Raw genomic sequence first — 56101 nt, 5'->3', positions numbered from 1 at the left:
GAACGAGGGGTCGATCCGGGCCGAGACCAGTCCGTCCAGACCGGCCGTCCGCAGGTACACCGGCTCCAGCACCTCGCAGGCCCAGCGCAGGTCACTGACCGTCAGCTCGCGCAGCGCGATCGCGCCCGTGGCCCCCCGGGCGGCCAGCTCGGCCAGCTGCTCGCGGTACGTGTCGTCGTCCCCCAACGCACCGGTGACCCCCACCACGCACCGGTCACGGACCAGCCGGGTCAGGCCGCCGTCCGCCAGCCGGTCGCGGCCGAGGCCTTCCAGCCACAGGGAGACGCCCTCCCCGGAGAGCTCGCGCAGAATCCCGATCATCAGGCGGTGGCACCGCCGTCCAGCACCAGGTCGTGACCGACCACGAAGCGGGCCTCCTGGCTGGCCAGCCAGAGCACCGTGTCGGCGATCTCCTCGGTCCTGGCGACCCGGCCGACCGGCAGGCCGGCCCTGACCCGCTCGGCGCGCTGCTGCTCGCTCTCGTCGGAGCGCCGGTCCTGGTCGGTGTCGACGGTGCCGGGGCTGATCGCGTTGATCCGGATGCCGTGCGCGATGTACTCCCGGGCGGCGGTGCGGGTCAGCGTGGAGAGTGCGGCCTTGGAGGCGGCGAAGGCACCGAAGCCGGGCACCCGGCCGTGGATGCTGATGTTGGCCGCGGTGTTGATGATGACGCCGCCGCCGTTCGCCTTCATGTGCGCGATCTCGTGCTTCATCAGCAGCCAGGCCCCGGTCAGGTTGGTGGCCAGGATGTCGCCCCAGACCGCCTCGCAGACCTCGGCCAGCGGGCTGGCCTGTCCCATCACACCGGCGTTGTTGAAGGCGACGTGCAGACCGCCGTGCCGCTCGACCGTGGAGCGGATCAGCTTGATGACGTCCATGCCGTGCGTGACGTCGGCCCGGGCGCAGTCGGCGGTGCCGCCCTCCTTCTCGATCAGTGCCACGGTCTCCCGCAGCTCGTGCGGCTCCCGGCCGGCCACCATGACGGTGGCACCCTCACGGGCGAAGGCCAGCGCGGTGGCCCGGCCGATACCGGAGCCGCCGCCGGTGACCAGGGCGACCTTGCCGTCGAATCGTGCGGTCATCAGGTTCCTCCTGTGGGGGATGGGCAGGGCGGCTCAGGCCGCGTTGGTCAGCCCGGCGGACGGACCGTCAAGGACCGGGCGGGCCGCCCGGATCTCGTCGATCACGGCCCGCAGCGCGTCGGTGAAGTAGGCGTCCGCGGCCTCCAGGAACCTGCTCTCCCGGACCGCCCGCTCGATACCGGCCGGGGCCAGCTCGACCGAGATGGTGAGCGCCAGGACGCCGTCCTCGGTCCGGTCGATCCGGTTACCGATCGCCTTGATCTCCGGGTCCCGCGGCTGCCGGTAGAGCACCGACTCGCCCGGCTCGACCTCGACCCGCTGGAACACCGTCCGGCCGTCCCGCACAATGCTGCGGGTGAACCCGCCGGAGAACCGGTCGAGCACCGTGCACTCGGTGATGGCGGGGAGATACGGAACGGGATTCTCCGCCTTCACCAGCAACTGCCGCCAGAGCCCCCGGGCATCGAGCTGTTCGTACTCCGGAGTCGCCCCGGAATTTACCGGTACGGTCCAGGCGATGGTCACCGCTGACATCTGTCGATCCTCCCACCGGAATTACCGAGCCGTGCTCTCTGTGCAGAACTCTGAATGAATACGACAGTGGCGGCAACAATGATTCGACTACTTCGTCAGCTGCCGGTACGGGAAACGGCGCAGGGGATTCCGGAAGGAATTCGGAATCCCCAGCGCCGTTTATGACGGGCCGTTACCACCGTTCGTCACGACAGACCGTCAGGCGGCGGCCAGGCCGACCTTCAGTGCCGTGGCGATCTGCACCGCGCGGCGGGCCTGGAACGCGATCGCCTCGAGGTTCTCGTCGTTCGGGGCGCCGACCAGGTTGTTGGAGACGTGGCTGGTGCCGTACGGGTTGCCGTTGCTCGGCGCGAACTGGATGCCGTCCGAGTAACCGGGGGCCACGATGATGGCGCCCCAGTGGTAGAAGGTGTTGTTCAGCGCGAGCAGGGTGCTCTCCTGGCCACCGTGCAGGGTGGAGGTGGAGGTGAACGAGGAGACCACCTTGTTCACCAGCTTGCCCTGGAACCACAGGCCACCGGTGGTGTCGATGAACTGCTTGAGCTGGGCGGCCGGCAGGCCGAACCGGGTCGGGGTGCCGAACAGGACGACGTCGGCCCACTCCAGGTCGTCGAGGGAGACCTCGACGACGTCCTTGGTGGCCTCGACGTGGTCGGCCCACTCCTGCTTGGTGGCGACCACTGCGGCGGGAGCCAGCTCGGCGACCTTGCGCAGCCTGACCTCGGCGCCCGCCTTCTCGGCGGCCGTCGCGGCCTCCTCCGCCAGCTTGTGCACGTGGCCGGTGGACGAGTAGTAGATGATGGCGACGTTGGTCACAGTCGCTGCTCCCATTCGGAATTCGTCAGATTCGGGATCCCTGCGGTCACCCCGTCCCCTCGACTCTCCCGCAGGCCACGAACCACCGGCAATCCTGGCCCGTCGACTTCATCACCTTGCACCGCCGACGAATTGACGAGCGTCCAGGGCACCGACGCGGACCCCCCGCACCGGGTCCGTCCCGGTGGTCACACCGCGATCGACCGTGTGCCGAAGATGTGAAAAGCCCCCCCGGTGACCGGTGAAGATCACCTCGGTTCGACCGGCCGGATCCCGGCGTTTCCGACAAAGTAGCCGGGGGACTGTGTCAGGTCGTCCGCGAAGGTGACTCTGTGTCAACCCGGCCGACCACTCCGGGTACCGAGTACCTATGGTGAGGGGGCAACGGGGACGACAATCGGAACTCAATGATCCGGGCAGGCGTTCCCCTGGCGGAAGGAGCACCACCGATGCGCACCGAACAGCCACCCGTGCTGGAGACCGGCGTGCCGCCTCGCCAGACGGCCCGTCGCGCGGCGGTACTCGGCTCCCCGGTCAGTCAGTCGCTCACACCCGTCCTGCACCGCGCGGCCCTCGCCGCGATGGGTCTGGACTGGAACTACCAGGCCATCGAGTGCGACGAGACCGGACTGCCCGGCGTACTGGCGCAGTCGACCGCCGGCCTGGCCGGGCTCTCGCTCTGCATGCCGCTGAAACGCGCGGTGCTGCCGCTGATCGACGAGGTCAGTGACCTGGCCCTGGACGTCGGCGGCGCGAACACCGTGGTCTACCGGCGCGGCCGCAGCCACGGCGACAACACCGACGTGTACGGGATGCTCACCGCGCTGCACGAGGCCGGGGTCAGCTCACCCGGCACCGCGGTCGTGCTCGGCGGCGGCTCGACCGCCTGCTCGGCGCTGGCCGCGCTGCGTGAACTCGGCGTGCTGGAGCCCGCGGTGGTGGTCCGGGAGCGCAGCCGCGCGGCCGAGGCCACGTCGGCGGCCGGGCGGCTCGGCATCGCGGTGGACGTGCACACCTTCGGACAGCTCGACGAGCTGCTCCCCGGTGCCGGACTGGTGATCTCCACCCTGCCGGCCGGGGCCGCCGACACCTTCGCCGCGGCCGTGATGCACTCCCGTGCGGCGGTCTTCGACGTGGTCAGCTCGGCCTGGCCGACCCGGCTGGTGAAGGCCGCCGGTTTCGCGGGCTCCACGGTGGTCGACGGCCTGTCCTTCGCGGTCCACCAGGCCGCCAGGCAGCTCGAGTTGATGACCGGCCGGAGCGACATCCCGATCCAGACGATGCGGCGCGCCGCCCAGACCGAGCTGCTCCACCGGGCGGACTGACGGGCCTGCCGCACCGGCAGCTGCACGCCGCGGCAGCCGGACCGGATCTCCCCGTCCGGGCCGCCGCCCCGCACACCTGCCGCCCCCGGTCGCCATCAGGCCGAGAGCTCCTGCGACTTGTCGAAACCCTGCCGGCGCGCGGACGAGAGCACCGAGATCGCGTGGGCCACCGAGCAGAGTGTGGCGTGCCGGTGCCAGCCGGCGTAGGAGCGGCCCTCGAAGTCCCGCATCCCGACCCGCCCGCTGACCTCGGCGAAGTCCTTGGCCACCCGCCGGGTGAGCCGCCCCAGCCGGAGCAGGGCCACCGGCGGTACGTCCACCAGGTTGGAGAGCCAGAGTTCGGCGGGCTTGCCCTTTGCGCCCGACCAGCCGCCGACCAGGGCCAGCGCCCGCTCCGGCTGGACCACTGTGCCGGGCCGCCGGATCGTCGGCATGGTGACCCTGGTACCGCTCACGAGTATCGACCTGGTGATCGAGTACTCCGGGTCCACCCAGCCGACCGGACGGGAGAATCGTTTCGCCCATTCGATCAACTGCTGTGCCTGGAAGACCCGTTCACCCCTCCCCGGCAGACTGCCGTCGAAGCCGACCAGCCTGGTCGAGCCGCTCACCCGCATCACGAACGGGACGTTGCGCCGGCAGAACTCCTCGACCAGCACGGCCGCGTCGAGCTCGCGGGCGTCCAGCACGGCCGGGCGGCGGCGCAGCCCCCAGTCCGGCGCGGCCAGCTCGACCACGCTGTTGACCGCACACAACTCCGGTGTGGTGGCCGAGACTTCGTCCGGGATCTTGGCGCGCTTGCGGCGCTCCTCGTTGGCCAGCCAGTCCGCCGGGAGCACCAGCCCCCAGTTCACCGGCGCGCTCATGTCCTCGCTGGCGAGCCAGACTCCGTACGCCTGCTGACTGTTGACCACCCGGCCGAGCTCGGTCCGGAAGGACTCCTCGACGCCGACCGAGTGCTCGCCGGCCTTCGGGATCGCCATCGAGTTGAGCACCCAGGCCTGCGGCAGCAGCACTCGGTCCAGGTGCTTGCCCAGCGCCTGCCGGACCGGGCCCCAGCGCCAGGACGAGTCGCTGATGAAGTGGTGCAGGCTCTGCTCGGCGGCGCCGTAGCCGGCCACCGCCGCCAGGGCCCGCATCGACTTGCGGCCCTGCACCGAGAGCAGCCCGGAGATGTACCACTCGCCGCGGGCGCGCTGGTCGCGGCGCTTCAGCGAGGCCAGCATCCGGCGGGAGAAGTCCGTGACGAAGTCATCCGCCACGTCCCCCCAGATGTGCTCAGGAACGTTCTTGTCGCTTACACCTTCCACAGCCCCCGTCCCCTCTTCTGCGGTCGCGAACCTGGCGGGCTCCGAGCGCCGGGTGGCGACGATGAGCCAGATGCGAGGTGCTGGTGATGGATACGATACAGAACCGACTGGTTGGTTTCATCTACTACGTCATCTTGGCACGAGAGGGACTCGACCACAACGTCCGAGCCAAATCCGACCTGATGCAGCATACTAGATACCGCACAGTTGGTTTGTTACGATGCGATACAACCCACTCGAACAGTCGCCCCGGGCCGACTTCCACCGGCCCGGCGCCGACCGACTCCCCGAGGGAGACCATTGATGCCCCGTCAGGAACGGGCGCAGCGCACCCGCCAACTGCTCATCGAGGCCGCCTCAACCTCCTTCGACCAGGCGGGCTTCGCCATGACGGGGCTCAACGACGTCATCAGACCCACCGGTATCTCCAAAGGCGCGCTGTACTTCCACTTCGGCTCCAAGGAGCAGCTGGCCGAGGCCGTGATGGCCGAGTCCAGGGCCGGACTGCGCGAGGCGATCCGCTCCGCCCGGCACTCCAGCGACTGCCCGCTGCAGTATCTGATCGACCTGAGCCACGGTCTGGCCAGAAGACTGGCCGAGGACGTGGTGTTCCGGGCCGGGCTCCGGCTCACCGACGACGGGGCGCTCGCCGACGGCCTGCGGCCCAACCCGTACCCCGGCTGGGCCCTGATGATCGACCGGCTGCTGAGCCGGGCGGCGGCCCGCGAGGGTCTGCGGCCCGAGGTCAGTACGGGCGAGTGCGCGGCCCTGCTGGCGGCAACCGGCGCCGGTGTGGAGTCGCTGGCCAGGCGGGATCCGGACTGGCTCAGCTCCCACATGATCTCGCTGCTCTGGCAGGCCCTGCTGCCCGCCCTGACCACCCCCGAGCGGCTGGCCAGGCTGCGGATCGAGGCCGACCGCTCCGGCGCGCCGGGCTACCCGGCTGCTTCCACCGACACGCCCGACGGAAGCAGCAGTTCGCGGTACCACGGGACATGACCGGGGAACCGGGCCGCCAGGCCCGGGCCCGGGTCGCAGCCGGTACGCCGCCAGAGCCGGCTGCTCTCGTACCGGTGCTCCACCGCCATCAGTGACAGCCGTCGCCCCCATGGAGCGGACCCGACGCCCTCCAGCAGCCGTCGGGCCCGCTCCATGGTGATCTCGCCCGCGGGCAGCGGACGGCCCAGCGCCTCGCACACCAGGGTCGCCAACTCCCTGATGGTGATGGGCTCCGGGTGGCTCGCGTGGTAGATCAGACCGCCCGGCACCGGCCCCCAGGACTGCCTGGCCAGCGCCGCGATCGGCCGGGCCAGGTCCTCCACCGCGATGGCCGACATCCGGGCCCGGCCACCGTCGATCCAGTGCGGTACCCGGCCCAGCAGGTCCACCAGCGCCGGGACGACCCAGGTGTCACCCGTCCCGTAGACCAGGTGCGGCCTGATCACCACACCCCCCGCCGCGAGCACCGCCCGTTCGGCCGCCAGCCTGGTCCTGCTGGTCTCCGAACCAGGCACCAGATCGGGCTGATACTCCGTCAAGTTCCGGTGTGCGCCGTCCCGGTAGACCGCCGTGGTGCTGAGGTAGAGCACTCGCCGGACCCCCGCCCTGGCGGCTTCGGCGAGCAGTGCCTCGGTACCGCGTTCGTTCACCCGGCGAAGGGAGTCCGGGTCACCACCGATCTGTGACGCGAGATGGACAACCGTGTCCACACCTTCGCAGGCGCCGTACAGGGAGGCGGCGTCGGCGAGATTCCCGTGGAACGGTCGTACGGTGCCGAATTCGGCGGCAGAAAGGGACCGACGATGCGTCAGTACCCTGACCGGCTCTTCAGGTGTTGTTCCGGCGGCGAGCAGGGCGAGCACCCGACTTCCGATGAATCCGGTACCACCGGTGAGCAGTACACCTTTCGGCTGTTCCACTGTCAGCCGACTTTCTGGACCGAAAGGGATTCCTCCCGGGATTCCTCCCGAACTATCTGCCGGGTCATCAGCAGGCCGGTGGCCACCGACACCCCGTCCTGCTCAACGGTGACCCGGACACTCAGTTCACCGTTCGGACCGATCGGTCCCGGGAATGCCTTGACGAATACCGGGAGATGCAGCTCCGCGTAGCGGATGAAATTCGTGTCCATTTCGAACGGGGCGACCGCGGTCACTCCGGCGACACTGTTCGCCGCCTGCCGCATCGCCTCGACGATCACCATGCCCGGCACGTGGTCGACCGGGTGGTCGAACAGCACCGGGTGCCGACGGTCGGCCTGGAGCCGCCAGGTGTACCACTCGCCGGTCGGCACCAGCACCGAGTTGGCCTTGTCGTCCTGGTACTCGCCCTGCGGCGGCACCAGGTCGGGCAGCCGCTGGGCCAGCTGGGGCGCCCTGAGCCGGGCGTAGGTGTCGGGAGCCATGCAGTCCATCCGCAAGGTCCCCACCCCCAGCCGGGTGGCACCACGGTGGATCACCGTCTGGTACTGCATTCCGGCCATGATTCCCCGGCGGAAGCGGACGTCCTGGCAGGTCGCACTGATCGTCAGATTGGCCGGTGTCTGGCCGACCGCCATGGCGGTCGGCTCGGCCCGGTACGAGAGGCTCCAGAGCAGGAACGGGTAGTCCGTCGGAACTCCGTACCCGGCGTGCGAGATCAGCATGGCGGACTGCCTGATCGTCTCGGCCAGCAACAGTGGGTCATAGCATCCTGCGATGGGCCGATAGAAACTGTGCGCCCTCGGCCACTGGGCTCCCAGCAGAAACCGGTCCGCACCGGTCTGCCGCCATCCGGTGAGCATGACCTCGGATATCGAGGCCCGGTGCACAAAACGGCGTGGAACGGTCTGCTCGTGGAGTTCCGGATCCATTTGTTCCATGCCCGCCGACTGCGGCAGGCATCCGATTTCCGACAGCACTGACCCCATGTGCAATCTCCCCCAGGGATGGGTAATTGAGTCTGCCGCCCGATGGCAGGCGGACGCGCGACGGCAGTCGGATGCTGTCCGAACCGCCGGGTAACCTCGGTGCATGAGAACGTCGCGGATCCTACGGAGGGTGCGAGGCCCATTGGAGACCTGCTCCGTAGCCATTCATCGTGTGCACTGCCGCGCCAGGATAGGCTTTGGCAGCAGTCGTCGATCGACTCAGTCGTAGGTTCAGACGCAGTCGGTCGGCAGCGGCCCTGGAACGGGCCGCCCGGGCAAGTCGCATGCGAAGCAGATGGTTCGACCAGACAAGTAGTCCCGCCCTCCTCGGCCACTCACCGCGCCAAGCCCTGGTGCGGCGTCGCTCCAGGCAACGATAGAGTACCATCCGGTCGGTTTGTAGTGTGAGGGTGCGCACGAGAAAACAGGAGAACGATGGCTCAGCAGGCACGTGCAGTGCACACCCGGCAGCAGATCCTGAACGCTGCTGCCCAGGTCTTCGCCAAGCGGGGGTACGCGGCGGCCACGATGGCCGAGATCCTGACCGTCGCGGGTCTCACCAAGGGGGCGGTGTACTTCCACTTCGCGTCGAAGGAGGAGCTGGCCCTCGCGGTCACCGAAGCGCAGTCGCCCTGGCTGGAGGAGCTCGACCTCTCGGGCCCAGGCTTCCAGAGCGTCATCGACCTGACCATCGCCTACGCGCGCGCGCTGCAGAACGACCCGATCATCAGAGCCACCGTACGCCTGGTGATCGAACACGGAGCCTTCGACAAGCCCCAGATCGAGGCTTGGGAGGTGAACATCAACCTGGTCCGGGATCTGCTGCTGGCCGCTCAGGACGACCTGCTGCCGGGCGTGGACATCAGTGTGGCCGCGCCGACCATCACTTCGTCGTTCACCGGCATCCAGCTCACCTCACAGGTGCTGAGCGGCCGGGCCGACCTGCTGGAGCGGGTGGCCGGCTGGTGGGCGCTGCTGGTGCCCGGGCTGGTGAAGCCGGAGCTGATCCGCGGGCTCGAGCTCGGCGGCTCGGCCAAGACCACCGCCCACCTCACGCCCGAGCGGATCGCCCGCGCCTCGGTGCGCCGCCGCGCCTGACCGGACCGGTGGCCCGTTTGGTCGGACCGCGGCCGGCGCCAACCCCCGGGGCGAGGGCTGGTCCGCCAGCAGGGTGACGATCCGGGCCACCACCAGGTGGCTCCGGCCACCGGCCGGGACGGTCCAGGTGGCCAGCCGTCGGTAGATCGGGTTGCGGACCGCGAGCAGCGTACGCAGTCGGCCCTCCGGGTCGTCGGCGAGCAGCGGCCGGGTGGCGGCCGAGCCGATCCGGGCCGCCAACTGCTGTGGGGCGACCGCCAGATGGACCACCCGATGGCGCCCGAGCAGGCGCTGGGTGGACTCCTCCAGCACCGCTCCGCCGCCGAGCGCCAGCACTCCGGCGTGCCCGGCCAGGGCCCGGTGCACCGCCGTGCGCTCCCGGACCCGGAAGTGCGCCTCGCCCTCCTGCTCCAGGATCTGCCCGATACCGCACCCCGCCGAGCGCTCGATGTCGCGGTCGGTGTCCCGGAACCCGACCCCGAGGCACGCGGCGAGCGCCCGGCCGATGTGGGTCTTGCCCGAACCGGGTGGGCCGATCAGCACGACGACCGGACTGCTCATCTCAGGTCCCTGTGAACTCGAAGGCCGACAGCAGGGCGTACGGAAGTCCTGGTTCGGTGGCTGGCCGGGCGGGCCCTTCCAGCAGCGAGACCAGCGTCCCGATGATGATGTCGAGACCGTCCTGGCTGAGCACCGACTCCGGGTGGAACTGCATCGAGCGGAACCCCGGGCCGCGCAGCGCGTGGATCTCCCCGGTCGCCGGGTCACGGCTCACCTCGACGGTGCCGTACGGGAGTTCGACCACGTCCTGGTCCGCCCGCCCGGCGAAGGTGTTGTAGAAGCCGACCCGCTCGGCCCGGCCGAACAGGTCGATGGTCCTGGCCACCCCCTGGTTCGGCCGGGCCCGGCGGACCAGGTCGAAGCCGAGCACCGTGCTGAGCACCTGGTGACTCAGGCAGACCGAAAGGAACGGCCGTCCGGTGTCCAGTAGTTGACGAGTAGCCCGGTGCAGGTGGGCGATCTTGGGGTGGGTCAGGTCCTGCGGGTCCCCCGGGCCGGGGCCGAGCACCACCACGTCGTACCCGTCGAAGGAGTACGCCTGGTCGAACCGCCGTACCGTGACGGCGAGTCCGAGCGCCCGGAGCTGGTGGTCCCACATCGCGGTGAAGGTGTCCTCGGCGTCCAGCACCAGCACCCGGCGGCCGATCAGCTCCGGCACCGGGCGCGCTCGTTGCTCGGTGTCCGCCAGCCAGAACGGCGCCAGCCGGACGTTGCGCTGCCGCAGAGCGTCGAGTACATAGGGGTGTTCGGCGAACTCCGTCGGCGCGGCAGCCTGCTTCGGGGCCGGCTCCCTGGCGCCCAGGGCGGCCAGCAGACCGGCCACCTTGGCCGCCGTCTCGGCCACCTCGGACTCCGGCCTGGAGTCCCGGACCAGGGTGGCACCCACCCCGATGGTCAGCCGGCCGTTCGCCGAGATGTCGGCGGTGCGGATCAGGATCGAGGAGTCCATGGTGCGGCCGCCCTCGGCGTCCCGGCCGATCAGCGCGACCAGGCCGCTGTAGTAACCCCGGCCGCCCGGCTCGTACCGGCTGATCACCTTGGCCGCGCTCTCCAGCGGGCTGCCGGTGACGGTCGGCGCGAACAGCGTCTCGCGCAGGATCTCGCGCGGGTCGCGGGAGGTCTCGCCCTCGATGAAGTACTGGGTGTGCGCGAGCCTGGCCATCTCCAGCAGGTGCGGGCCGGTCACCCGGCCGCCCGCATCGGTGATCCGGGCCAGCATCTTGAGCTCTTCGTCCACCACCATGTAGAGCTCGTCCGCCTCCTTTGCATCGGCCAGGAAGGAGAGCACGCCGGGCAGCGTGGGGCCGGACTCGGGGTAGCGGTAGGTGCCGCTGATCGGGTTCATCACCGCGACCCCGCCGGAGAGACTGAGGTGCCGTTCGGGGGTGGCACCGACGAAGGTCCGGATACCGGTGCGGATGACGAACGTCCAGTACGCGCCGCGCTCCCGCTCCAGCAGACGGCGGAAGAAGGTCAGCGCGGCGGCCGGGGTGTAGTCGGAGATGTCCGCGACGAAGGCGCGGCGGATCACGAAGTTGGCGCCCTCGCCGTTGCCGATCTCGTTGGCCAGGATGCGGCGCACCACGTCGGCGTACGCCGGGTCGTCGATGTCGTACCGGCCGTCGACCAACTCGATGTCCAGATCCGGCAGTTGGTGGAGCAGCTCGGCCAACGGCACGGAGCCCTGCTCGCGCACGCCGAGCGCGAGCAGCGGAGCCCCGTCGTCGGCGACCGCGAAGCCGCGCTCGGCGATCTGCCGGTACGGGACCACCGCGAGCACCTCGTGCTCGTCCCGGCCGGTCGCCGTCCGGTCGGCCGCCAGCGGGATGTCGGCCAGCCGGGCCAGCTCGGTCACCGTGCCGGCGAGCACGTCCACCCGGTCCGGCGAACCGGCCACCGGGCGGTACAGCAGCGCGAACTCGGGCTGCTGCCCGGCCAGGATCCGGCCCAGCAGCGCCGCACCGACCGGACACTCCGTCATATTCCGTTCCTCCAGCGGTAGTTGTCGGGATTCGTTCGTGGTGGTCCTGGCTCAGTCGAGATCGGTGAGCACGGTCTTGGTGGTCACCGCCATCCCGCAGCGTTCGGCCACGTACGTCAGCGCCAGCCGGTGGTACTCGAGGGTGAAGTCGGCGATCGCGTCACCGACCAGGAAGGGCTGGATGTCGTGGGTGTAGGCGTCCAAGCTGGTGGCCAGCACCCCGACGTGCGCGTACACCCCGCAGACGATCAGCTGGTCCCGGCCCTGCTCGCGCAGTGACTCCAGCAGCCGGGTGCGGTGGAAGGCGCTGTAGCGCCACTTGGTCAGCACCAGGTCGCCCTCGGCCGGCCCGATCGGCTCGACCACCTGCCGGTCCTCGGGCGAGGGGGTCATCCCCGGACCCCAGAAGTCGGCCAGCAGGCCGCGCTGTTCGGGTGTCATGCCGCCCGGCTGCGCGGTGTAGGCGACCGGGATCGCCAGCTCGGCGGCGCGCTGCCGGAGCAGCGTCACGTTGGCCACCAGCTCGGTGACCGGGGACTCGCCGGCCGGGAAGGGCTTGAGGAAGTACCGCTGCATGTCGTGGATCAGCAGCACGGCCCGCTGCGGATCGACCGTCCAGCGGGCGGTGTTCTCCGGCAGGTCGCCCTGCTGGGGCATCGGGTAAGGGCTGATGGTCGGGATGGCCATGCCGGAGGTCCTCTCAACTCTCGTGTCATGGTGCTTAGTTGCCGACGGGCTGGTGGGGCAGCCCGTCGCGGGGGTGACCGAGCGGTGGGGCACCCGGCCGGGGGTCAGTGGCCGCGGGGTCAGTGGCCGAGCGCCGCGCCGCCGTCGACGGTGAGGTCGTGCATGGTGATGTGGGCGGCCTGGTCCGAGAGCAGGAACAGCACCGCGTCGGCGATGTGCGAGGGCTGGGCGATCCGGCCGAGCGGGATGCCGACCCGGTAGGCCGAGGCCACCCCGTCGATCGATGCCTGGGCGGCACTCTCGTCCTCCCAGAGGGCGGACAGCATCGGGGTGTCGGTCGAGCCCGGCGCCACCACGTTGCAGCGGATGCCGAACTTCGACACCTCCAGGCCGAGGCACTTGGTGAACATGGTGGCCGCCGCCTTCGAGGCCGCGTATGCCGACATGTCGACCCGGGCGGTACCGGCCGCGTTGGACGCCACCGTGACGATCGCACCCCGCCGTCCGCCGGCCACCATCCGGTTGACCACCGCCCGGGAGATGAAGAAGACCCCGGTGGTGTTCACCGCGAAGGTGGCGGACCAGTCCTGGTCGGTCAGATCCTTGGCCGCGCCGAGCCGGAGCACCCCGGCGCCGTTGACCAGGTAGTCGATACCGCCGAGCTGCTGCTCGACGGCCTCGACCACGGCCTCCACCTCGGCGCTGTCCGTCACGTCGGCCGGGAACGCCTCCGCCCGGCCGCCTTCGTTGCGCAGTTCCTTGGCAAGCGCCGCCAGACGGTCACCGTCGCGGTCGACCAGGGCCACCGTGACGCCACGTTCGGAGAGCGCGCGCACCACGGCCCCGCCGATTCCGCCCGCCGCCCCGGTGACCAGCGCGACCCTGTTTTCCATTCCATGGACACTCATAGCGACCCCAAAGACCGAGGATGATCGACCGCTGCCGGTCGGTAATGACTGATCCGCTGGGGCCGTTCAGCCCCGCCAGGCCGCCGCGACCTCAAGAGCCTGCTCCGGATTCAACCGGGGGTCGCAGAAGCTGGTGTACTTGTCGCCGACGTGCGCCAACCCGTGTTCGTTCGAGGCGCATTCGGTGACGTGGTCCGGTGTGGCCTCCAAGTGCAGACCGCCCGGCACCGCGCCGACACTCAGCAGGGCGAGCTGGAACCGGCGCACCTCGTGCACCACCGTCTCGACCAGCCGGGTCTTCAGGCCGCCGGGCCCGTTCACCGTGTTGCCGTGCATCGGGTCGGTCAGCCAGACCACCGGGTGACCGGCCGCCTTGACCGCCGCGGCCAGCGCGGGCAGCCGGTCCGCGACCTGGTCGGCGCCCATCCGGGCGATCAGGGTGAGGCGGCCCGCCTCCCGGCACGGGTCGAGCTTCGCGCAGAGCGTCAGCAGGTCCTGGACGCTCATGTCCGGGCCGACCTTGCACGCCACCGGGTTGGCCACCGAGGCGAGCAGCGCCACATGGGCACCGTCCAACTGGCGGGTCCGGTCGCCGATCCAGGGCAGGTGGGTGGAGGCCAGGTAGACCCGGCCCCCGTCGGTGCGGCGCAGCAGCGGCACCTCGTAGTCGAGCAGCAGCGCCTCGTGGCTGGTCCACACCGGGGCACCGGCCACCGGGAGTCCGGCGGTCGAGCGGGCCCGCAGTGCGGCGAAGGCGGTGGCCGCCGCGTCGTAGCCGCTCAGCAGCCGGTTCGGATCCGGTCGGCGCAGCTCCGGGTCGGGCTCCGGACTGTTCACCATATGCCCCCGGTAGACCGGGAGTTCGACCCCGTTGACGGTCTCGGTCGGGCGGGACCGCGGCTTGCCGAACTGCCCGGCCAGCCGGCCGATCCGGACCACCGGACGCAGGGTGTTCATCGAGACCACCCCGGCCAGCGCGTCCAACAGGCCGACCTTGCGGGCCACATAGCCCGGCTCGCACTCGGCCGGGTCCTCCGCGCAGTCCCCCGCCTGGACCACCTGGAGCCGGCCGGCGGCCACCTCGGCGAGCAGTGCGCGCAGCTCGATGAGCTCCGCGAAGCGGACCAGCCCGGGCCGGTCGGCCAGCTCACCGGTGACCTCGGCCAGCAGCCCCTGGTCCGGCCAGGACGGCTGCTGCTGGGCCGGGAGTGCCTTCCAGTAGTCGAGTTCGCTCTCCGACAACGGCGGACCGGCCCCGGCCGATCGTGCCGCGATGACGTCGTTACTCACTCAGAACCTCCGTGGTCGTTCATTCCTCAGCTGCCCGGGAAGTGCGGCTGCGAATACCGCCGCTGTGTTCTCGAACCGGCGCGGAGGGCAACCTTTCATGAGTCTGAGCAGCACAAACTACGAGGTCAACGGCGTGTTTGAAACTCCGTCAGGTGCCGGACACTGTGTCATTGAATACCATCCGGTTTGGTTGTTTTCGAAATGATGGCAGCCCGGATCGAATTCCCCGACCGACCGATTCCGACACAGTCCGGTGAATTTGTCGTCAGGTTGCCGTCGAGGTGGCACCGGGTGTCACCGCGCGCCGGGCACGAGCACGACGAAGCGCCGCCCGGACCTGCCGGACGGCGCTGCGCGGAACGGGGGTGACCGAGGGTCAGGCGGCTCGCTCGCGGGCCTTCGCCAGACTCCGACGGGCCTGGGCGGCGACCCGCTCGGGCGTGAAGCCGAGCTGCTCGTACAGCGTCCGGTACGGCGCGGTCAGCCCGGACCGGTCCAGACCGACCACCACCCCGGCCTCGCCGGCCAACGCGTACCAGCCGAGCGCGGAACCCGCCCCGACCGACACCCGGGCCGCAACTCCCCTGGGCAGCACGGCATCCCGGTACTCGACCGGCTGCCGCTCGAAACACTCGGCGCTGGTCATCGCCACCACCCGGGTGGCGATCGCGTCGGCCTCCAGGATCTCCCGGGCCCGCAGCGCCACCGGCACCTCGTGCCCGGCCGCCAGCAGGATCACCTCCGGCACCCCGCCGGCCGCCTCGACCAGCACGTACCCGCCTCGGCTCTCTCCCCGGATCTCCAGCACGTGGGCGGTCCTCTCCGGGCGGCGGCGGGCATCGACGTACCAACCGACTCTCCGCGCAACACCCCTGACGGTCAATCAGCCCGCCCCGACCAGCAGTGCTGGTCGGGGGCCGTGCTCCGGCGGAGAGTGTGGGATTTGAACCCACGGTGACGGGTTACGCCACGACAGTTTTCAAGACTGGTCCCTTAGGCCGCTCGGGCAACTCTCCAGGCGGAGGTCAGCCTAACGGGTCCGGTGGGGTTCCGTGCACACCCTTTTGCCGGTGGGGTCACCGGTGTGGGTCAGTTGTCGCCCTTGCGTTCGCCGAGGGTGACGGTGGTCTTGGCGGCCTTGCCGTCGCGGGTGTACTCGACCTCGACCTTGTCGCCGGGCTTGTACGTCCAGATCTCGCTGACCAGGGTCGGGCCGCTGTCGATGACGTGGCCGCCGAGCTTGGTGATCACGTCACCGGCCTTGAGACCGGCCTGGTCGGCGGGGCCGCCTGCGGTGACGGCGGGGGTCTCGCCGACCGCGGAGCTGCGGATCTGCGCGCCGTCGCCCTTGTACTCGTCGTTGCGCAGCACCCCGAGGATCGCGTACACCGGCGTGCCGCTCTTGATCAGGTCGCCCGCGACCCGCTTGGCCTGGTTGATCGGGATGGCGAAGCCGAGGCCGATCGAGCCGGCCCGGCCGTTGCTGCTGCTGTTGGACTGGATCGCCGAGTTGATGCCGATCACGGCGCCCGAGGCGTCCAGCAGCGGACCGCCGGAGTTGCCCGGGTTGATCGACGCGTCGGTCTGCAGCGCGTTCATGTAGGAGGACTGGGCGCCGGTCTCGTCGCCGGAGGCCACCGGGCGGTCCTTGGCACTGATGATGCCGGTGGTGACGGTGCCCTCCAGGCCGTACGGGGCGCCGATCGCGATGGTGGCGTCGCCGACCGCGACCTTGTCGGAGTCCCCGAGCGGGAGCGGGACGAGCTTGTCCTTCGGCGGGTTGTCGAGCTTGATCACGGCCACGTCGTAGCCCTGCGCCCGGCCGACCACCGAGGCCGGGTAGGACGAACCGTCGGAGAACTTGACGGTCAGCTTGCCGCCGCTGGCCGCCGGGGCGACCACGTGGTTGTTGGTGAGGATGTGGCCCTCGGTGTCGAAGACGAACCCGGTGCCGGTGCCGGACTCCTGCGAGCCCTGCGCCTTGATGGTGACCACGCTCGGCAGTGCCTTGCCGGCGATGCCCGCGACCGACTCCGGCGGGCGGGTGACCGCCTGCTTGTTCTCGCTGGCCTGGACGGTGGTGCTGGTGCCACGGCCTGACGAGGAGTTGGATCCGCCGTCCCGGTCGGTCACCGAGACGCCGATCGCGCCACCGGCCAGACCGGCCACCAGGGCGACGGCCGCGACCAGCGCGATCAGCCCGCCGCGCTTGCGGCCGGGCGCCGGGGCGGCACCCGGGTACTGGGGGTAGCCCGGCAGGCCGGGGCCGCCGGGACCGTCGATGCCGCCGGGCGGGGTGGCCCAGCTGCCGAGCGGGGTGCCCGCGCCGAACGGGTGGTGCGGCGGCTCGGCGCCCGGCTGGGCCGGTTGGGCGGACTGGGCCGGCTGAACCGGCGGCAGCTCGGCCGCGGCGACCGGCGGCAGCTCGGCGGCAGCAGGAGCCGGAGCCGGAGCCGGAGCCGCGTACGGGTTACCGGCCTGGGCCGGCGGCGGCGCGTCCAGGTAGGTGGGCGCGGGCGGCAGCACCGGCGGCGGCGCGTCCACGTAGGACGGCGCGGCCGGCGGGGTCACCTTGCCGAAGGACAGCGTCGGCTCGGCGGCCGGCGGGGCTGCCGGAGCAGCGGGGGCATCGGCCGACACCGTCTCAGCCGGACCCACCACCCCCTGACCCGTGGAGGTGCGCTCCTCCTCGGGCCCGGTGGACCCACTCGCGTGCTCGGTGCTCACGGACGAACCTCCATAGCTGACAGGACCTTGGTCCACAGTTTTTCGTATGCGTGATTCGGTTGCCGTATGGGGCCCGGTGAAGAACTCTTAAGAATCCTTACCTGTTCCCGACACAACCCCCGAGGGGTCCGCTTCGTCCCGCGATCCGGACGGCCACCCACTCGCCTTGGTGTTCGAGCGCCCGGCCGCTAGCCTGGCGCTCCAAACTGACACGCGGGAGCTTGGACCGTCCAGGCTGAGAGTGCGCGGAACGACCGTACGCCATGCAGATGCTGGCTCTACGGCGAGGGAGCGCAGACCGCTCGAACCTGTCCGGGTAATGCCGGCGTAGGGAGCTTCGGCCATGACGGCTGTTTCGCCTGCCCCTGTCCAGGAACCGACCGCACGCGCCGAGGCGCCGCTCGTTCTGGACACCGCACCTCCTCGCACCCTCGACTTCCGGGCGCTGTTCTCGCTCTGGGCCAACCTCGGGGTCAGCCTGATCGGTTTCACCCTCGCGGCCACCGTGGTCGGGGCCAAGGGCTCGGAGCTCTCACTGGCCGCCGCGATCACCGCCATCGTGGCGGGCACCGTGATCGGCACCGCGATGCTCGGCGTCACCGCCCTGATCGGCGCCCGCACCGGCGCACCCGCCATGACGGTGCTGCGCGGCCTGTTCGGCACCCGGCTGTCGTACGTGCCCAGCGTGCTGAACATCGCCCAGTGCATCGGCTGGGGCGTCTACGAGCTGCTGGTGATCGCGACCGGCGCCCAGGAGGTGGTCGGCTCGCAGGGCTGGCACTGGCTGTTCGTGGTGCTGGCCGGTGCGCTGACCACGGTGCTGACCATCTGGCCGCTCGGCTCGATCGCGGTGCTGCGCAAGTACGTGACGATCGCCGTCGGCATCGCGATGGTGTACTTCACCGTCCAGCTGGTCCGCCAGGGCGTGCCCAACCCGGGCGCGGGCAACTGGACCGGCTTCCTCACCGCCACCGACGCGGTCATCGCGGTCTCGATCTCCTTCGTCCCGCTGGCCGCCGACTACACCCGGCACGCCCGCACCGCCGGTTCGGCGTTCTGGGCCACCTTCTCCGGCTACACGCTGGCCCAGGTCTGGTGCTACCTGCTGGGCGCCGTGGCACTGCTGCAGTCGGACGGCGACCCGAGCCGGATCCTCTCCTCCTTCACCGGAGTGGCCGCGGGCTGGGTCTTCCTGCTGGTGCTGGTGGTCCGGGAGACCGACCAGTCCTTCGCCAACGTGTACTCGACCGCGATGTCGATCCAGAACCTGCTGCCGAAGGTCGACCGCCGGCTGCTGACCGGCGGGATCGGCGCGCTGGTGACCGGGCTGGCGCTGCTGACCGACCAGTTCACCGACTCGTACTTCGCCTTCCTGGGCCTGATCGGCTCGGTCTTCGTGCCGATGTTCGCCGTGCTGGCGGCCGACTACTTCCTCGGCTCCGGCCGACGCGGCTGGAACCTGGCCGAGGACGCCCCGGCCCGCTGGCTGATGCTGCTGCCGTGGGCGCTCGGCTTCGCGACCTACCAGTTCATCGCCCCGACCGCGATCGACGGCTGGAGCGGCTTCTGGCACGACCTGCAGTCCGCGGTCGGCTTCGAGGCGCAGCCGTGGACCTCCGCCTCGCTGCTCAGCTTCCTGGTCGCGGCGCTCGCCACCCTGGCGGTACAGCCGCGCAAGTAGCGCACCGGCCGCCGCCCGGGAACTTCACCCGGAGTTTCCCGTGGCGGCGGCCGCCGGCCGTCCGCTGCCTCGTAGGGTTACCGGTGTGGATACCCGGAACCAGCCGTTGACCAGCCAGGACGCCCCGGACCGCAGCGCCGTCAAGGTGATCGCGCACCGCGGTTCCTCGGACGCCCGTGCCGAGCACACCCTCGCGGCGTACGCGCTCGCCGTGGCGGAGGGCGCCGACGGCCTGGAGGCCGACATCCGGCTGACCGCCGACGGACAGCTGGTCTGTGTGCACGACCGGACGGTGCGCCGGACCTCGGACGGCAAGGGCGCGGTCTCCGCCCTGACGCTGGCTCAGCTGAACGAGCTCGACTTCGGTTCCTGGAAGGACCCGGCGGCGCCCGAGCCCAGCCCGGTGCTGACGCTGGCCCAGCTGTTCGAGCTGGTCGCGGACGCCGGGCGGCGGGTGGAGCTGGCGATCGAGACCAAGCACCCGACCCGGTACGCGGGGCGCATTGAGGCCGAACTGCTCCGACTGCTGACCCGGTACGGACTGCTTCCGGACAGTCGGGAGAAGTCCGCGGTGCGCGTCATGAGCTTCTCCGAGCTCTCCCTGCACCGGATCCGCCGGGCCGCGCCCGCCGTCCCGACGGTCTATCTGTTCGACCGCAGGCTGCCGCTGCTCGGCCGGACCAAGGCGCTGCCGGGCGGCGCCCGGATCGCCGGCCCCGGCATTGACCTGGTCCGGTCCGATCCCGGTCTGGTGCGCGCGCTGCGGCGGGCCGGGCACTCGGTGCACGTCTGGACCGTGGACGAGGCCGCCGATGTCGAACTCTGCCTGGAACTCGGTGTGGAGGCGATCATCACCAATCGGCCGCGCGCCGTGCTGACACAACTCGGCCGATAAACGCCCCGCGCGAGGGGCGTGAACGGGCGTGAACTCCGGCGTGAAGTACCGGGAGTGGCCAATTCCTGCCGTTTGGACAACGGTCCGTGAGCAGGTAATCACCATTTGCGTACCGTGAGTTGCGCTGCCCGTTAATGTCCCGCTGCGATCGCCGGATGCCCGTTTCCGACCCATTACCAAGGGGCATCCATCCCTCGGCGAATGCTGAAGGAGGTCCGGGGGTGGCGTTGATGATGGCACAAGAGGTGCCGACTTCATCGACCATGGCGGTGCCGCACGGGCCCGCCGGTGTCGGAGCGGCACGACGCCGACTGCGCCGTGATCTGGGCGATCACGAGGTCGCCGAGACGGTGATCGACGACGCGGTCCTGATCCTGTCCGAATTGCTCAGCAACTCCTGCCGGTACGCCCGGCCGCTGGGCCGGCTGGCCGACCTCAAGGACGACGCACCGGCCCCGGTGCCGGCCCCCGTCCTGGTCGGCGTACGGTCCGGCGAGGACGGCGAACCCGGCGGGGTGACGGTGCGTTGGCAGCTGTCCGGGCACGGGCAGCTGACCCTGGAGGTGACCGACGGCGGCGCGACGACCAGGCCGATGCCGGCCCGGCCCTCGCTCAGCTCGCGCGGCGGCCGGGGTCTGACCATCGTCGGCCGGCTGGCGGACGACTGGGGCGTACGGGACGCACCCGGGCAGGTGACGGTCTGGGCCGAGCTCCCGCTCCAGCCGGAGCACGACGCGCAGAGCGCCTGAGCGACGCCCCGGAAGGGGGGTGTCCGGCCGGACCTGACCGGTCCGCCCGGAAAGCTCAGTAGGCTGCCCGGGCAAGCATGTCGCCGTACCGGGAGAGCCGCACCATGGCCAAGAAGGCCGCGAAGAAGTCGCCGCAGAACCGTCCGTCCACCGCCGTGACCTCGGGTGAGATCCCCGTGGTCGGGGCCCGCGAGGACTGCCCGTGCGGTTCCGGCCGCCGGTACAAGGCCTGCCACGGGCGCGAGGCCGCGCACGCGGTCCAGGAGCTGGTCCACCGCCCGTTCGAGGGCCTGCCCGGCGAGGCCGACTGGGTCGCGCTGCGCGAGCTGGTCCCCGCCGCCACCGTCCCGCTCACCCTGGCCAAGGGCGTCGCCGACGGCGCCACCGGCCCGGTCCCCTCGGTGACGCTGGCCACCGTGCTGCCGCTGGCCTGGCCCGCGCTGCGCCGCCAGGACGGCTCGATCCTGCTCGGCCTGCAGACCCAGTCCGCCTCCGGCGACCTGAGCCGCGACCTGGCGGACGCCCTGGAGCTGGCCCTGGCCACCGAGCCCGGCAGCCCCGTACCCGCCCGCCGGACCGTCCCCGGCGGCCGCCGCCTGCAGGAACTGCTGGACCTGGAGGCCGAGTTCGTCCCGGCCGTGCACACCGGCTTCGAGTTCTGGCTGGAGGAGGCGGAGACCGCCACCGGCGACGTGGCCGCCTCGCTGGAGCAGGCCAACGCGGCCGCCATCCCGACCGAGAAGATCAGCAGCGTGCCGTCCGCGTACTGGTGCGCCGCGCCGGACAAGAACCACCTGCGCTGGGCCATGACCGTGCCGGAGGAGCAGCTGCTGAACGCGCTGGCCAAGCTGACCGCCGCCGAGCAGTCCTCGCTCGGCGCGGACACCCGCCTGGTCGGCTCGTTCCGCGCGCACGGTGTGACCGTGCCGGTCTGGGACCTGCCGCAGAGCATGACCGCCGCCGACTGCGAGGCGCCCGCCGCCGAGTTCGCCGAGCGACTGGCCGCCACGCTGAAGGACGAGACCCCGCTCACCGCCGAGCAGCGCCGGGTCCGGGGCCACCTGGTGAGCCGTCAGGTGACGCTCAACTGAGGCCGTTCCTGCGGCCTTTCCCGCGGCCTTCCAGCCGGAATGTGACTCGCATCACATTTTCGGACCGGAGGGAAAACCGCCAGGTGACAGAGTGTGCGGACAAATTGGCGCGCACTCGGATCTTTGTTACCATTTAAACAGTCCGGTCGCTGGTGCATCCCCCGTCGCCAGCGGCCGGATCTTCTTTTCCGGTACGGGAATTGAGCGCGCGCCGTGGTTCAGCCGGCCAGCCTGCTCCCGCCCGCCGCGGCCGTACTCGCCGCGATCAGCGCACTCAGCAGACCGCCCACCTCGGGCAGCCACGGCCGGCCGCCGACCGGTGGCCTGACCCAGCGCACGGTGCCCTCCGCCGTCCGGCTGGGCGGCAGGAGCAGGTAGCCGTCCGGACCGTGATAGCGCATCACCCCCGGCACCCACGGCTGTTCGGCCAGCAGCTCCCCCAACTCGGCCAGCGTGTACGGCGCCACCAGCAGCACGTAGCGGTCCTGGGCCAGCAGCACCGGGCCGACCGGCACGTCCAGCACCTCGAGGTACTCCAGCGCCCGGGCGCCCGCGTCGGCCGGCAGGCTGACCGCGCTGACCGTCCGTCCGGTGGCCACCAGCACCGAGGCGTCCGGCGAGCGCTCGGCCCACCACCAGCCCACCATCCGGGAGTCGGTGGTGGCGGCCGGCAGCGGCGGCTCGTACGGATGGGCACCTGGCATGGGGCAGCCCGGATCCTCGCAGGAGCAAGGCCCGAGCAGGCCCGGCACCGCGTACGCGCCGGGCAGCACCGGCCAGCCGTACCCGGCGGCGGTCTGCGCCGCCGTCAGCAGGGCCGCCCTGACCCGGCGCCGGCTGCCGGGCCAGCGCAGCCAGAGCGGCCTGGCGGGCGTGCTGTTCCTGCTGTTCCTACCGTGCGCCTTGCTCCGGTTCAGACGGGGACGCGTCCATGGCATCTGCGCTCGTTCCTTTCCGCGACCGTGGGGCTCGGGCAGTCGGACCGTCGACCGCGGCGGCGCCCTGGGTGCGTGGGAGGCACCGCTGTGCGGACGGTTCGGCGGGATGACCGGAACGACGGGGAGGGCTGAGGGCCTGGAGCGGACGGCCCCCGGAACGAGAATCCCGCATGCGACCAGATGGACGCCTGTCGGAGACGGCTGGTTCCACCGTACGGGTGAGTGAGTTCCGGCCTGATGGGGCGGCGGATCCCCGAACCATACGATCCGGACGGCGGACTGACGGAGCGTCGGGACACCTGCGCGCTCCCGGAACGGCGGAACCGCCCCCTCCGGCCACCGCGGTACCGGCCGTCCGGCCTGGTCCTGATTCTGGACATGCCCCGATCGGCCTGTGTACAAGTGGTGGATTAATGCCGAGTAGTGACATAGGAATCGTTTTTGGGCGGTCCTGGTGGTTCTGCGTGACACATACCACTGTGTGGGGAGTTGGGACATGACCGACGCCAAGCCTCTGGCGGCGACCGCCACGGTGCTGCCTGACCTCGGCTTCCTGGCCATCAGCGAGACGGCCGGTCTGCAGGACCGGCTGGCCGGACAGCTGTCCGACCTCACCGTCCTGCAGGAGCACACCGAGCTGCTCGCCCAGGCCCGCGGTCTGGCCGACACCCTGGCGGCCGTACTGGCCTCCGGCGCCGCCCTGCTCGGGGCCCGCCGAGGGCTGATCACCACCACCGCCCGGGGCACCGGGCGCCCGGTCGGCCTCAACCTGGACCGGTCCGAACTCGGCGCGCTGGAGACCGTCCCGGCCGAGCACGGCCCGTTCTCGGGGCTGCTCAGCCACCCCGCCGAGCCGGGCCGGCTCCTGATCACCGACCTGGCCACCGACCCGGCGGCCGGGCCGAGGTTCCGTCAGGTGGCCGAGCAGCTCGGCCTGGGCGCCTGCTACGCCGTCCCGCTCGGCACCGATCTGGACGGCCCGCTCGGCGCCGTGGTCTGGTTCTACGACGAACCCGTCGAGCCCGACCCCGGCCGCTGCCTGCTGGTGCACCGGTACTGCGAGTTCGCCGCCCCGCTGCTGGCCAAGCAGCTGGTCTCGGACCGGGCCGAGCAGCAGGCCGAGGCACTCCGCCGGGGCCTGCTGCCCGACCGGCTGCCGGTCTCCCCCGGCCTGCGGCTGGCCGCCCGCTGCGTACCGGCCGCGCTGGAGCGCTCGGCCGGCAGCGACTGGTACGACGCGATCGCGCTGCCCGACGGCACCTTCGGACTCACCGTCGGCAGCGTCTCCGGCGACGGCCCCGGAGCCGGACCGGCCTCCGCCCCCGGCGCGGCCGCCGCGATGGGCCGGGTCCGGGCCGCGCTGCGGGCGTATGCGGTGCTGGAGGGCGAGGACCCGGTCTCGGTGCTCGGTGACCTGGAGCTGCTGCTCAAGACCACCGAGCCGAACCGTTCGGCCACCGCGCTGTACGCCTGGGTGCAGCCCGAGGAGCGCCGGATCACGCTGGCCGGGGCCGGGCACTGCCCGCCGATCCTGGTGACCCGGTACGGCGCCAACTTCGTCGAGACCTCGCTCTCCGCCCCGCTCGGCATGCTCAGCTGCTGGGAGGCCCCGGGCGTGGAGCTCGACGCCGAGCGCGGGGACCTGCTGGTGCTCTACACCGAGGGCCTGGCCCGCCGCTGCGGCCCCACCCTGCACGCGGGCCAGAACGCCCTGCGCCGGGCCGCCGCCGACGCCCCGCGCGAGCTGCGGCAGGACCCGGACCGACTGCTCGGCCACCTGCTGGCCGCCGCCCCGGTGGGTGACGGCACCGACGACCTGGTCCTGCTCGCGGCCCGCTTCGACTGAGACCCTCCGGTGACTGCTCCCGGCCCGATCAACCGTTCGGGCGGGGGTCCGTACCATGGGGCTACGGCCGCCCCACGTGCGTCGCGATCCGACGCGCCCAGGGCGGAACCACTCGCAAGGAGGCGACGTACGTGACCGAGGACCGTAGCCCGGCGGCAGCCGAGAACCCCGAGGGTGCCGCAGGCGGTGACGAGACCGAGGAGCAGCCCATCAAGGGCCGCAAGAACGGGCTGTACGGAGAGGTCTCCGATGAGCTGGCCACCTCGATGAAGTCCGGCTGGGCCGACACCGAGCTGCGCGGCCTGGAGCCGGTCGCCCAGGCCTCGTACGCGGCCGAGCGCCGGGCCAGGCTCTCCGCCGCCTTCCCCGGCGAGCGCCTGGTGATCCCGGCGGGCAACCTGCGCACCCGGGCGAACGACACCGAGTACTCGTTCCGCGCCGCCAGCGAGTACGTCCACCTGACCGGTGACCAGACCGAGGACGCCGTGCTGGTGGCCGAACCGGTCGACGGCGGCCACGAGTTCAGCCTCTACCTGCTGCCGCGGTCGAACCGCGAGAACGGCGAGTTCTGGCTGGACGGCAACGGCGAGCTCTGGGTCGGCCGACGCAACAGCCTGACCGAGGCCGAGCAGCTGCTCGGCCTGCCCTGCCGGGACGTCCGCAAGGCCGCCGAGGAGCTGGCGGCCGCGACCGCCGCACCCACCCGGATCGTGCGCACGTACGACGCCGGCCTGGAGGGCGCGCTGGCCGAGGTGCTGGACGAGGACCGGGACGAGGAGCTCAAGGTCTTCCTGAGCGGCCTGCGGCTGGTCAAGGACGACTGGGAGATCACCCAGCTGCGCGCCGCCTGCGACGCCACCGTCAACGGATTCACCGACGTGGTAAGGGAGTTGGGCCAGGCCGTGGCCACCTCCGAGCGCTGGATCGAGGGCACCTTCTGGCGCCGCGCCCGGGTCGAGGGCAACGACATCGGCTACGGCTCGATCTGCGCCGCCGGCCCGCACGCCACCACCCTGCACTGGGTCCGCAACGACGGCGACGTCCGCCCGGGCGAGCTGCTGCTGCTGGACGCGGGCGTGGAGACGCACACCCTCTACACCGCCGACGTCACCCGCACCCTGCCGATCAACGGCCGCTTCAACGCGCTCCAGCGCAAGATCTACGAAGCCGTCTACGACGCCCAGGAGGCGGGCATCGCCGCCGTCAAGCCCGGCGGCCGGTTCCGCGACTTCCACGACGCCTCGCAGCGCGTGCTGGCCGAACGCCTGCTCGCCTGGGGCCTGTTGGACGCCTCGGTGTACGACGTCGAGAAGGTGCTCGAGCTCGGCCTGCAGCGCCGCTGGACCCTGCACGGCACCGGCCACATGCTCGGCCTGGACGTGCACGACTGCGCGCAGGCCCGCCGCGAGAGCTACGTGGACGCGCTGCTGGAGCCCGGCATGTGCCTCACCGTCGAGCCCGGCCTGTACTTCCAGCTGGACGACCTCACCGTCCCCGAGGAGTACCGCGGCATCGGCGTCCGGATCGAGGACGACATCCTGGTCACCGCCGACGGCAACGCCGGGGGGGGGGCCCCCCCCCTCCGTTGCCTGGCTACTTGACCCGGTGGATCGGCATGGCGTACTGCACGGTGCCGACCGAGGTGAAGGCGTCCCCAGTGAACGGCAGATAGGCCGCGCCTGTGATGCCGAAACCTCCCATCCGGTCCTTGGTGGTGAGCTTCATTCGGTAAGTGATCGTGCGGCTCTGGCCGGGCGCCAACGCGAACGCGGCGGCCTTGCCGGTACCGGCGTAGTCCATACCGCCTCCTATCCTGAGCGAGGGGAGCTTGGTCCAGACGCTGCCGTCCTTGCGCTCCATCGTGCCTTCCGGCTCCTGGGTGACATCGAACGGGCCGCCCACCCCATTTCTCGGCGCTTCACCGACCACCACCGGCTCCACGGAGCGGTAGGAGGTGGAGCTGACGTTGTAGAAGGTGACCGGGAAGGTGACGATCTCGGTGTCGCCCTCCCGGACCGCGGTCTCCTGACCGAAGGTCACCTTGACGTCGCTGCTGTGCCCCTGCTTCAGGGGATCGGTGTGCTTGCTCAGGTCGAGGCTCTGCACGATCGACTCCAGGTCGTCCTGGTAGTCGCTGCGCAGACCGTTGGCGGCCACGAAGACCTGTTCTTTGTGGAAGCCCCACATCTGGGCGGTGAACCGCTCGTTCGCGTTGCAGGCCACCTGCCACTCGGTCTTGTTCCCGTAGTGACCGTCGACCGCCAGGGTCGTCCGCTTCGGCTCTCCCAGGCGCTTGTACCCCTCGCCTTCAGGGAAGCGCGGGTTCCCCCACACCGAGCAGTACGGCTGGCTGGACCAGCCGGCGGGAGAGTCCAGGAACTGCTCGATCGGCCAGGTCGCGTTCTCCAGCTCCGCAGCACTGTTCCAGACGACGATCTCCACGCCGTACGGAACGCAGGCCCCGAATCCCTTCGCCGGGATCGCCGACTCCGGTGTGTCGGGGGTGAATACGCAGACCCGGATGCTGTCCGCACCGGAGCTCTCGGTCACCGTCCGCCAGCCCGCCGGCACGTCGAACGTGACGTTGCGGAAGGTGTACGAGGTCGCGGCCGGTGCGCTCGGGGTCGTCTCCGGGGAGGTCGACGGCGAGGCGGAGGCGCTCGGCGAGGGGGACGGCGAGGGGGACTCCTCCGGCGTCGGCGAAGCGCTCAGGCTCGCCGCCGGTGGCGGGTCCTGGTGACTCGCGGTCGGGCTGCCGGCCAGCGTGAAGTACCCCGCCACGGAGGCCGCCAGGCCGAACATCGCCACGGCGGTGACCACCTGCACCGGCCTCAGCCGGCGCAGGCGCCGGCTCGGCGGATCGGCCGGGCGGAGGTCGTGCGCCCCGATGGCGGAGGCCCGGGCCGACAGGGCCTCGCGGAGCAGTCGCTCGGTCGGCGACTCGACGCCGCCGGTGCCGTGGTTCTTCTCGCTCATCGGGTCTTCTCCAGCTGCTTCTCCAGGGCGTCCAGGGCCCGGCTGGCGGTGGACTTCACGGCGCCCCGGGACAGGCCCAGGGTCTCGGCGATCTGCGCCTCGGACATGTCGGACCAGTAGCGCAGCACCAGCACCTCACGCTGACGCGTGGTCAGCTCCTGCAGGGCGACCAGCACTCGCCGGTGCTCGTCGTTGAGCACCGCGTGCTCCTCCGCCGATGCCGCGTCGGCCTCGTGCGGCGGCACGTACTCCCGGGCCGTCTTCCGTCGCCGCAGCACCGAGCGGGCGCCGTTCACCACCGAAGTACGCAGGTACCCCAGCGCGTTGTCCAGATCGCCCAGGTCCTCCCCGTGCCGCTGGTACAGCGCCGTGAACGCCTCCTGCACGACGTCCTCGGCCACGTCCTGACGGTCGACCAGCAGCACCGCCATCCGCACCAGACTCAACCGCTGCGCATGGTAGAGCTCGGTCAGCGTCGGCCTGCTCTCGTCGGCCGGGCGGCCGCCGCGCAGCAACCGGAAGCCCGAACGCTTCGCCTCCCCGCGCGGCTGGTCGAGGTCGGTGGGCTCCGCAACGGCCTCCGCCCCGAACAGGAGTCGCCAGACCCCCCTGAGCGCACCACCCCCGGAATGTCCGGGCTGCAGCAGGCCGATCGCGATGGACATACGTGTTCCACTCTCCCCCAGGACGGCACCCGGCAAGGGGGCCGCTTTCCGTCAAATTCCACTGTCATGCTCTTTGACCAGCGCGATTGTTCCATCACGCCGAAACCCACTAGGCGTTGGAGCACCCGGGCGCGGAGGGCGGTACGGGTGCGGGGCGCACCGGCCTCAGCCGGCCGAGCCGGCGGCGCGGCGGCGCCACCGGAGCGAGGTCGTGCACGCCGATCGCCCCGGCACGGGCCGCCAGCGCCTCGCGGAGCAGCCGCTCGGTCGGTGCCCCGGTGCCGTCGGTGTCGCTGTTCTTCTGACTCATCGGGCCTTCTCCAACCAGGGTCCCGGCGTTCCGCGCCTCGGACGCATCCGATCAGGGCCGCGGCCTGGGTTCCTGACGCCGCACCAACTCCGGTGGCTCGAACGGCCCCTGGCGTTCGGGTTCAGAACTTCTTGGCGACGCTGGGGTGTGCGTCGCCGACGGCACCGACGGTGTACTCCAGCCCGGCGTTCACCGCGGTGAGCCGGCCGCCGGCGGAACCGCGACCGCGAGTCGCCGGCCGCGCCGGGTCCAGTTGGTCGCGACGGCGGCGTTCTTCTCAATTCGTCTGATATCGGTCGCAGGCATGACGCAGGTCCCCCAAGGAGCCGCAGAAGTCCGGTAGTTGGTGAGAGCTGCCGGGCTCGGCGCCTCCCGGCTCCCCTGGCTCTCAACCTGATAGACGTGCATCCCCCGGGGAGGTTGCAGGTCGGTTCAGAACATTTTTCGGCGTCCCGATCCGAGGCGTCCCCGATCAGCAGACCAGACCCAGCCCGGCCGGCAGTTCGGCCACCCGCTCCCGCTCGGGGGAGAGCGCCGGGATCTCGGTGACGGGGGAAGTGACGGCGGTGGCGGTGAGAGTGGTCATGTCCTGGCTCCGGTCGGTCGGTTGTGCTCGCCGGCTGACGACTCCATCCTGCGATCCGGGCATCGGGAGCCGACGGTGGCGCACACGACTACACTCGCCAAGATCCCGCCAGCCCGACCAGGAGTGCCCGATGGCCGCCCAGCCGCCCGCCCACCCCGTCGCCGTCAGCATCGGCCCCCGCCCCGAGCCGGTGCACACCATCGCGGTGTACGCCTTCGACGGCATGGCCCCGTTCGAACTCGGCGTGGTGGTCGAGGTGTTCGCACTCGCCCGGCCGGAGCTGACCGGCCTGCTGGCCACCCCCTGGTACGGCCTGAAGGTCTGCGCCGACCGCCCGGACACCCCGCTGAACGCGGTCGGCGGCTTCTCGATCACCGCCCACCACGGTCTGGACGAGCTGGCCGCCGCCGACACGGTGATCGTGGTCGCCGTCCCGAACACCTTCAGCGGCGAGGTCTCCCCCGGCCTGGTCGCCGCGCTGCGCACCGCGCACGAGCGCGGCGCCCGGATCGTCTCGATCTGCTCCGGCGCGTTCGCCCTCGCGGCGGCCGGCCTGCTGGACGGCCGGGAGGCCACCACCCACTGGCGGTACGCCGAACTCCTCCAGCAGCGCTACCCGTTGGTCAAGGTCAACCCCGACGTGCTGTACGTCGACCACGGTTCGGTGCTGACCAGTGCGGGCAGCGCGGCGGGCATCGACCTCTGCCTTCACCTGGTGCGCAGCGACCACGGCGCCAAGGTCGCCAACACGGTGGCCCGCCGCTTCGTCGTCCCGCCGCACCGGGCCGGTGGGCAGGCCCAGTTCATCGAAGCCGCCGTCCGCCCGGTCGAGGAGGAGGACGACGGCATCGCCCGCTCCATGCAGTGGGCCCTGGACCAGCTCGCGGAGCCACTGACCGTCACTCAACTCGCCCATGCGGCACGGATGTCCGACCGTTCGTACCTGCGGCACTTCACCGCCCGCAACGGCACCAGCCCGATGCGCTGGGTGATCACCCAGCGGATCGCCGCCAGCCTCCCGCTGCTGGAGGACCCGGAGGGCACGGTGGAGGAGATCGCCACGGCGGTCGGCTTCGAGTCCGCCGCCACCTTCCGGCATCACTTCGGGCGGACCATGAGGACCTCACCGACCGCGTACCGGCGGGCCTTCGGCCGCGGAGTGGCCTGATCAACTCCCCTCGTACGCCTCCGCGTTGGCGATGATCGCGGCGTGCAGCCAGTGGGCCAGGCCGGGGGCGATCCGCTCGTAGGTGGCGGTGAACCGCTCGTCGGCGAGGTACATCTCGGCCAGGCCGCGGTGGATGGCGTACCCGCAGTCGTAGTAGGCGTCGGTGATCTGCTGCCGGTGGGCCTCGGCCAGCGCCATCCCCTCCGCGCTGTCGGGGGCGATCCCCGCAGTGAGGGCGGCGGCGTACCGGGCGTTGAGCGCGTCGCCCTCGGCCTTGATCCGCGCCCAGTCCGCCTTGGTGTAGCGGCCGGTGCGGCGCCTGGACTGCTGCCACGCGTCCGACTCGCCGTACTGCTGCTCGGCCTCGGCCTCCCAGCTCTCCTGGTAGTCCCGGCCGAAGACCTCGAACTTCTCCTCCGGGGTCAGCTGAATGCCCATCGTGCTCGCCTCCATGGCGTGTTCGACTGCCGCGGCCAGTTCCTGGAGGTGGCTGATCCGCGCGTGCAGCAGTTCGTGCTGCCGGCGCAGGTGCTCGGTCGGGCTGACCGTGCCGTCGTCCAGGATGGCCGCGATCTCCTCGAGGGAGAAGCCGAGTTCGCGGTAGAACAGAATCTGCTGCAGCCGGTCCAGGTCGGTGTCCCGATAACGGCGGTAGCCCGCCGGGGTCCGGCCGCCGGGTGACAGCAGTCCGATCTCGTCGTAGTGGTGCAGGGTCCGTACCGTCACCTTGGCGATCGTGGCGACCTGACCGACCGAGAGATCCTTGCTCATCCGGTTGCTCCCTCCTTGCCGACCCCGACTCTGCCGCCTCACGTCGCGTGAGGGTCAAGCCCGCGCCGGGCGCACGCCGTACGAGTCTCCGAGCGGGCACCCCGTCGGCGGCCCGACCTTGGGTGTACCGGCCAATTGTCCGGCGCCGGGGGCGCTGGCGACGATGGCGGCATGATGCCCTCCTCGCTGTACCGCCGGCTGGCCGCCGAAGCCGTCGGCACCGCCGTGCTGGCCGCCGTCCTGGTCGGTTCCGGCATCCAGGCCACCGGGCTGAGCCGGGACGGCGGGGTGCAGCTGCTCGCCAACGTGCTGGCCTCGGTGCTGGCGCTGGCCGTGCTGATCGCGCTGCTCGCACCGGTCTCCGGTGCGCACTTCAACCCGCTGGTCTCGGCCGCCGCCTGGTGGACCGACCGCCGCACCGGCACCGGTCTGACCCTGCGTGAGCTGGGTGGCTACACGGCCGCCCAGCTGCTCGGCGCAGCCGCCGGGACCGGGCTGGCCAACCTGATGTTCGAGCGGCCGCTCCTGGAGCTCTCCGGCCAGACCCGCTCGGCCGGTCACCTCTGGCTGGCCGAGGCGGTGGCCACCGGAGTGCTGATCCTGCTGGTCTTCGGCCTGCTCCGGGCCGACCGGGGCGGCTATGCCCCGGTCGCGGTCGCCGCCTGGATCGCCGCCGCCGCCTGGGGTACCTCCTCGGGCAGCTTCGCCAACCCGGCCCTCACCGTCGGCCGGACCCTGACCGACAGCTACACCGGCATCGCCCCGGGTTCGGTCCCGGCCTTCGTCCTGGCCCAGTGCGCGGGCGCGGCCGTGGGGCTGGCCCTGGTCCTGCTGCTCTTCGGCCGCAGCCGCGACCGTGCCCCGGCGGACGTCCGTGAGCTGCTGGTGCGTTGAGCGCCCGTAGGTCAGCTCGTCCCGGTGCACGTCACCGGGGCGGGTGCCGTTGCCGAGCAGGACACCGCCCCAGCGCATCCCCATGTAGTCGCCGGTGAGCTTGAGGGTGCTGATCAGCGGGTCGACGTCGGAGCGGTCGCCGGTGTGCCGAAGGTCGGTGAACGGCCCCACCGGGCGGATTCAGTCGGCCACCGCACCCACCGCGGAGACCTTCTGGATCCGGATCCGGACCAGCAGCTCGCCCGGCACCCCGTTCCGGGCGCCGAACTCCTCGGCCCGGTCCTCGCCCATGTAGCGGGCCGCGATCCGGCCCGCCCAGTGCCGGACCTCGGCCAGGTCGTCGCTGAGCGTGGCCTTCCCCCGGACCAGCACGAAGTCGAACGGCGGCCGGTCGTCGTCCACGCAGACCATCACCCGGCCGTCCCGGGCCAGGTTGCGCCCCTTCACCGTGTCGGCACCGGTGTTCAGTACCAGGTCGTCCCCGTCCAGCAGGAACCAGACCGGGGCCACGTGCGGGCTGCCGTCGGCCCGGGTGGTGGCGAGCTTGCCGGTACGGGTGCCGGCGGAGAGGAAGGCGCGCCACTCGGGCTCGGTCATCTGAGGCATGCGCCCCATCGTGGCCGAGCCGGGACCCGCGCCGGGGCGCGGCACGCCGGGTCAGCCGATCGGTTGACGCCCAGCGGGAGCGGCCGGGTGAGGATGGGTACGAAACAGGACGGAACCGACGGACGGAGGAGCGCGCGGTGTCAGCGAAGAGCGCCGGGGATCCGGGCACCGACCGGCTCACCGTGGTGATGTACGGCGCGTTCCTGCTGCTGCTCGGCGCCTCGCTGACCCGGTACCTGCTCCGGCACGGCGACAGCGACCGGGCGGGCTGGGTGATCGGGCTGAGCCTGGCGCTGGCGCTGGCCCAACTGCCGGAGCTGCCCTGGCTGCGGGCCGGTGCGCGCCCGGTCCGGGTGGTCCGGCTGGCGGTGGTGGCCGGGCTCTGGGCGGTGCTGGTCCTGCTGGCGCCGAGCTTCGCGTGGTGTGCGGTGCCGCTGATCTACACCGCGCTGCGCACCCTGCCCGCCCGCGCCGCGATCCCGCTGGTGGCCGGGCTGACCGCGCTGGTGGTGTACTCCGAGGAGAAGCTCACCGGCCTCGACCCGGTCGGGCTGATCGCCCCGCCCGCCGTGGCCGGGCTGGCCACCGTGGTGTTCCTGCAGATGGAGCGGCAGGCCGAACGGCAGCGCGCGCTGATCGCGGACCTGGTCTCCACCCGAAGCGAACTGGCCGCCACCGAACGGCGCGAGGGCACACTGGCGGAGCGTCAGCGGCTGGCCATCGAGATCCACGACACGCTGGCCCAGGGCCTGTCCAGCCAGCAGATGCTGCTCCAGGCGGCCGACCGCACCTGGGAGTCCGACCCGGTCACTGCGCGGACCCATGTGCACACCGCCGCCGCGATCGCCGCCCGCAACCTGGCCGAGGCCCGCCGCTTCGTCCGGGACCTGGCGCCCGCCGACCTGGCCGACGGGGCCGGGCTCGACCAGGCCCTGCGCACCCTCGCCGAACGGGAGGCGGCGGAGAGCGGACTCACCGTCCGCTGTCACCTGGACGGCGCCCCGGTGCCGCTGCCGGACGTGGTGCAGAGCGCGCTGCTGCGGATCGCCCAGGGCGCACTGGCCAACGTCCGCGAGCACGCGGGGGCCCGGACGGCCGCGCTCACCCTCTCCTACCTCGGCGACCAGGTGGTCCTGGACATCGGTGACGACGGGCAGGGGATCGGCAGCCCGGCCTCGAGCCCGATCGAGAGCCCGACCGAGTCCGAGGGCCGGGGCCACGGGCTGCCCGCGATGCGGGCCCGGGTCCGGCAGTTGGGCGGCACACTGACCGTCGAGTCCACCCCCGGCGAGGGCACCGTGGTCACCGCCGCCATCCCCCTGGAGGCACCGTGACCGCCACAACTCCCGTACGACTGCTGGTCTGTGACGACCACGCCGTGGTCCGGGCCGGACTGCTCGCACTGCTCGCCAGTGCGGGCGACATCGAGGTGGTCGGCGCGGCCGGCAGCGGCGAGGAGGCGGTCGCGCTGGCAGCCAAACTGGCACCGCAGGTGGTGCTGATGGACCTCCAACTCGGCGAGGGCATCGACGGGGTGGAAGCCACCCGGCAGATCGCCGGACGGCCCGGCGCCCCGTACGTGCTGGTGCTCACCACCTACGACACCGACGCCGACATCAACCGGGCGATCGCCGCCGGGGCGACCGGCTACCTGCTCAAGGCCGAACGCCCGGAGGAACTCTTCGCCGCCATCCACGCGGCCGCCGAAGGCCGCAGCACCCTCTCCCCGCCGGTGGCCTCCCGGGTGATGGCCCAACTCCGCACTCCGGCGCCCCAACTGACCGACCGTGAACAGGAGATCCTCGCCCAGCTGGCGCAGGGTCTCGGCAACCGCGAGATCGCCCGCGCCCTGTTCATCAGCGAAGCCACCGTGAAGACCCACCTCGGCCGGATCTACGACAAGCTCGGCGTGGACACCCGCTCGGGCGCGGTCGCCGCCGCCAAGGAACGCCGCCTGCTGCGCTGACGGCCCGTCGGCCGGGCCGTCAGCGCTCAGCTCAGTTCGTGATCTTGAAGACCAGGTCGGCCTGCTGGGCGTAGGCGTTGCTCAGGGCGAAGGTGCGGCTGCTCGGACGGTAGATCCCGAAGGTGGTCCGGTTCTTCCCGGACCAGTCACCGACCACCGGCAGATCGCCCTTCTCTCCGTAACCAGCGGTGGAGACGGTGCCGTTGTCGTGCCGCAGGGCGAAGGTGTTCGCCGCACCGGAGGTCTCCCCGGGCCGGAAGATGCCGAGCTGGGCGTGACCGACACCGTCCCAGTCACCGACCACCGGCACGTCGCCGGGGTTGCCGAAGCCCAGCGTGGTCACCGAACCGTCGTCGTGCCGTACGGCGAGCAGGCCACTGCTGGGACGGTAGATCGCCAACTGGTGGTGACCGTTGTTGTCCCAGTACCCCGGCACCGGGATGTCACCCGGCTCACCGAACGGCACGGTGACCACGGAGCCGTTGCCGAGCTGCAGCGCGAAGCCGGCGCTGCTCGGCCGGTAGACGCCCAGCTGAGCCGGGGGACCGTTCATCTCCCAGCGGCCGACAATCGGGACATCCCCGGCCTGCCCGAACGACGCGTTGAAGCTCGCCTGCGCGGTGACCTTCTGGTAGCTGACGGCCCAGCGGCCGTTGTCGAAGAGCCCGACCTGCGTGGTGGGACCGCTGAAGTAGCCGGTGACCGGCGTGCCCGACAACGGACCGGCGACGTAGGTCCCGTGGGTGCCTGTAGCCGAGCGGCCGTGGTCGTCGTACACGGTCTCGGTGACGGTGTACGTGCCACCGGCCGCGTAGGTGTGAGTGAGGTTCGGCGCGCTCGGGCCGTTCGAGACCACCGCGGGGGTGCCGTCACCGAAGTCGATGACGTACCGGGAGACCGGCCAGGGGCTGGACGACGACTGGTCCGTGAAGCTCACGGTCGGGACGGAGCGGTCCAGCTGCGCGACCCCGAAGTCCGCACGGATCTGGCCGACTTCACCGATGGCCAGCGTCACGGTGGACTTCCGGACCAGGCCCTGGGTGCTGGTCGCCGTGAGGGTGACGGTGTAGACACCGGCGGCCGCGTAGTCGTGAGTCGTCGGGAGGGTCGGGGAGACGACCGGGGCAGTCCCGTCGCCGAAGTCCAGCGTGACGCCGGCCGACGACCAGCCCGGGGTGTAGTTGCCTTGTGCCGCAACACGCAGCGGGTGCTCCGCCGAGCTGTAGGGGTACGCCTGCAGATAGGCCCCGATCGGGTCCTGGATCTCGGTCGCGCCCCGGTCCGTGGAACTCTCGCCGGTGCCGGTGTCGGCGATGCCCGGGTGGTTGGCCCGGGGGTTGCCGTTGATGTCGGTGGCCAGCTGACCGGGGGCCGACTCGTCCGCCGCGTCGGTCAGACCTGCCGCGGCGGTCGGGGTGTACTGGTAGCCGAACCTCGGGTCGACGTCGTTGTCGTGCGCGCCCTGTCCGGTGACCTTGAAGTCGGTTGCCGAAGCGTAGGACTTGCCGTCCCAGGAGTAGCCGGCCCTCCCGCTCGAGGGATGGACCACGTTGTAGTCGACGACGGTGCCGGCCGTCGACCCCTGGGAGACGAACACCTCGGCGAAGCCCGGATCGGCGCTGCAGGAGCTGTACCCCTGGGCGAGGATGTTGTTCTCGACCGTGCTGCCGGAGGAGTTCCCGGCCAGCGTGATCCCGGCCACGCAGTTCTGTGTGACGGTGTTGCTGGTCACGACCGTGCCGGGGGCGTCGGTGACCAGCACTCCCTGGGTCACGTTGTTGCCGGCCAGGTTGGTGGTGACCACCGTCCTGACGGCACCGGCCTCGACCGCGATACCGGCCGTGCCGCTGCTGTACACCTGGTTGCGGCTCACCGTGACGTCCGAGGAGGCCGCCCCGGTCACCCGGATACCCGGGGTGTCGGTGGGGAACGTGGGCGTGCCGTTCACGGTCGGGGGGTCACCCGCGTCGGACACCGTGTTGCGGTCCAGCACGACCCGCTGGGAGTCCCGGACGAGTACGCCCTCCTGAGGCGTCGCGATGTAGAAGCCGGTCACCGTGACGTCGTGCACCCCGGAGATCAGGAATCCGTACGGGATGGTCCGCGCACTCTCGAGCGACCATCCGGTGCCGAGCATGACGTAGTCCTTGTTGGGAGCGGGGACACCCCGGAAGGTGACCGGCTTTCCCTGGGTACCCGAGCGCCGGACGGTGACCTGCTCGGCGTAGGCGTTGCCGGGCTCGACGGCCGCGATCTCCACCGTCTGGCCGGGCTGCACGTCATCGGCGGCGGCCTGGATGGTGCAGTACGGCTGCGCCGCAGTGCCGGAACCGGCGTCCGAGCAGCTCGCGTTCAGCTTGTCGACATGCAGGACCGCAGCCTCGGCGTGTGCGGTCAGCACCGGGATCGAGGATCCGATGACAGCCGAGCTCACGACAGCTGCGGCTAGGCCGACAAAGCGGCGAATGGACACAGTTGATCCCTTTTGGAAAGAAGTGAAGTGGCGCTGCCTGGCCGGACTCTGACGAACAGATGAGCCGATCAGCGACGTGGTGTCCGCCCCGGCCGTCCGGGTTATCCAGCTGGTGACGTCAGGTCAGTTCGTGACCTTGAAGACCATGTCGGCCTGCTGGGCGTAGGCGTTGCTCAGCGCGAAGGTGTGGCTGCTCGGACGGAAGATCCCGAAGGTGGTCCGGTTCTTCCACGACCAGTCACCGACCACCGGCAGGTCACCCCGCTCCCCGTAAGTGGCGGTGGAGACACTGCCGTTGTCGTGCCGCAGGGCAAAGGTGTTCGCCGCACCCGCAGTCGCGCCGGGCCGGAAGATGCCGAACTGGGCGTGACCGACACCGTCCCAGTCACCGACCACCGGCAGGTCGCCCGGGCTGCCGAAGCGCAGCGTGGTCACCGAACCGTCGTCGTGGCGCACGGCAAGCAGGCCACTGCTGGGACGGTAGATCGCCAACTGGTGGTGATTGTTGCGGTCCCAGTAGCCCGGCACCGGGATGTCACCCGGCTCGCCGAACGGCACGGTGACCACGGAGCCGTTGCCGAGCTGCAGCGCGAAGCTGGCGCTGCTCGGCCGGTAGACGCCCAGCTGAGCCGGGGCACCGTTCGTCTCCCAGCGCCCGACCACCGGGATGTCACCGGGGTTGCCGAACGACGGGTTGAAGCTCGCCTGCGCGGTGACCTTCTGGTAGCTGACGGCCCAGCGGCCGTTGTCGAAGAGTCCGACCTGCGTGGTGGGACCGCCGAAGTAGCCGGTGACCGGCACACCGGGCTGCGGACCGACCACGTAGGACTGGGCGCTGCTGCTCGCGGAGCGGCCGTGGTCGTCGTACACGGTCTCGGAGACGGTGTAGGTCCTGCCGACCTCGTAGGTGTGGGTGAGGGCCGGCGGAGTCGGGCCGTTCGAGACCACCACAGGAGACCCGTCACCGAAGTCGATGACGTACTTGGAGACCGTCCAGGGGCTGGACGACTGGTCCCTGAAGGTCACCGTCGGGACGGAGCGGTCCTGCTGTCCGACCGAGAACCCTGCGACGACCGGGCCCACCTTGCTGATGGTCAGCGTTGCCGTGGACTTCCGGACCAGTCCCTGGGTGCTGGTCGCGGTGAGGGTGACGGTGTAGGTACCGGCGGCCGGGTAGTCGTGGGTCACCGGGAGGCCGGGGGAAGCGATCGGAGCGCTCCCGTCACCGAGGTCCAGCGTGACGCCCGCCGACGACCAGCCCGGGTTGTAGGACCCCTGCACCACGGCGCGCAGCGGGTGCCCCGGCTCAGCTTGGGCGGAGCCCGACACCGAGGCCCCGATCGGGTCCTGGATCTCGGTCGCACCCCGGTCGGAGTACCCGGTGCCGGTGCCGGTGTCGGCGATGCCGGGGTGGTTGACCCGCGGCCTGCCGTTGATGTCGGTGCTCAGCTGGCCGGGGGCCGACTCGTCGGCCGCGTCGGTCACCCCCACCACGGCGGTGTGGGCGTACTGGTCACCGTTGGCATATCCGAGCCGAGGGTCGACGGCACTGTCCTGCCCGCCTTGGCCGAGGGCCTTGAACTCGGCCGGCGTCCGGACCGTGCCGCCCCAGGAGTAGGCGGCCTTCCCGGTCCAGGGGTGGACCGTGTTGTAGTCGGCAACGGTCCCGGCGGTCGACCCTGCGGAGACCACCAGCTCGGCGAACTGCGGGCCGACGGCGCAGGAGGTGTAGTCCTCGTTGAGGATGTTGTTCTTGATCGTGCTGCCGGAGGAGTTCCCGGCCAGCACGATCCCGGCCTGGCAGTTCTGCGAGACGGTGTTGCTGGTCAGGACCGTGCCGGGGGCATCGGTGACCAGCACTCCGTGCGTGCCGCTGCTGACGACCTGGTTGGTGGTGACGACCGTCCTGGCCGCACCGGCCTCGACCGCGATGCCGACCGTCCCGCTGCCGTGCACCTGGTTGCGGCTGACCGTGACATCCGCGGTCGCACCGGTCAGCCGGATACCGGGAGCGTTGGCGGGAAAGGCGGGCGCGCCGTCGACGGGCGGGACGTCGCCCGCGTTGTTGACCGTGTTGCCGTCCAGCACGATCCGCTGGGAGTCCCGTACCAGCACGCCTTCCTGAGGGGTGCTCAGGACCACGCCGGTGACCGTGACGTCGTGTACCCCGGAGATCAGGAATCCGTGCGGAACGGTCCGCGGATCCACCAGCGACCAAGGGGTGCCGATCAGGATCTCCCGCTCACCCCGGGCGGGGACACCCCGGAAGGTGACCGGCTCCCCGGGGGCGCCCGAGCTGCGGACCGTCACCTGCTCGTCGTAGGAGGTGTGGTAGCCGGTGGCGGCGATCTCCACGGTCTGGCCGGGCTGCACGTCGTCGGCGGCGGCCTGGATGGTGCAGTACGGCTGCGCCGCGGTACCGGTCCCGGCGTCCGAGCAGCTCGTGTTCAGCTTGTCGACGTGGAGCACAGCCGCCTCGGCCTGCGCTGTCAGAACGGGAACCGAGGAGCCGATGACAGCCGAGCTGGCAACAGCTGCGGCTAGGCCGACAAAGCGGCGAATTGACACAGTTGATCCCTCTTGGAAAGAAATGGCGCTGCCTGGCCGGACTTTGACGAACAGATGATCCGATCATCCCTATCAGTCCGGCGATCAGTATCCACCACGATTCCGGCCCACACCATCGGCTTTCGTCCCGTCGGACACCCCTCACCAGGGGGGTCGGAAGCCCTCGTGCATACTGAGCGCCGCGCCGCCGGAAGGCCGTCCTCCGACGCTGTGAGCGTCACGACCGGCCCGGGTGCTCCGCTCAACTGACTGGGGGATCAGCAGTGTTCAACCATCGCCGCGCGGGTATCGCCGCGGCCCTCGTGAGTTCGGCCGTCATCGGCTCCTCGCTGCCGGCCCTGACGGCGCAGGCCGAGGCGACAGTGCTCCACGTCTACAACCGCAGCACCGTGTGCTCGGACGCCGGCTCCGGCACCGAGGCGCAGCCGTACTGCACCATCCAGGCCGCCGCCGATGACGTGCAGCCGGGCCAGACCGTACGGATCCGCGGCGGGTACTACCAGGAGCAGGTGGTGCTCAAGCAGTCGGGCACCGCCCAGAACCCGATCGTCTTCGAGGGCGAGCTCGACCCCAGGACCACGAAGTCGGCCACCAACGTGGTCGGCGGCTCCCGTTCGGGGAACCCGGCCCTCCCGCACTCCATCACGGCCACCGGCGTCCACGACATCGTCCTCAAGGACCTGGCCTTCCAGTCGTGGCAGGAGGCCGTGGTCGTCAAGGACTCCGACCGGGTCTCGATCACCGGCAGCCTCTTCCACCTCGCCGGCACGATGTCCGGGTACTTCTCGACCCCCGCACCGGCCGTCCGGCTCAGCGGGAAGACCACGAACACCACCATCAGCCGAAACCGCTTCGGCGGCAGCGGTGGCGCCGGCCTGGCCGTGGACGCGGGTGTGGCCGGTACGGTCGTCACCACCAACGCGTTCAACGCCAACCGGGGCGGCGGGATCACCGTCACCGACGCCCCCGGCACAGTCCTCACTTCCAACACCGTGGTGGAGAACTGCGGGCACGGCATCGCGCTGCTCGGCAACTCCTCCGGCGCGGCCGTCCGCAACAACCTCGTGGCGGAGAACGCGATCTGGGCGAACGCACTCGGTCCGGCCTGCAGGGACGAGGTCGACCTGAGCGTCTCGGCGGCTTCCGTCCCCGGCACCGTCGTCGACTACAACCTGGTGCACCCGAACCCCGGTGGCCTCGCCTACTCTTGGGGCGGCAAGGCGGCCACCGGCCCGGCAGCCTTCACCGCGGCCACCGGCCAGGGCGTGCACGACCTCGACGTCGACCCGAAGATCACCCTGTTCGGCGAGCCGAACATCGACCTGATACCCAAGGCCGACACCGCCGCGATGGACTCGGCCGACGAGAGCGCCACCGGCCGGCTGGACGTCGACCTGCTGGGCAGGCCACGCGTCGAGGACCCGATCGTGGCGAACACCGGCACCGGCACCAGCCGCCACGACCGGGGAGCCTTCGAGTACCAGAAGCCGTTCGACATCGGGCTCAACCCGGTGCCGGGCAGCGTGCTGGGCCACCCGCTGGACGTCACCGTCTACGGCGTCGTCAACTCCCCGTGGTACCCCACCGTCAGCACCCTGGACCTGGGCGACGGCAGTGCGCTGGTGACGGCTCCGTCCTTCCCGCTGACCCGCACCTACGCTCCCGGCACCTACGTCCTCAAGCTGACGACGACCGACCGCACCGGCGCCACCCTGACGGCCGAGGAGAGCGTTACCGTCGAGCCCGTCGGTGCCCTCACCGCGCGCCTGACGGTTTATCACAACCGTCCGGGCTCCCACCCCGGCTTCGTCGAGGCCGAATCAAGCGTCACGAGCCCCTGGCCGGTGACCGGCCGGAGCCTGGACTTCGGCGACGGCACCCCGGCCGTCGCCCGCACCGGACCGGACAGCCTGGGCACGGTCCCGCACACCTACGCGGCGCCCGGGCGCTACCCGATCCGGCTGTCCGCGACCGACGACCACGGCCGCACGGCCGGTGCGGACGGGCAGGCGCAGATCAACTTCGCCGTGCCCGGCGACGTACCGATCGCCGGGCGCTGGGCCGCCGGAAACCCGTCCGCGAACGGGATCTTCAACGGCGGTACCTGGGCGCTGCGTTCGACCGCTCAGGGCGGTCCGGCCGATGTGACGAAGGTGAACTTCGGCCAGCCCGGTGACCTCCCGGCGATCGCCGACTGGGATGGCAAGGGCCACGACCAGATCGGGATCTACCGCAACGGCGTCTTCGCTCTGCGCCACACCGACGGCAGCACCACCGTCGTCCCCTACGGCGACCTCGGCGACATCCCGCTGCCCGGCTACTGGGACGGCAACGGCCACGCCCAGCTGGCGATCTTCCGGCCCAGCAGCCGCCTGCTCGCCGTCCGCCACGACAACGGCAGTACCACCGTCGTCCCCTTCGGCGAAGCCGGTGACATCCCGCTGGTCGGCGACTGGGACGGTGTCGGCCACGCGCAGTTGGGCATCTTCCGCCCCAGCAGCGCGACCTTCGGCCTGCGTCACGACAACGGCACCGTCTCCACCGCCGTCTTCGGCAACCCCGGCGACCAACCCATCGTCGGTGACTGGCTGAGCAAGGGCCGCACCACCTTCGGCATCTACCGGCCGAGCATGGCGACCTTCGCCATGAGCGGTGCGTACGCAGGCACCTGGGGCATGGCCAACCAGCTGTACTGAGCCCCCGCTCCAACCCCGTGCCGCAGGGCCCGCCGGACACCTCCGGCGGGCCCTGCCCTTGTTGCGCATTGATGCTTGAAAACGCTATAAAGCAAGCACATTCGAGCATCAGGAGCAGCCACGTGCCCAGCCAGACGATCCTGACCGTCACCCTCAATCTGGCCCTGGACGTCACCTACCACCTGGACGAGGTACGGCAGTTCGGCAGCAACCGGATCCGCGAGGTGAGCGCACAGGCGGGCGGCAAGGGCGTGAACGTCGCCCGCACGCTGGCCGCTCTCGGGCACGACACGCTGGTCACCGGCCTGGCAGGCGGCGCGACCGGACAGGCGGTGGCCGCCGAACTGGCCGTCGCCGGCCTGCCCGCCCGGCTGTTCGCCGTGGCGGGCGAGAGCCGCCGTACCGTGGCCGTCGTGGAGCAGCTGGCCGGCGACGCCACCAGCTACCTCGAACCCGGACCCGTCGTCACCCCGGCGGAGTGGCAGGCGTTCCTGACCCACTATCAGTCGCTGCTGGCGGGGGCCGGTGTGGTGGTGCTCTCCGGCAGCCTGCCCGCCGGCCTGCCGCCGGACGCCTACCGCGTCCTCGGCGAACTGGCCCGGGCCCGGCAGATCCCGGTCCTGCTCGACGCCGAAGGCCCCGCCCTGCTGCACGGCCTGGCCGCCGGCCCCGCCCTGGTGAAGCCCAACCAGCACGAGCTCGCGGCAGCCACCGGCACCGCCGACCCGTTCGAGGGCGCCCGCCGCCTGCGCGCGCTCGGTGCGCTGGCGGTCGCCGCCTCGCTCGGCCCGGACGGCCTGATCGCCTGTACCCCGGACGGCAGTTGGCGAGCCACCCCGCCGGACCGCGTCCCCGGCAACCCCACCGGCGCCGGAGACGCGGCGGTCGCCGCGCTCGCCGTCGGCCTGCTGCACGGCACCCCCTGGCCGGACCGGCTCCGACAGGCCGTCGCCCTCTCCGCCGCGACCGTGCTCGCCCCACAGGCAGGCCGCTTCGACGCCGAGGCGTACACCCGCCTGCCCGCCCTGGTACGGATCTCACACCTGCGGGCCGAGGTCAGATGACAGAGAAGCGATTCAGCGCGAATTCCAATGAATCGGGCTCCACGTGAATTCCCCCGCCAAAGGGGTGGTTCATGGCCGACAACAAGGTCAGCACGCTGGCCAGCAGCAGCGCCAGCCCGCCGATTCCGACCACCCCCGGCCAGGTCAGGGCCTCGATCTGGAGCGCGGACGTGGCCACCAGCAGCACGGCGGACAGGATCAGGCCGATCCAGAGATAGTTGGGAACCTCCTGGGACACCGCCAGCATCCGCGCGCGCCGAGCGTCCCCCACTTCTCGGAGGGCTACCAGCGAATCCCGCGCGAAAGTCTGTTCCTGCTTGGATTCGCCCGCCGTGTCCTGCAGCACCCGACGCAGCTCGTCGTACAGCTCCTGGGCCCCCGCACTGGACCTGCCCTCCGCCATCTCCGGCCACTCCTCGTCGATCACCGTGGACGTGTACCGGCGCGCCAGGTCACGTACCTCCGCGCGTGACTTCTCCGACAAGGGCCGAGTCGCCCAGTAGAGGTTGACAAGGCTTGAACCCTCGCTGCTGACCTCGTCGGCGGCTTTGCTCAGGCTCGCTCCGGCGGAGACGATCGAGAGGGCCAGGATAAAGCTGAACAGTGTCCTGTTGAGGGCCGAAAAATGTTCGATGCCGTCCTTCAGGCCGGATCCTTCGCGCCATCGCTGTGGAACATATCTGACCATCAGAAACAGGGTCAGAATTGAGACAGCGACACATGAGGCGGCCAAGACGATCGCAGATAAGCTCATACGCCCATTCAACCTCACCGGACTGCGCGGACTGTGGCGCGGAATCCGATATCCACTCCATTGAGTTCACCGGACCGACCGGAGTTTACCGACGGAACATTTCCCGATGAATACGCTCGACACCTGTTCAGATTTACACCACGGGTGGTCCGGCCCGCGCCCGCACTACGGCGCCGAGCAGTGGGCTGTCCGAGCACGGTGCTGTCTCTCTCTACCGGTGCGTTCGCCGTGCAGCAGGCCGAGCGGCGAATCTGGGGCACCTTGCGGGCACTGTCCCCGTTCCGACAGAAACCCCAGGCCAGAGACTGCCTGACCTGGGGTTGCGGGTGGGCCGCCAGGGGCTCGAACCCTGAACCTACGGATTAAAAGTCCGCAGCTCTGCCAATTGAGCTAGCGGCCCATCAGCCTGCGCCCCCGTCATGCCTGGGCGCTGCCACCGAGATCCTACCCGGTGCCCCCTGCTGTCTGGCCAGCCGATTGCCGTGCGCGCCGCGCCGCAGCACCCGCGCCGCCGACCCCGCGGCCGCGTCGGCCGTCAGGCGACGGCGAGGTGAGCGGCCCGGACCCGGCGGAGCCAGGACTCGGCCGGCGCCTCGGCCGGAGCTGCCGGCAGGACACCGGGCCGGTCGAAGCGGCGTTCGGCGTCGGCGAGGAGGTCCGCGGCGAGCTCCGGGCGGTCGGCGATCCGTTCGCCGAAAGCGCGGACCCCGGCCGGGTCGGCGAGCCGGATCTCCAGGTGGCCGGTCTCGTGCAAGGTGATGCCCTGGCGGACCAGACGGATCAGGTGCCGGGCGTGTTTGGCGGCCCGGGCCCGGGTGACCGGGTCGGTGGTGTCCCGGGTGGTCAGTTTCCTGAACTGCTGGGTGGCGTATCCGAGATAGGAGCTCCTGACAGCGCGCTCGCTGAGGAAGCTGGTACGGATCGCGATCAGTTCCTCGCCGAGCGGCGTCCGCACTTCGTACAACTCCTCGGGCAGCCAGACCAGTTCGGACGCGGTCGGGTTGCCGCCGAGGGCGAGGCGGCACCACTTGGCCGCCTCGTGCAGGGTGCGGTCCGGCGTGGTGGTGACGTGCGACTCGGACGGGCGGTGCAGGCCGTGGAACTCCTCGGTCGGCGCCGCGAACAGGCCGAGTCGGTCGAGGTCCGAGCCCGCGTGCGCGAGCCCGTACGCGGTGGAACCGACGATGCCGGAGAGCAGGACGTGCATGGGGTTCGCCTCCTCGGCGGCCGCTGGCAGGTCACCGCAGTCTCCCGACTCCCAGGACCCGGAGTCGAACGGTTATCGAGGGGCGAAGGCAGGGCGCCCCGACCCGCCGGGACGGCGCTGCACCCGCCCGGGCCCCGCCCCGCCGATACTGGCCCCATGGCGAACAGCGGGATCCCGACGGCGAAACTCCGCGCCTGGTGGGCGCACCGGCAGTGGCTGGACGGCGGCCACCGGGGCGCCTCGGCTGCCGAGGTGCTGACGGCCACCGGCTGGGCCCGTTCGGTCGGCGGCGCGAGCCCGTACCTGGGACTGTTCGCCCGGGCCGGGCTGGACCGGGCGACGGTGGACGCGGCCGTGGCCGCGCTGGAGGTGCACGAGCTGCCGTCCGCCCGGGGCTGCACGTACGTGCTCCCGGCTGCCGACTTCGCCCTCGGCCTGGCGGCCGGGGCCGCCACACCCGAGAGCGATGTGGCGATGGCCGGGAAGCACCTCGGTGTGAGCCGGGACGAGATCGAGAAACTCTGCCTCGCCATCTCCCAAGTCCTTTCCGATACCGAGCCGTTGGAGCCGACGGCGATCCGGGCGGCGGTCGGCGACGCGGTCCGCGGCCTCGGCGAACCGGGCCGCCGACGCGGCCGGACCACCACCCTGCCGATCGCCCTCGGCCTGCTGCAGGCCCGGGGGCTGATCCGCCGGGTCCCCGTCAACGGCCGCCTGGACCAACAGCGTTACGGCTACGTCAGTTGGGACCAGCCGGTCCGTGGTTCGGCCACCGAGCTGGCCGAACGGTACTTCTCCTGGGCTGCCCCGGCCTCGATCAAGCACTTCCGCTGGTTCACCGGCTTCACCGCCGCCACCGCGAAAGCCGCCACCGCCCCGCTCGACCTGGTCGAGCTACCCGGTACCGAACTGCTGATCCCGGCCGAACTCCATGCCGAATTCGACGAGTTCAGCACCCCAGCCACTCCGTCGTACGCGCTGCTGGCCGGGATCGACAGCCTGCACCTGCTGCACCGCGACCTGCCCCGGCTGCTCGATCCCGCCGATGCCGAACGCTCCTCCCCCGCCACCAAGGGCGGCCGGAGCTTCGGCAGCGAGGCCGACCCGCAGAGTCACCTGGTGGTGGACCGGGGCCGGATCATCGGGATCTGGGAGTACGACACCGAGGCGGGCGAGATCGTCCACCAGCTCTTCGTGCCACCCGACGAGGCACTGCGCGAGGCGGTGGCCCGGGTCGAGACCTTCGTCCGGGACCAGCTCGGTGACGCCCGCGGCTTCAGTCTCGACTCACCCAAGAGCCGCGCCCCGAAGATCGCCGCCATCCGAGCGGCCTCCCGGTAGCCCTGGCAGCCCCGCAACCACCCCTACCAGCTCATCGGTTACGGTCGGCCCATGAGTGATGAAGTGATCCTGATCACCGGCGGCGGCCGAGGCATCGGCGCCGCGACCGCACTGCTCGCCGCCGAGCGCGGCTACCGAGTGTGCGTCAACTACCGCACCGACGAAGCCGCCGCGGCCGGTGTGGTGGAGCGGATCGAGGCAGCCGGCGGCAGTGCGCTCGCGGTCCGGGCGGACGTCAGCCGCAGCGCCGAGGTCGAGCGGCTGTTCCGCACCGTGGACGAGGAGTTCGGCCCGCTCACCGCCCTGGTGAACAACGCCGGGACGCTGGAGAAGCAGGGCCGCCTGGACGAGTTGGACGAGGACCGGCTGGCCCGGATCTGGACGGCCAACATCACCGGCCCGTTCCTCTGCGCGGGCGCCGCCGTCCGCCGGATGTCCACCCGGTACGGCGGCCGGGGCGGGGCGATCGTCAACGTCTCCTCCGCCGCCTCCCGGCTCGGTTCGCCCAACGAGTACGTCGACTATGCCGCCTCCAAGGGCGCGTTGGACAGCATGACCACCGGCCTGGCCCTGGAGGTCGCCGGCGAGGGCATCCGGGTCAACGCCGTCCGGCCCGGCCTGATCCACACCGACATCCACGCCCTGGGCGGCGAACCCGCCCGGGTCGACCGGGTCGGACCACTGCTCCCGATGGGCCGCGGCGGCCGCCCCGAGGAGGTCGCCGAGGGCATCCTCTACCTGCTCTCGCCCGGCGCCTCGTACGTCACCGGCGCCTTCCTCGACCTGGCCGGCGGACGCTGACCAACTGCCCACCGGGTTGCCGAAATTCGCCCTTCCCCCCACGTCGTGCACGCTACCGTGACGGCCATGACGACCGACCGTGAGTTCGACGCCGCGTCCACCCTCGTCGACGTACCCGACGTGCAGAACTTCCGCGACGCGGGGGTGGGCGGGCTCCGCACCGGCCTGCTGTACCGCTCCGGCTCCCTCAACCGGATGACACCGGACGGCGCCCAGCGCCTGAAGGGCCTCGGCGTCCGGACCGTCATCGACCTGCGCACCGCGGCCGAGCTCGCCGTCTGGCCCGACGAGCGCCACGGGCTGACCTACCGGCTGCACCACCTCCCGCTGGTCCCCGACAACGACGGCTCGAAGCCGACCTGGCCGGCCACCCAGGCCGAGGCCTACCCGTTCATGGCCGAGGTCGGCGGCCCCGCCGTGGCCGGCACCATTCGCCGGCTGGCCGAACCGGACGCCTTCCCCGCAGTGATCCACTGCGCCGTCGGCAAGGACCGCACCGGCCTCACCATCGCCGTCATCCAGTCGCTGGCCGGCCTCTCCGACGCCGAGATCATCACCGACTACCTCCGCTCCAACCCCAGCCTCGGCCTCGACCACGGCCCGGTCCCCTACACCGACGAACACGGCCAACAGCAGTTCACCCACGCCGTCCGCCCCGAGAACCTCCGCGCCGCCCTCACCCGCATCCACGACCTCCACGGCTCCATCCCGGGCTACCTCCACACCCACGGGGTGACCGACTCCGAGCTCGACACCCTGCGGGACGCCCTCCGCCCCTGACCTGAGTAGGTCAGCCCCCGAACCGCGCCTCGAAGGCGGCCCGGTTGGCCGAGACCGGCGTGCGGTCCCAGACGGCGAACACCACCCGGTCGAAGGTCGCGCCGTACGAGTCGAGGGCGACCGCGAAGGCGTCGGCCACCTCGGCCGGGTCGTTGCGGAAGACGCCGCAGCCCCAGGCCCCGAGCACCAACTCCCGCACCCCGTGCGCCGCCGCAACCCCGAGCACTCGCCCGGCCCGCTCCACCAGCACCGCCCGGACGTCGACCGGCCGGCCCTCCGAACGGAGCGTCAGCTGCCCCGCGTTGGGCGCGGGCGAGGTGAGGAACGAGACGGCGTACGGCTGCCGGAGCAGCTCGCGTCGGTCGTCCCGGACCACCGGGACAGCCGGGGACCAGATCACCCGGTGGCTGTAGTGGAGGTCGCCGGAGGCGCGGTGCGCCTCGTAGTAGTCGGGCGCGGCCAGCAGGCAGTGGTAGAGCAGGGCGCTGCGGCAGAGGTCCTCCTCCTGTGCCTTCGCCCCGCGCAGGTAGCCGCCGCCCGGGTTGCGCGCCGAGGCGAAGTTGAGCACCGCGACATGCGAGCCGCCGTCCTCGGTCAGCCGGCGGGCGGCCTGCATGCTGCCCTCGGCCGTCACCTCCGGCACCCCGCCGAACGCTCCGGTGGCCGCCGGGCGATGTGACGGACCGTACGACACCGTCCCGGCCCGGGCGGCGGCCAACGGCCCGCCCACCTCGACCTCGACGGCGCCGACCCGGTAGCTCCCCCGCTCGGCGATCTCCTCGTTCACGGTGGCCACTTCGTGCAGTCTGCTGCTCATGCCGTGGACGCTAGCGACACCTCGCGTCCACGGCACGCAAATAAACCGAACGGGCCCGCCCCMCCGAAGTGGAGCGGGCCCGTCTCAGGAGCTACCGAGCGTCAGTTCTTCCAGCGCGGCTTGTTGCGGTCGGCGCCACCGTTGAAGCTGCCGCCACGCGAGTCGCGGTCGCCGCCGAACGAACGGCCGCCACGGTCATCGCGGTTGAAGCCACCACCGGTGCCACCGGACTGCGGCCGGCCACCGGAGCGGTGGTCGTCGCGGCGGGCGAACGGACGGCTGCCGCCACCACGGTTGTCGCGGTCACCGAAGGACGGGCGGTCACCGAAGGAACGCGCCGGACGGTCGCCACCGAAGGAGCCACCCGAGGGGCGGTCGTCACGGTTGAAACCACCGGTACGCGGCGCACGGTCATCGCGGTTGAAGCCACCCGAACGGCCACCGGAGGGGCGGTCGTCACGGTTGAAACCACCGGTACGCGGSGCACGGTCGTCACGGTTGAAGCCACCCGAACGGCCACCGGAGCGGTCGTCACGGTTGAAGCCACCGGAGCGGTTGTCCCGGTCGCCACCGAAGGAACGGCCACCGGAGGGGCGGTCGTCACGGTTGAAACCACCGGTACGCGGGGCACGGTCGTCACGGTTGAAGCCACCCGAACGGCCACCGGAGCGGTCGTCACGGTCCCGGTTGAACCCGCCACGCTGCTCGCGGTCACCGCGGTCACCGCGGTCACCGTACGAGGGACGCTCGTTGCGCGCCTCGCGGTAGGCGGGGGCGCGGTCGGCCTCGACGGCAGCCGGCGCGGCGACGGTCTCGGCGGCCTCGCCACCCTCCGACGCCTCGTCAGCCGAGGCAGCGGCGGTCTCGACGACCGGCTCGTCCTCGATGCCCAGCTCGGCCCGCTCGCGAGCGGCCCGGGAGGCCAGGCGGTCGGCCTCCTCGCGCAGCTCGTTGGCGCGGCGCTGCGCACGCTCCAGCGTGCGCGCCATGTCGGCGACCTCACGCTCGGCGGCACCGGCGATCCCGGCGGCCGACTCGGCCTGCACCTCGATCAGCGAGCGGGCGCCGGTGATCCGGGCCACCTCGGGGTCGAAGGCGTGGTCGAGGATGTGACGCGAGGCGTCCACGCCCGCGTCCTCCATCAGGCGGAAGACGCCACGGCGCTGGTGCGGCAGCACCAGGGTGACGACGGCACCGGAGCGGCCCGCGCGAGCGGTCCGGCCGGAGCGGTGCAGGTAGTCCTTGTGGTCACCGGCCGGGTCGACGTTGAGCACCAGGTCGATGTCGTCCACGTGGATGCCACGGGCGGCGACGTCGGTGGCGACGACCACGTTGAGGTAGCCGTCCTTGAAGTCGCCGAGCACCCGGGTACGGGCGCCCTGGGTCATCCCGCCGTGCAGCGCGTCGGCCTTCACGCCGGCCTCGATCAGCTGCTCGGCCACCCGGTCGGCACCCATCTGGGTACGGACGAAGATGATCGTGCGGCCCTTGCGGGCGGCGATCGCGTTGGTGATCGGGGCCTTGTCCTTGGGCTTCACCACGAGGATGTGGTGGCTCATGGTGGTGACGGCGCCCTGGGCCGCGTCGACCTCGTGGGTGACCGGGTCCTTCAGGTAGCGCTTGACCAGGCTGTCGATCTCGTTCTCGAGGGTGGCCGAGAACAGCAGGCTCTGGCCGCCGCTCGGGACCTTGTCGAGGATCTCGGTGACCTCGGGCAGGAAGCCCATGTCGGCCATCTGGTCGGCCTCGTCCAGGACGGTGACCATGACCTCGTCGAGCTTGGCGGTGTTGCGGTTGATCAGGTCACGCAGCCGGCCGGGGGTGGCGACCAGGACGTCGACACCGCGCTCCAGCGCGTAGATCTGGTTGGACATCGAGGTGCCACCGCAGACGACCTTGAGCTTGAGGCCGAGCACCGAGCCGAACGGCTCCAGCGCGTCGGCGACCTGCATGGCCAGCTCGCGGGTCGGGACCAGGATCAGGCCACGCGGGTGCTTGGGCTTGGTACGGCCCTCGGCGGCGGCGATCCGGGTCAGCATCGGCAGACCGAAGCTCAGGGTCTTGCCGGAGCCGGTACGGCCACGGCCGAGGACGTCCTTGCCGGCCAGCGCGTCCGGGATGGTCGCGGCCTGGATCGGGAACGGGGTGGTGACGCCGCGCTTGTTCAGCGCCCGCACCACGTCGTCGTGCAGACCGAGGTCGCCGAAGGTGATGGTGGGCTCGGCGTCCTCCGCGGCGGTCTCCTCGACCAGCTCGGCGGAGTCGTCGAGGAGGGAGTCGATGGAGTCGTCGAGGACGGAGTCGTCCAGGATCTCGACATCGGGGGTCTCGACCAGGGTGTCGAGGGTGTCCGAACCGTTCGCGGGCATGGCGAAGCGGTCGTTGTCAACGAGGGACATGCAAAACCTTCCGGAAGTGGCACGCGCCAAAGTCCGGGGTTCTGTTTACAAACCGCCTCTATGCGGTCAGCCACCGAATCGCCGGAACGCGCCAAGGGCGCCAGGGGATTTCAGGGCGCCAATCAAATGAATCAAAGTAACGATCTACCACCATACGGCAGCCTCTGTATCTAAGGCAAACCTGCTGGCCAGACCGCTATTGCCCGGCGGAGCTGGGGCTCGGGGCCGCAGATCCGGGGTCACTCACCGAGGGTACCGGAGAGCTCGGGAGAACCGGGGTCGGCGAGGGGCTCGACGCCTCGCTGGGTGAGGGCTGCGGGTGGCTGCTCGACCCGGGCTCCGTACCGCCCGAACCCGGCCTGGGGCCGGTGGCCGTACCGCTGGGGGCACCGCTCGGCGACTCGCTCCGCCCGTTCTGGGCGGGCGCCCCGGGCGGCGGGGTGATCCCCGGCACGGCGGGTGTGGCCCCGATCACCCCGGCGGGCGCCGACGGGCTCGCGCCCCCCAGGTGCTCCACCCGCTGCCCGCTGCTGCCCCGCCCCGGCATGTGCGCCCCGCTCCCGCTCTTGCCGGGCGAGCCGCTCCGACCCGCTGGAGCGTTGCTCGGCAGGGTGTCGGCGGAGCCACCGCCGACCGACATACAACCCGTCAGCCCGGCTCCCGCCAGGGCCAGTACGAGCACTCCGGCAACCTGCCGCCCCGTCCGCATCCGCACCACCGCCACCTGGGCACCTCCCCTGCTCACCAGCCGCGCCCGGCCACCTGTGGTGACCAACGCGCTCCGGCCCGGCAGGACACGGCCCGGTAACCGATCTCCGTAAGCCGCGCCCCCGGCCGCCGGGCTGATGCCCGGTCAGAACGCCCCGGCCAGCCCGGATCCCACCCAGGTCGCGCCGATCCCGGCCACCAGCGTGGCCAGCAGATAGCCCACGGCCCGGCCCCGCGCACCACCCTCGGCCAGCCGCAGCACGTCGTACGAGAAGGTCGAGTACGTGGTCAGCGCCCCGCACAGGCCGGTGCCGAGCAGCAACAGCCCGCGCGCCGAGCAGATCCCGACCAGCAGCCCGAGCAGCAGCGAACCCAGCACGTTGACCGTCAAGGTGCCCCAGGGGAACCCTCCGCCGTGCCTGGTCCGCAGCAACCAGGCCCGCAGCAGCAGGTCCGTCAGATACCGCGCCGGAGCGCCGACCGCGGCCCCGACGGCCACCAGCAGCCAGTTCACCGCCGCACCGCCGGCCACCGCACCGGCAGCCGCCGGGCGACCGCGCTCCCGGCCCAGACCGCCGCCAGCGCGGTGACCAGCGTGCCGCCGAGGTAGGCCAGCGCCACGGCCGGCTCGCCGCCCGTCACCAGCCGGTGCACGTCGACCGCGTACGTCGAGAAGGTGGTGAACCCGCCCAGCACCCCGGTGCCGAGGAACGGCCGGACCAGCCGATGGGGCGTCAGCACCTCGGTGACCAGCACCATCAGCACCCCCATCGCGCCGCAGCCGGCCACGTTCACCAGCAGCGTGCTCCAGGGGAAGGCGAGCGGGCCGGCCGGCCAGAGCAGCCCGGCCCCGTACCGCCCGCAGGCACCGATCACCCCGCCCAGGGCGACCACCCCCAGGACCGGCCCCTCGCCCCGCAGACTCACCCGATCGCTCAGCACCGGTCCAGTGAATCACCGGCAATCACCGGCGCCGGTGATCTGGCACCGCGTCACCTCACACCCGACAATGAGGCGGTGGACATGACCCGGGACGAGTTCGAAACGCTGGTCGCCGATGCCCTGGACCAGATCCCGCCGCAACTCGCGGCGATGATGGACAACGTCGCCATCTTCGTGGAGGACGAGCCCGACCCGGCGGACCCTGAGCTGCTCGGCCTGTACGAGGGCACCCCGCTCACCGAGCGCGGTGAGTGGTACGCCGGCGTCCTGCCCGACCGGATCATCATCTACATGGGCCCGACCACCCGCCTCTGCGAGACCTACGACGAGATGGTCCAGGAGGTCCGCACCACGGTCATCCACGAAGTGGCCCACCACTTCGGCTTCGACGACCATGAGCTGCACGAACTCGGCTGGTCCTGAGCCCGCCCCCGATTCGGACGGCCGAAACCGTTTTGGCGTTCCCGCCCGGCATCCCATATGCTTCTCACGTCCCCGACCGCTGCTGGTCAGCCGGGCGGGCCGCAAGCCCTCATCGTCTAGTGGCCCAGGACGTCGCCCTTTCAAGGCGGTAGCACGGGTTCGAATCCCGTTGGGGGCACGGCAGTACCGTAGTAAAGTCGGCGTCGCAAGATACCGAAGCGGATGTGCTCCGCACGAGGTCCTGTGGAGCAGTTGGTTAGCTCGCCACCCTGTCAAGGTGGAGGTCGCGGGTTCAAGTCCCGTCAGGATCGCTCGTCTCGCAAGAGACGGTGCAGTACGGCCAGGTAGCTCAGTTGGTACGAGCGCCCGCCTGAAAAGCGGGAGGTCGCCGGTTCGACCCCGGCCCTGGCCACAACTGCCGAAAGCCCCCGGTGAGTTCACTCGCCGGGGGCTTTCCCGTGGGGCGACACCGCTCAGCCCGCACCGCTCAGCCCGCCGCGCTCGCGGCGAAGGCGTCCGCGACCGCTCGGGCGAAGCCGTCGGGGTTGTCGAACATGATGTTGTGCCCACAGCCGGGCACGGCGGTGACCCGCACTCCCGCCTCCCGCAGCCGGTCGGCACCCGCGGGCTCGCCGTCGGCCACCGGATGGACGAAGGTCCGCGGGACGGGCAGTTCGAGCAGCAGCTCACGCAGGCCCGGCGTGCCGCCCTGGGCCCGCGAGGCCGCGCTGCGGTGCAGCGCCTCCCGGCCGGCCAGGCGCATGGTCGCCCACCAGAGCGGGCCGACCCGCTCGCGCACCGCACGCCACCCGCCGTCGATGAACTCCCGCTCGGAGTGGTCGAGCAGACCGCTGCTTCCTGGGTCGGCGAGCTCGGCGGGCGTGACCGGATCGAGGCCGGTGTCGACCAGCACCAGGCCGGCCACCAAGTCCGGGTGACGGGCCGCCAGCACAACGGCCACCGCACCGCCCATGCTGTGCCCGACGACCTCGGCACCGCTCACCCCGGCGCTGCGCAGTGCCGTCGCGACCGCGTCGGCGTGCGCTTCGAGGGTGTAGGGGAAGGCGGTGGGACGGTCGCTGATGCCGAAACCGAGCAGGTCGAGCAGCAGGGCGCGCCGGCCGGCCAGCTCCGGATGGGCCACTGCGGCGGCGAAGTACACCGGCGAGCTGGCACCCAGCCCGTGCAGGTAGACCCGGGCCGGTTCGGCGCCGGGGATCTCCACCCAGCGCAGGTGGTCACCGTCGGGGGTCACGAGGGCATGCCGCATGGCCAACTCCTTCTCTGTTCGTCCGGGTCCGGCGAGCACCATACCTCGCAGTCGAGGTATCTCGGAAGCGCTATAGGGAGCGGTGGATCTGGAAGAGTGGGGGCATGCTGAAGCTCGCGATTCTCGGTCTCCTCCAGGAGCGGCCGCTGCACGGCTACGAGCTGCGCCGCCACCTCGCCGCGCTGACCGGACACGTCCGGCCGATCAGTGACGGCACGCTGTACCCGGCGATCAAGCGGCTGGAGACGGCCGGGCTGCTGATCCGGGAGACCGAGCCCGGGACGGCCGCCGCACCCCGGCACACCCTGCATCTCACCGAGGCCGGCCAGGCGGCCCTGCTGGCACGGCTGCGGACGCCCGAGGATCTGGACATCACCGACGAGAACCGGTGGTTCACCGTGCTGGCCTTCCTCCGCCAACTGGGTGATCCGGCTGAGCAGGCCGCCGTACTGCGCCGTCGGCTCGCGTTCCTCAACGAACCGGCCAGCTTCTTCTACGACGGCGAGCGGCCACTCGGCGCCGAGGAATTCGACGATCCGTTCCGTCGCGGTCTGCTGCTGATCGCCCGGGCCACCACCCAGACCGAGCTGGGCTGGCTGACCGGGACCATCGCCGAACTGGACGGGCACTGACCGGGCCGGAAAACAGCACAGCCCCCGAGTGAAGCACTCGGGGGCTGCGACATGCTGCCCCCGGCCGCCGAAGCGGCCGTACGGGCATAGGTCCTACTTAGAGCGGGCGAATGTTCTCCGCCTGCGGGCCCTTCTGGCCCTGGGTGACGTCGAACTCGACCTTCTGGCCCTCGAGCAGCTCACGGAAGCCGTTGGCGTTGATGTTCGAGTAGTGGGCGAACACGTCAGGACCGCCACCCTCCTGCTCGATGAAGCCGAAGCCCTTTTCCGAGTTGAACCACTTCACGGTGCCATTAGCCATTTAAAACTCCTTCAGGGGACTGTCCAGAGCTCACACTTCGCAAGCTCCGCGTCGCCGTGATGGGCCCGCCCGGAGTAAAGAGCCGGGAAACAAAAAACGCGCCTGCGGTCACAACCAGCAGGCGCACACAAGTTCATGGGAACCACAACTGCAACTACCACGACTGTAGCAGGGTTCACGCCAGTGCGGAGGGATCCGACGCGCCCAGTCTTCGGGGCCTCCCCGAGAGGTCCGGCGCCCGGCCTGCTGCGGCAACGGAACGTCCATGATCAAGAAAATCCGAAAATCCGTTACCGGGCGGCAGGTCCCAGCGCCCGGATTTGGGCGCATACTGACACGGATGACGAATTCAGCGCCACGGCGCCATCTCCCCACCAGCCCCTTCCGCCCCGCGCCCACGCCGCAGATCAAGCGGTTCGCCGTCGGCGATCGGGTCTCCCACGACGAGTACGGCCTGGGCCGGGCCATCGCCGTCGAGGGCGAGCTCGCGGTGCTCGTCGACTTCGGCTCCCGGCAGGTGCGCATCACAGCGCCCTTCGCCAAGCTCTTCCTGCTC

General features: G+C 71.2%; 50 protein-coding genes, 5 tRNA genes and 1 pseudogene (1 of these 56 cut by a window edge). 24 read left to right on the top strand and 32 right to left on the bottom strand.

What is annotated here, in order from left to right; translation table 11 throughout:
• The 4 genes from ACXJMZ_RS07310 to wrbA all read right to left on the bottom strand — a co-directional run.
• Positions 1-321, bottom strand: the 5' end (the start) of a protein-coding gene (locus ACXJMZ_RS07310) for a transaldolase family protein (protein WP_457029137.1). Its footprint begins 777 nt before the window's first position; only the first 321 of its 1098 coding nucleotides appear in the window; it begins with the start codon at positions 319-321; its stop codon lies beyond the left edge, outside the window.
• On the bottom strand, positions 321-1082 hold the full coding sequence (locus ACXJMZ_RS07305) for an SDR family NAD(P)-dependent oxidoreductase (RefSeq protein ID WP_457029136.1): 762 nt from the start codon (positions 1080-1082) through the stop codon (positions 321-323). The genes ACXJMZ_RS07310 and ACXJMZ_RS07305 overlap by 1 nt, the downstream gene beginning before the upstream one ends.
• A gap of 33 nt (positions 1083-1115) precedes the next feature.
• Entirely contained in the window at positions 1116-1616 is a 501-nt protein-coding gene (locus ACXJMZ_RS07300; RefSeq protein WP_457029135.1) for an AtaL-like protein, read from the bottom strand.
• 198 nt (positions 1617-1814) lie between these two features.
• Positions 1815-2432, bottom strand: coding sequence for an NAD(P)H:quinone oxidoreductase (gene wrbA, locus ACXJMZ_RS07295; RefSeq protein ID WP_457029134.1), 618 nt, complete (start codon positions 2430-2432; stop codon positions 1815-1817).
• Positions 2433-2881: 449 nt separating this feature from the next.
• Here wrbA and ACXJMZ_RS07290 point away from each other — a divergent pair, with 449 nt between their 5' ends.
• Positions 2882-3757 carry a shikimate dehydrogenase gene (locus tag ACXJMZ_RS07290; protein ID WP_457029133.1) on the top strand — a complete coding sequence of 292 codons (876 nt, stop codon included), beginning with the start codon at positions 2882-2884 and terminating at the stop codon, positions 3755-3757.
• Between the two features lie 95 nt (positions 3758-3852).
• On the opposite strand, the gene ACXJMZ_RS07285 is transcribed toward ACXJMZ_RS07290, so the two are convergent.
• Entirely contained in the window at positions 3853-5067 is a 1215-nt protein-coding gene (locus ACXJMZ_RS07285; RefSeq protein WP_457029132.1) for an IS701 family transposase, read from the bottom strand.
• Between the two features lie 303 nt (positions 5068-5370).
• Here ACXJMZ_RS07285 and ACXJMZ_RS07280 point away from each other — a divergent pair, with 303 nt between their 5' ends.
• Positions 5371-6066: a ScbR family autoregulator-binding transcription factor gene (locus ACXJMZ_RS07280; RefSeq protein WP_457029131.1), complete on the top strand. Its 696-nt coding sequence runs from the start codon at positions 5371-5373 to the stop codon at positions 6064-6066.
• Here ACXJMZ_RS07280 and ACXJMZ_RS07275 read toward each other — a convergent pair.
• Together ACXJMZ_RS07275 and ACXJMZ_RS07270 are read right to left on the bottom strand one after the other, a co-directional pair.
• Positions 6003-6986, bottom strand: coding sequence for an NAD-dependent epimerase/dehydratase family protein (locus tag ACXJMZ_RS07275; protein WP_457029130.1), 984 nt, complete (start codon positions 6984-6986; stop codon positions 6003-6005). The genes ACXJMZ_RS07280 and ACXJMZ_RS07275 overlap by 64 nt on opposite strands.
• A 2-nt stretch (positions 6987-6988) precedes the next feature.
• Entirely contained in the window at positions 6989-7918 is a 930-nt protein-coding gene (locus tag ACXJMZ_RS07270; RefSeq protein ID WP_457029281.1) for a ScbA/BarX family gamma-butyrolactone biosynthesis protein, read from the bottom strand.
• A gap of 492 nt (positions 7919-8410) precedes the next feature.
• Between ACXJMZ_RS07270 and ACXJMZ_RS07265 the strand changes: the two genes are divergently transcribed.
• Entirely contained in the window at positions 8411-9073 is a 663-nt protein-coding gene (locus tag ACXJMZ_RS07265) for a ScbR family autoregulator-binding transcription factor (protein ID WP_457029129.1), read from the top strand.
• An 84-nt stretch (positions 9074-9157) separates the two neighbouring features.
• Here ACXJMZ_RS07265 and ACXJMZ_RS07260 read toward each other — a convergent pair.
• From ACXJMZ_RS07260 to ACXJMZ_RS07225, 8 genes and pseudogenes are all read right to left on the bottom strand, one after another.
• Positions 9158-9634: pseudogene (locus ACXJMZ_RS07260) on the bottom strand (shikimate kinase); the annotation flags it as partial.
• A 1-nt stretch (position 9635) separates the two neighbouring features.
• A complete protein-coding gene (locus ACXJMZ_RS07255) occupies positions 9636-11615 on the bottom strand; it encodes an anthranilate synthase family protein (RefSeq protein WP_457029128.1) in 1980 nt (659 codons plus the stop codon).
• A gap of 51 nt (positions 11616-11666) precedes the next feature.
• Positions 11667-12302 (bottom strand): isochorismatase family protein, encoded by a 636-nt coding sequence (locus ACXJMZ_RS07250; RefSeq protein ID WP_457029127.1) that lies wholly within the window; start codon positions 12300-12302, stop codon positions 11667-11669.
• A 119-nt stretch (positions 12303-12421) separates the two neighbouring features.
• Entirely contained in the window at positions 12422-13195 is a 774-nt protein-coding gene (locus ACXJMZ_RS07245; RefSeq protein WP_457029126.1) for a 2,3-dihydro-2,3-dihydroxybenzoate dehydrogenase, read from the bottom strand.
• Positions 13196-13276: 81 nt separating this feature from the next.
• Positions 13277-14500 (bottom strand): 3-deoxy-7-phosphoheptulonate synthase, encoded by a 1224-nt coding sequence (locus ACXJMZ_RS07240; RefSeq protein ID WP_457029125.1) that lies wholly within the window; start codon positions 14498-14500, stop codon positions 13277-13279.
• A 376-nt stretch (positions 14501-14876) separates the two neighbouring features.
• Positions 14877-15308 carry a transketolase-like TK C-terminal-containing protein gene (locus ACXJMZ_RS07235; RefSeq protein ID WP_457029124.1) on the bottom strand — a complete coding sequence of 144 codons (432 nt, stop codon included), beginning with the start codon at positions 15306-15308 and terminating at the stop codon, positions 14877-14879.
• A 120-nt stretch (positions 15309-15428) separates the two neighbouring features.
• Positions 15429-15516, bottom strand: a tRNA-Ser gene (locus tag ACXJMZ_RS07230).
• A gap of 73 nt (positions 15517-15589) precedes the next feature.
• A complete protein-coding gene (locus tag ACXJMZ_RS07225) occupies positions 15590-17227 on the bottom strand; it encodes a S1C family serine protease (RefSeq protein ID WP_457029123.1) in 1638 nt (545 codons plus the stop codon).
• A 343-nt stretch (positions 17228-17570) separates the two neighbouring features.
• Here ACXJMZ_RS07225 and ACXJMZ_RS07220 point away from each other — a divergent pair, with 343 nt between their 5' ends.
• The 4 genes from ACXJMZ_RS07220 to ACXJMZ_RS07205 all read left to right on the top strand — a co-directional run bounded on the left by ACXJMZ_RS07220 (position 17571) and on the right by ACXJMZ_RS07205 (position 21643).
• A complete protein-coding gene (locus tag ACXJMZ_RS07220; RefSeq protein WP_457029122.1) occupies positions 17571-18908 on the top strand; it encodes a purine-cytosine permease family protein in 1338 nt (445 codons plus the stop codon).
• Positions 18909-18993: 85 nt separating this feature from the next.
• On the top strand, positions 18994-19803 hold the full coding sequence (locus ACXJMZ_RS07215; RefSeq protein ID WP_457029121.1) for a glycerophosphodiester phosphodiesterase: 810 nt from the start codon (positions 18994-18996) through the stop codon (positions 19801-19803).
• 230 nt (positions 19804-20033) lie between these two features.
• Positions 20034-20552, top strand: coding sequence for an ATP-binding protein (locus ACXJMZ_RS07210; RefSeq protein ID WP_457029280.1), 519 nt, complete (start codon positions 20034-20036; stop codon positions 20550-20552).
• Positions 20553-20629: 77 nt separating this feature from the next.
• On the top strand, positions 20630-21643 hold the full coding sequence (locus ACXJMZ_RS07205) for a DUF5926 family protein (RefSeq protein ID WP_457029120.1): 1014 nt from the start codon (positions 20630-20632) through the stop codon (positions 21641-21643).
• Positions 21644-21861: 218 nt separating this feature from the next.
• Here the strand turns inward: ACXJMZ_RS07205 and ACXJMZ_RS07200 are convergent, their stop codons facing one another.
• The gene (locus ACXJMZ_RS07200) at positions 21862-22581 is read right to left on the bottom strand and encodes a bifunctional DNA primase/polymerase (protein WP_457029119.1); all 720 of its coding nucleotides are present in this window, start codon (positions 22579-22581) and stop codon (positions 21862-21864) included.
• A gap of 496 nt (positions 22582-23077) precedes the next feature.
• Here ACXJMZ_RS07200 and ACXJMZ_RS07195 point away from each other — a divergent pair, with 496 nt between their 5' ends.
• Positions 23078-24427, top strand: a complete 1350-nt coding sequence (locus ACXJMZ_RS07195) for a PP2C family protein-serine/threonine phosphatase (protein ID WP_457029118.1) — start codon at positions 23078-23080, stop codon at positions 24425-24427.
• A gap of 131 nt (positions 24428-24558) precedes the next feature.
• Complete coding sequence (locus ACXJMZ_RS07190; protein ID WP_457029117.1) at positions 24559-26028, top strand: aminopeptidase P family protein; 1470 nt, start codon at positions 24559-24561, stop codon at positions 26026-26028.
• Here ACXJMZ_RS07190 and ACXJMZ_RS07185 read toward each other — a convergent pair.
• The 3 genes from ACXJMZ_RS07185 to ACXJMZ_RS07175 all read right to left on the bottom strand — a co-directional run bounded on the left by ACXJMZ_RS07185 (position 26021) and on the right by ACXJMZ_RS07175 (position 28378).
• A complete protein-coding gene (locus ACXJMZ_RS07185) occupies positions 26021-27403 on the bottom strand; it encodes a hypothetical protein (protein ID WP_457029116.1) in 1383 nt (460 codons plus the stop codon). The genes ACXJMZ_RS07190 and ACXJMZ_RS07185 overlap by 8 nt on opposite strands.
• Positions 27400-28068 carry a SigE family RNA polymerase sigma factor gene (locus tag ACXJMZ_RS07180; protein ID WP_457029115.1) on the bottom strand — a complete coding sequence of 223 codons (669 nt, stop codon included), beginning with the start codon at positions 28066-28068 and terminating at the stop codon, positions 27400-27402. Before ACXJMZ_RS07180 ends, ACXJMZ_RS07185 begins: the two co-directional genes overlap by 4 nt.
• A gap of 109 nt (positions 28069-28177) precedes the next feature.
• The gene (locus ACXJMZ_RS07175; RefSeq protein ID WP_057234287.1) at positions 28178-28378 is read right to left on the bottom strand and encodes a hypothetical protein; all 201 of its coding nucleotides are present in this window, start codon (positions 28376-28378) and stop codon (positions 28178-28180) included.
• Positions 28379-29094: 716 nt separating this feature from the next.
• Here ACXJMZ_RS07175 and ACXJMZ_RS07170 point away from each other — a divergent pair.
• On the top strand, positions 29095-30132 hold the full coding sequence (locus tag ACXJMZ_RS07170) for a helix-turn-helix domain-containing protein (protein WP_457029114.1): 1038 nt from the start codon (positions 29095-29097) through the stop codon (positions 30130-30132).
• On the opposite strand, the gene ACXJMZ_RS07165 is transcribed toward ACXJMZ_RS07170, so the two are convergent.
• On the bottom strand, positions 30133-30903 hold the full coding sequence (locus tag ACXJMZ_RS07165; RefSeq protein WP_457029113.1) for a MerR family transcriptional regulator: 771 nt from the start codon (positions 30901-30903) through the stop codon (positions 30133-30135).
• 174 nt (positions 30904-31077) lie between these two features.
• Here ACXJMZ_RS07165 and ACXJMZ_RS07160 point away from each other — a divergent pair, with 174 nt between their 5' ends.
• Positions 31078-31797, top strand: a complete 720-nt coding sequence (locus tag ACXJMZ_RS07160; protein ID WP_457029279.1) for an aquaporin — start codon at positions 31078-31080, stop codon at positions 31795-31797.
• A 180-nt stretch (positions 31798-31977) separates the two neighbouring features.
• On the opposite strand, the gene ACXJMZ_RS07155 is transcribed toward ACXJMZ_RS07160, so the two are convergent.
• Positions 31978-32412, bottom strand: a complete 435-nt coding sequence (locus ACXJMZ_RS07155; RefSeq protein ID WP_457029112.1) for a PPOX class F420-dependent oxidoreductase — start codon at positions 32410-32412, stop codon at positions 31978-31980.
• A gap of 179 nt (positions 32413-32591) precedes the next feature.
• On the opposite strand from ACXJMZ_RS07155, the gene ACXJMZ_RS07150 reads away from it, so the two are divergent.
• Together ACXJMZ_RS07150 and ACXJMZ_RS07145 are read left to right on the top strand one after the other, a co-directional pair.
• Positions 32592-33737 (top strand): sensor histidine kinase, encoded by a 1146-nt coding sequence (locus ACXJMZ_RS07150; protein ID WP_457029278.1) that lies wholly within the window; start codon positions 32592-32594, stop codon positions 33735-33737.
• A complete protein-coding gene (locus ACXJMZ_RS07145) occupies positions 33734-34369 on the top strand; it encodes a response regulator (RefSeq protein ID WP_457029111.1) in 636 nt (211 codons plus the stop codon). The genes ACXJMZ_RS07150 and ACXJMZ_RS07145 overlap by 4 nt, the downstream gene beginning before the upstream one ends.
• A 31-nt stretch (positions 34370-34400) precedes the next feature.
• Here the strand turns inward: ACXJMZ_RS07145 and ACXJMZ_RS07140 are convergent, their stop codons facing one another.
• Together ACXJMZ_RS07140 and ACXJMZ_RS07135 are read right to left on the bottom strand one after the other, a co-directional pair.
• Positions 34401-36803, bottom strand: coding sequence for a PKD domain-containing protein (locus ACXJMZ_RS07140; protein WP_457029110.1), 2403 nt, complete (start codon positions 36801-36803; stop codon positions 34401-34403).
• Between the two features lie 162 nt (positions 36804-36965).
• On the bottom strand, positions 36966-39311 hold the full coding sequence (locus ACXJMZ_RS07135; protein WP_457029109.1) for a right-handed parallel beta-helix repeat-containing protein: 2346 nt from the start codon (positions 39309-39311) through the stop codon (positions 36966-36968).
• A gap of 401 nt (positions 39312-39712) precedes the next feature.
• Here ACXJMZ_RS07135 and ACXJMZ_RS07130 point away from each other — a divergent pair, with 401 nt between their 5' ends.
• A complete protein-coding gene (locus ACXJMZ_RS07130) occupies positions 39713-42106 on the top strand; it encodes a right-handed parallel beta-helix repeat-containing protein (protein ID WP_457029108.1) in 2394 nt (797 codons plus the stop codon).
• 122 nt (positions 42107-42228) lie between these two features.
• Complete coding sequence (locus ACXJMZ_RS07125) at positions 42229-43170, top strand: 1-phosphofructokinase family hexose kinase (RefSeq protein ID WP_457029107.1); 942 nt, start codon at positions 42229-42231, stop codon at positions 43168-43170.
• Here the strand turns inward: ACXJMZ_RS07125 and ACXJMZ_RS07120 are convergent.
• From ACXJMZ_RS07120 to ACXJMZ_RS07110, 3 genes are all read right to left on the bottom strand, one after another.
• Complete coding sequence (locus tag ACXJMZ_RS07120; protein WP_457029106.1) at positions 43163-43924, bottom strand: bestrophin-like domain; 762 nt, start codon at positions 43922-43924, stop codon at positions 43163-43165. The two genes, ACXJMZ_RS07125 and ACXJMZ_RS07120, sit on opposite strands and share 8 nt — an antisense overlap.
• 327 nt (positions 43925-44251) lie before the next feature.
• Positions 44252-44324: transfer RNA gene (locus tag ACXJMZ_RS07115), tRNA-Lys, on the bottom strand.
• A gap of 135 nt (positions 44325-44459) precedes the next feature.
• Entirely contained in the window at positions 44460-45161 is a 702-nt protein-coding gene (locus ACXJMZ_RS07110) for a nucleotidyltransferase domain-containing protein (protein WP_457029277.1), read from the bottom strand.
• 126 nt (positions 45162-45287) lie between these two features.
• Between ACXJMZ_RS07110 and ACXJMZ_RS07105 the strand changes: the two genes are divergently transcribed.
• The 3 genes from ACXJMZ_RS07105 (at position 45288) to ACXJMZ_RS07095 (ending at position 48053) form a co-directional block, all read left to right on the top strand.
• A complete protein-coding gene (locus ACXJMZ_RS07105) occupies positions 45288-46472 on the top strand; it encodes a DNA glycosylase AlkZ-like family protein (protein ID WP_457029105.1) in 1185 nt (394 codons plus the stop codon).
• Between the two features lie 51 nt (positions 46473-46523).
• Positions 46524-47273 carry an SDR family oxidoreductase gene (locus tag ACXJMZ_RS07100; RefSeq protein ID WP_057234307.1) on the top strand — a complete coding sequence of 250 codons (750 nt, stop codon included), beginning with the start codon at positions 46524-46526 and terminating at the stop codon, positions 47271-47273.
• A gap of 66 nt (positions 47274-47339) precedes the next feature.
• Positions 47340-48053 (top strand): tyrosine-protein phosphatase, encoded by a 714-nt coding sequence (locus ACXJMZ_RS07095; protein WP_457029104.1) that lies wholly within the window; start codon positions 47340-47342, stop codon positions 48051-48053.
• 10 nt (positions 48054-48063) lie between these two features.
• On the opposite strand, the gene ACXJMZ_RS07090 is transcribed toward ACXJMZ_RS07095, so the two are convergent.
• The 4 genes from ACXJMZ_RS07090 to ACXJMZ_RS07075 form a co-directional block, all read right to left on the bottom strand.
• The gene (locus tag ACXJMZ_RS07090) at positions 48064-48870 is read right to left on the bottom strand and encodes a TIGR02452 family protein (RefSeq protein WP_457029103.1); all 807 of its coding nucleotides are present in this window, start codon (positions 48868-48870) and stop codon (positions 48064-48066) included.
• A gap of 101 nt (positions 48871-48971) precedes the next feature.
• The gene (locus ACXJMZ_RS07085) at positions 48972-51269 is read right to left on the bottom strand and encodes a DEAD/DEAH box helicase (RefSeq protein WP_457029102.1); all 2298 of its coding nucleotides are present in this window, start codon (positions 51267-51269) and stop codon (positions 48972-48974) included.
• A gap of 853 nt (positions 51270-52122) precedes the next feature.
• Positions 52123-52491: a fluoride efflux transporter FluC gene (locus ACXJMZ_RS07080; RefSeq protein WP_457029101.1), complete on the bottom strand. Its 369-nt coding sequence runs from the start codon at positions 52489-52491 to the stop codon at positions 52123-52125.
• Positions 52488-52919, bottom strand: coding sequence for a fluoride efflux transporter FluC (locus ACXJMZ_RS07075; protein WP_457029100.1), 432 nt, complete (start codon positions 52917-52919; stop codon positions 52488-52490). The genes ACXJMZ_RS07080 and ACXJMZ_RS07075 overlap by 4 nt, the downstream gene beginning before the upstream one ends.
• Before the next feature lie 81 nt (positions 52920-53000).
• Here ACXJMZ_RS07075 and ACXJMZ_RS07070 point away from each other — a divergent pair, with 81 nt between their 5' ends.
• The 4 genes from ACXJMZ_RS07070 (at position 53001) to ACXJMZ_RS07055 (ending at position 53754) form a co-directional block, all read left to right on the top strand.
• On the top strand, positions 53001-53342 hold the full coding sequence (locus tag ACXJMZ_RS07070) for a metallopeptidase family protein (protein WP_457029276.1): 342 nt from the start codon (positions 53001-53003) through the stop codon (positions 53340-53342).
• 105 nt (positions 53343-53447) lie between these two features.
• Positions 53448-53520, top strand: a tRNA-Glu gene (locus tag ACXJMZ_RS07065).
• Positions 53521-53579: 59 nt separating this feature from the next.
• A tRNA-Asp gene (locus ACXJMZ_RS07060) sits at positions 53580-53653 on the top strand.
• Between the two features lie 27 nt (positions 53654-53680).
• Positions 53681-53754 (top strand) — tRNA-Phe (locus ACXJMZ_RS07055).
• Positions 53755-53829: 75 nt separating this feature from the next.
• On the opposite strand, the gene ACXJMZ_RS07050 is transcribed toward ACXJMZ_RS07055, so the two are convergent.
• A complete protein-coding gene (locus ACXJMZ_RS07050; RefSeq protein ID WP_457029099.1) occupies positions 53830-54612 on the bottom strand; it encodes an alpha/beta fold hydrolase in 783 nt (260 codons plus the stop codon).
• Between the two features lie 104 nt (positions 54613-54716).
• Between ACXJMZ_RS07050 and ACXJMZ_RS07045 the strand changes: the two genes are divergently transcribed.
• A complete protein-coding gene (locus tag ACXJMZ_RS07045; protein WP_457029098.1) occupies positions 54717-55244 on the top strand; it encodes a PadR family transcriptional regulator in 528 nt (175 codons plus the stop codon).
• A 97-nt stretch (positions 55245-55341) separates the two neighbouring features.
• On the opposite strand, the gene ACXJMZ_RS07040 is transcribed toward ACXJMZ_RS07045, so the two are convergent.
• Positions 55342-55545: a cold-shock protein gene (locus tag ACXJMZ_RS07040; protein ID WP_045694210.1), complete on the bottom strand. Its 204-nt coding sequence runs from the start codon at positions 55543-55545 to the stop codon at positions 55342-55344.
• A gap of 340 nt (positions 55546-55885) precedes the next feature.
• Here ACXJMZ_RS07040 and ACXJMZ_RS07035 point away from each other — a divergent pair.
• Positions 55886-56101 (top strand): hypothetical protein (locus tag ACXJMZ_RS07035; protein ID WP_057234322.1); only part of this gene is annotated, 216 nt, incomplete at its 3' end.

This window comes from Kitasatospora sp. P5_F3 (assembly GCF_054049135.1).
The sequence above is the reverse complement of the archived record's forward strand: the minus strand, read 5'-3'. Positions and strand labels throughout refer to the sequence as shown.

Coding starts and splice junctions, on each gene's coding strand:
- ACXJMZ_RS07150 (WP_457029278.1), top strand. CDS start 32,592: ATGTACGGCGCGTTCCTGCTGCTGCTCGGCGCCTCGCTGACCCGGTAC.
- ACXJMZ_RS07095 (WP_457029104.1), top strand. CDS start 47,340: ATGACGACCGACCGTGAGTTCGACGCCGCGTCCACCCTCGTCGACGTA.
- ACXJMZ_RS07120 (WP_457029106.1), bottom strand. CDS start 43,924: ATGAGCTTATCTGCGATCGTCTTGGCCGCCTCATGTGTCGCTGTCTCA.
- ACXJMZ_RS07210 (WP_457029280.1), top strand. CDS start 20,034: ATGATGGCACAAGAGGTGCCGACTTCATCGACCATGGCGGTGCCGCAC.
- ACXJMZ_RS07280 (WP_457029131.1), top strand. CDS start 5,371: ATGCCCCGTCAGGAACGGGCGCAGCGCACCCGCCAACTGCTCATCGAG.
- ACXJMZ_RS07070 (WP_457029276.1), top strand. CDS start 53,001: ATGACCCGGGACGAGTTCGAAACGCTGGTCGCCGATGCCCTGGACCAG.
- ACXJMZ_RS07175 (WP_057234287.1), bottom strand. CDS start 28,378: ATGAGTCAGAAGAACAGCGACACCGACGGCACCGGGGCACCGACCGAG.
- ACXJMZ_RS07040 (WP_045694210.1), bottom strand. CDS start 55,545: ATGGCTAATGGCACCGTGAAGTGGTTCAACTCGGAAAAGGGCTTCGGC.
- ACXJMZ_RS07200 (WP_457029119.1), bottom strand. CDS start 22,581: ATGCCATGGACGCGTCCCCGTCTGAACCGGAGCAAGGCGCACGGTAGG.
- ACXJMZ_RS07220 (WP_457029122.1), top strand. CDS start 17,571: ATGACGGCTGTTTCGCCTGCCCCTGTCCAGGAACCGACCGCACGCGCC.
- ACXJMZ_RS07255 (WP_457029128.1), bottom strand. CDS start 11,615: ATGACGGAGTGTCCGGTCGGTGCGGCGCTGCTGGGCCGGATCCTGGCC.
- ACXJMZ_RS07050 (WP_457029099.1), bottom strand. CDS start 54,612: ATGCGGCATGCCCTCGTGACCCCCGACGGTGACCACCTGCGCTGGGTG.
- ACXJMZ_RS07245 (WP_457029126.1), bottom strand. CDS start 13,195: ATGGAAAACAGGGTCGCGCTGGTCACCGGGGCGGCGGGCGGAATCGGC.
- ACXJMZ_RS07250 (WP_457029127.1), bottom strand. CDS start 12,302: ATGGCCATCCCGACCATCAGCCCTTACCCGATGCCCCAGCAGGGCGAC.
- ACXJMZ_RS07090 (WP_457029103.1), bottom strand. CDS start 48,870: ATGAGCAGCAGACTGCACGAAGTGGCCACCGTGAACGAGGAGATCGCC.
- ACXJMZ_RS07155 (WP_457029112.1), bottom strand. CDS start 32,412: ATGGGGCGCATGCCTCAGATGACCGAGCCCGAGTGGCGCGCCTTCCTC.
- ACXJMZ_RS07180 (WP_457029115.1), bottom strand. CDS start 28,068: ATGTCCATCGCGATCGGCCTGCTGCAGCCCGGACATTCCGGGGGTGGT.
- ACXJMZ_RS07195 (WP_457029118.1), top strand. CDS start 23,078: ATGACCGACGCCAAGCCTCTGGCGGCGACCGCCACGGTGCTGCCTGAC.
- ACXJMZ_RS07045 (WP_457029098.1), top strand. CDS start 54,717: ATGCTGAAGCTCGCGATTCTCGGTCTCCTCCAGGAGCGGCCGCTGCAC.
- ACXJMZ_RS07270 (WP_457029281.1), bottom strand. CDS start 7,918: ATGGATCCGGAACTCCACGAGCAGACCGTTCCACGCCGTTTTGTGCAC.
- ACXJMZ_RS07265 (WP_457029129.1), top strand. CDS start 8,411: ATGGCTCAGCAGGCACGTGCAGTGCACACCCGGCAGCAGATCCTGAAC.
- ACXJMZ_RS07100 (WP_057234307.1), top strand. CDS start 46,524: ATGAGTGATGAAGTGATCCTGATCACCGGCGGCGGCCGAGGCATCGGC.
- ACXJMZ_RS07185 (WP_457029116.1), bottom strand. CDS start 27,403: ATGAGCGAGAAGAACCACGGCACCGGCGGCGTCGAGTCGCCGACCGAG.
- ACXJMZ_RS07170 (WP_457029114.1), top strand. CDS start 29,095: ATGGCCGCCCAGCCGCCCGCCCACCCCGTCGCCGTCAGCATCGGCCCC.
- ACXJMZ_RS07165 (WP_457029113.1), bottom strand. CDS start 30,903: ATGAGCAAGGATCTCTCGGTCGGTCAGGTCGCCACGATCGCCAAGGTG.
- ACXJMZ_RS07290 (WP_457029133.1), top strand. CDS start 2,882: ATGCGCACCGAACAGCCACCCGTGCTGGAGACCGGCGTGCCGCCTCGC.
- ACXJMZ_RS07300 (WP_457029135.1), bottom strand. CDS start 1,616: ATGTCAGCGGTGACCATCGCCTGGACCGTACCGGTAAATTCCGGGGCG.
- ACXJMZ_RS07205 (WP_457029120.1), top strand. CDS start 20,630: ATGTCGCCGTACCGGGAGAGCCGCACCATGGCCAAGAAGGCCGCGAAG.
- ACXJMZ_RS07105 (WP_457029105.1), top strand. CDS start 45,288: ATGGCGAACAGCGGGATCCCGACGGCGAAACTCCGCGCCTGGTGGGCG.
- ACXJMZ_RS07160 (WP_457029279.1), top strand. CDS start 31,078: ATGCCCTCCTCGCTGTACCGCCGGCTGGCCGCCGAAGCCGTCGGCACC.
- ACXJMZ_RS07305 (WP_457029136.1), bottom strand. CDS start 1,082: ATGACCGCACGATTCGACGGCAAGGTCGCCCTGGTCACCGGCGGCGGC.